Source organism: Butyrivibrio hungatei, assembly GCF_900101605.1.
GTDB lineage: Bacteria > Bacillota > Clostridia > Lachnospirales > Lachnospiraceae > Butyrivibrio > Butyrivibrio hungatei_B.
Genome location: NZ_FMUR01000022.1, coordinates 1 through 56143, shown reverse-complemented (window position 1 = coordinate 56143; position 56143 = coordinate 1). Strand labels below are relative to the sequence as shown.

The following is a 56143-nucleotide window of genomic DNA, read 5'->3' as shown; positions in this document are numbered from 1 at the left end:
TGAAAAATCCTTTGGCAACCTTAAGGAACGGCTTTCCATGCGACGAATGTCCGTCGCATCAGAAGAAAACTTTGAAGGCAAACTGTTTATTCAGTTTATAGCACTTCAGATGGTGTCTTATATCAAAAAGAAGATGGATGAAAACGGTCTGTTTAGCAGGTACACAATCCAGTCATTACTTGATGAACTGGATACCATTGAGTATTATCAGCAGCCCGGAAAGGCACATCATCTATCTGAGATAACAGCAAAGCAATGTGAACTCTATGAGTTCATGGGGTTAAATGTCCCGACATGATCAAACCTTGGTATAAAATGACGGGAGTTTAGGGTGTAATTAGAGAGCTCAGAGAAGAGACAGGGATAGATACTAATAATTTAGTTAGAGTAGGATGTGTATAACATTGTGGATACAAAACATTCTATGAAATATATATGTGTATAACAGATATTCCAAAAATAGAATAATTTTACAGGAAGGAGAGACTTCTTCATACAATTGGGTTAGTGTAGATGAACTTTCGAAAATGCCAATTGAAACATTTGCATCGGTACGTTCTCAACAGTTCATTGAAGAATTTAAAAGATAATAACAATTATGTGGATAAAATTAGAAAGGTAAATTGACAGATTTTTTTGAATATTGTATATTAAATTCAATATTATTATAAAGGATGATTCGTATGAGTTTATTACTGACAAACAGCTTAAGGAGCAGACAGAGGAGACATAAGTTCTTGTAACTATCGCAGATAATTCGCATGGTTGCAAGAACGTATGTCTTGTTGCCGTGCGGTGCTGTTAATAAGTAATATAAAGCAGAACCGTAATTGATTTAGCAGATTGCTGTAAATCTATTGCGGTTCTTTTTTTATCAAAAAATATCAAGAAAGGAATTGAAACATGAAAGAAGAAATTTGTAAAGTCGTTGCAGAAATTTTGGGATTATCAGATTCGGAGATTACTATTCTCATAGAAACGCCGCCGGATAGTAAAATGGGTGACATGGCAATTCCGTGTTTTGGTTTTGCCAAGCTGTTACATAAAAATCCGGCACTGATAGCTACTGAGATTAAAAAAGGATTAGACCAAAAGAAGAATCAACTTGGATTGGATGAAGTACTTTCAGTTAATGGATACTGCAACATATTTGTGAATCGAATGCTCTTTACGGAAAAAGTACTAAAACAAGTAGTAAAGGAGAATCTTGGTGTTGAGAAAATCGGAAATAATAAAACTGTTTGCATGGATTACTCTTCACCAAACATCGCCAAGAACTTTCATGTAGGACATTTGCGAACTACAGTTATTGGAAATGCATTATATAAAATCCATGAAAAACTTGGATATAAAGTTATCCGGATTAATCATCTCGGAGACTGGGGCACGCAGTTTGGAAAACTGATAGTGGCATATAAAAAATGGAGTAGCAAGGAAGAGGTTGAGAAAAAAGGAATACAGGAGCTTCTTGATATCTATGTGAAATTCAACAATGAGAAAGAAGAACATCCGGAGCTTATGGATGAAGCGCGAGATTGGTTTGTAAAGATGGAACATGGTGATGAAGAGGCTTTATCAATATGGGAGTGGTTTAAAGATATCAGTATAGTGGAATTCGAGCGCGTCTATGATATGCTTGGAATTTCTTTTGACTCATATACAGGAGAAAGCTTCTATCGCGAAAAGGTTCCGGCACTTGTAGAACTGTTAAAAGAGAAAAAGCTTCTCATAGAAAGCCAAGGCGCAAACGTAATAGATCTTTCTGATTATAATATGCCACCATGCATGATCACTAAAAAAGATGGAAGCTCAATCTATCATTCTCGCGATATTGCCGCTGTTCTTTACCGCAAGGAAAAGTATAACTTTGATAAATGCCTCTATGTGACAGGACTTGAGCAGTCGCTTCACTTTAAGCAGGTGTTTAAGGCAATAGAACTTATGGGATATGATTTTTATAAGGAACTTGTTCATGTTCCTTATGGTCTGGTGAGTCTTGATGGTGAGAAACTTTCAACTCGTACAGGCAATATCATCTATGCAGAAGATATACTTAAAGAAGCAATCAAACGAGCAGAAGATTTAATAGAAGAAAAGAATCCGTCGCTTGATAACAAGGAAGAAGTTGCAAAGCAGGTAGGAATCGGAGCTGTTATATTCCATGATCTGTTCAATCAGCGAATAAAGAATATCAACTTCTCATGGAAGGAAGTGCTTAGCTTTGACGGCACGACAGGTCCTTATGTTCAATATACTTATGCTCGGGCTAAGAGTATACTTCGTAAGTATGGAAAAGAAATACAATATGAAGTAACAGACTATCAGGCACTTATAGATGATATTTCTTTTGCCATTATAAAAACTATTGGTGGATATGAAAAGGCCGTGAGTAGTGCAGCTGAAAGTTATGAACCCTCAGTAGTAGCAAGATATATGATAAACTTATGCTCTGATTTTAATAAGTTTTACCAGGAATGCCCGATTTTAAAGGAAAAAAATGAAAAGAAAAAAGAAGCAAAATTACAACTGGTAAATATTACTGCAAAGATAATTTCCGAAGGATGTGGACTTCTTGGTATGGAATGTCCGGAAGAAATGTAAAACTGGAAGGTGAAAAAATGCATTTTACAAATACAAAGGGGATCCTGTCAGGAAAATACTTAAACTTTTATGAAGAATTAAGCTGATATCTTGATTAATCATTAGAGCGTTGCTAAGATGTAATTGACAGAAATGTTAGGTGAGCTGACACCTTAAAAATCTGACATTTATGCCGCATATAGAAGGGCGGACAGTTGGCGAGCAACAGAAAAACTCGACATTTAAGCTGGATTTAAAGGCCAGACAGTTGGCAGACAACAGAAAAATCAGCGTACAGACTATGTTGAGGTTGTCCTTATGGACAACCTCTTTTTTGGGAGTTTTAATGAAAATCAACAAAAAGGATGCAATTCGTATTATTACGGAGGCGGCTAAAAAGTATGAAGAATGCCTCAATAATAATACATTTTTGATAGTTTATGAAAAGTTAGGAATTCAGGAATATGTTGAAATCAGCTTTAGAGATATGTTTTTTTTGCATCTGACGGGAATAACAACTAAGCTTTCTGCACAGAGATTTTACAAAGCATGTATTGCAAATAAACTTTCAGATTCAGATATTACAATAGACAATAAGGGGAAAGTTGAACAGAAGCTGGCTGTGATACCTTATCTTCATGAGTTGTTGTTCAATAATTGTATGATTGGCGATTTTATAAACAGTGGCATAAAGATTAGAGCTGATTATTTTGTTGGCGATACAAAATTTGTATTAAGCTTAGGTGTAAAGAAAAATAGGAAAACGGATATTCCTGTATCTCTATATAAAGAAGATGTAAGAAAGCTGATTGCGCCTAAAAATAAAGTTCTGCTCATTATGAAAAAGAAATATAATGAGGAAAAATATTCTGAAAAAACTTTTATTTCTAAGAAATTTGATATTAAACAGCTAAACATATGTAATGATATAGTTTCCATTTCAGGATTAATGGACAAAGAAGTATTATGAAACGAGATTATTCATTCGACAACATGAAAGTACTGCTGATAACCTTGGTAGTATTTGGGCATGCACTTGAGGAGTTTGGGACAACAGGAAAGTTGGGACTTATAAGGGCGGTGATCTATTCATTCCACATGCCGCTCTTTATTTTTATATCCGGATATTTTTCGAAGTCAGATGCAAAGCCGGAGAAATTATTGAAGACAACGATTATTCCGTTCATTATATTTAACACAATCTGGATGTTTATTCAGGGAACTGCGATCAACAAAATAAATTTCTTTAAACCTATATATGTATTTTGGTATTTGCTGAGTCTTTTTTTCTGGAGAGTTACCGTAAAATATTTTGACAGGGTAAAAGGAATGGTAATACTGGCATTCTTTGTAGGAATATATTGCGGATGCATAGGAGAAGCGGAGAGGTTTTTCTCAATATCAAGAACCGTATCGTTTTTTTCGTATTTCATACTTGGTTATAAATTTAAAAAAGAGAGTATAGAAAAAATTAGAAAAATTCCTAAGATATACAGTCTGGTACTTTTGATTGTTGCTTTCGCAGTTACCGTATACTTAAATATCAGAGGCATAATGCCTGTGAAGATGTATGAACTTATCCAGTCGTATAGTGCGACAAAACTTGATAACATGCAGGGAATGGTATTAAGGGGGACAATCTACATCATAGCTACGATAATAATATTTGCATTAGTAAACCTCATGCCAGATAAAGAATTTCCGATTACAATATACGGACAGCGAACGCTTTGCATCTATGTCCTTTCAAGTTTTGTGATCATCCCAACTCACAGGTTCATGACAAAAGCAGGAATAAGCATAGAAGAGATGCCTATTCAGATCATAGTTGCACTTGGCATTACAGCAATGACATTTATAATCACAGGAAACAAATATGTAAACAAGGGCTATAACACGCTCATGGAAAAAATAAGTTCTTATCTTATAAAAGCTAAATAACATAATAACTAAGGCAGGAGAAAAGGCTTAATGAAAAATAATATTGAATGGATCTTTTTTGATGTGGGTTCTACGCTGGTAAATGAAGAAAAGGTTTATTGTCACAGGTTACAGGATATCGCGGACGCTGTCGGTGAGCCGTTTGAAAAAATATATAACATGGCAATAGACTTATACAAAAATAATAAGAAGGGCGATCTGGAATTAACACGGAAATATAAAGTCTCAGGTTCAAAGTGGTATTTAGAAGAAGAGGAATTATTCGAGGATACAGAAGAAACCTTAAAGGCATTGAGCCCAAAATATAAGATAGGTATTATAGCAAATCAATCGTTAGGAACAGCAGAAAGACTTGAAAAATTCGGTATTAAAAAATATATAGATCTTATAATAGCATCAGCAGAAGAAGGTGTGGAAAAACCTGACAAAAGAATCTTTAATATTGCATTGTCTAAAGCTTCTTGCAATCCGGAAAATGCGGTAATGATTGGTGACAGAATTGATAATGATATAGTTCCTGCAAAAGAATTGGGAATGAAAACGATATGGATAAAACAAGGATTTGGTAAATATTGGAATATAACCGGAGAAAATGAAATTCCGGATGAAGAGATAAATAGTCTGTCAGAATTAAAGGAAAGATTTTTATAAAAAAAGCATAAGATTTTGCCCATGTTTCAGCAAAATCTTATGCTTTTTTATGTATGTAGAAATGATTAAGCTACTTTGCTTTCATCGTTTTTTTTCTCAGACTTTTGCTTGAAAAGAGTCTTTGCAGAAATAACTGAAAGTACAACTGAGAGTACTACGAGAAGCACAGCGATAAGTGCCTGAATAAGTGCCCAAACATCTGCAGATCCTGATGTGTAAGCTGTAAGCTTAGCAGTGATTGTCTGAATGAGTGAGCAGATTGTAACAGCAAGCATGAATACCATAGGAATGTAGAACATCTTATTGTTCTTACCTACAGCACCGAGCCATGTGCAAACTGCAAGAAGACCGATAGCTGCAAGAAGCTGGTTAGCTGCACCGAATAATGGCCAAATCTTGGTGTAACCTGTCATACCAAGTGCAACACCGAGTACAACTGTGATTGCTGTAGCAACGTAAGGATTTGCAAGAACCTTCTTGTAACCTGTTGCATCTTTTGCTGTCTGTCCCTGCTCAAGGAAGAATTCCTGGAACATGTATCTTGCAAGACGAGTAGCGGTATCAAGAGATGTGAGACAGAAAACTGAAACCGCAAGGATGAGCATCTGGTACATAATGTCTTTTGCACCGGGAGCGAATGATCCGATCATTGCTGAAAGTCCGCCGGCAAATACCTGAGTAGGGCTTGCGTATGTTCCGTCTGAAGCAGCTGCCCATACAAAGCCAACTGCAAGAAGAGAGATAACCGCAACTACACACTCGATAAGCATTGAACCGTAAGCTACAGGCTTAGCGTCTTTTTCATTATCAAGCTGCTTAGCGGTTGTTCCTGATGAAACAAGTGAGTGGAAACCTGAAATAGCACCGCAAGCGATTGTAACAAAGAGGGCAGGGAAAGCAGTACCTGTTGTGAACACGCCTGTTCCCTTAAGAGCTGCATCGCCCATAGCAGGAATCTGGAATGAACCGTTACCTGTAACAACAGCTCCAAGAACTGCTATGATACCTGCTCCAATCATGAAGTAAAGAAGGAAAGAGCTGAGGTAATCTCTTGGCTGTAACAAGATCCAAACAGGAGTAACGGATGCAATCAAAATATATACACCGATAACCCACATCCATGCATTGTAAGAAAGTGCGATAGGATGGAAGTTAAGACCGATGGCAACAACTGCAACGATTCCAAGACATCCGAAAACAGAAGCAACTCCGATGGGAGCATTCTTTCTGTAAACGAAGAATCCAAATACCATCGCAAGAAGGATGAAAAGGATTGAGATCATAGCGGTTGACTGATTAGCTGCAAGTGTAGGTCCTTCAACTGCTGCGCCGGCTGAGGTTGTAACACCGAATGTACTTGCAACAATTGAGCTGAAAGCTGCAACGACCAAAAGAAGAGTAAGATAACCAAATGTGATAAAGAGTCTCTTAGCTTTTTTGCCCATTGAATCATCGATGATCTCACCGATTGACTGACCTTTGTGACGAAGTGAAGCGAAGAGAGCACCAAAATCATGTACTCCTCCAAAGAAAATTCCGCCGATGATTACCCATAACAATACGGGAATCCATCCAAAAACGGCTGCCTGAATAGGTCCGTTGATAGGGCCTGCTCCGGCGATTGATGAAAAGTGGTGACCCATGAGAACAGGTGCTTTGGCAGGAACATAGTCGATACCATCTTCGAGCTCATGCGCAGGTGTTTTCTGTGAAGGGTCAATTCCCCATTGCTTTGCGAGCCAGCTACCGTAGAATACATATCCGGCAGCAAGAAGCGCAATGCTTACTAAAAGTATTACTGCTGCATTCATAACAATTCCTCCATTTTTTTGTATATATCAAAGAGCAGAGATTTTAGCTCTTTGCCGACATAATTGGTATAGACTTCCTTGGTGTCCATGGTCGCAACGGCGAGTCGTGCTTCGCTGTGACCTCTGAAGCTAAGAAGATATCCTTTATCAAAATGAAATTTCTTTATCATTTTTTTTGTCTCGGAATCGGGAGCAGAATCACACAGCACGACAAAAGTAATATAAGAGATCATGTGATCCTTCTCGGGATACTTCTCATTCTTGCGGACAAATTCAGGTTCTATCTTTTGAATGATCAGCTCTTTTATCTCATCAATTTTTTTCGGTGAAAAAGAAGTTTCTTTTATAAAAAAAACATGTTCAAAAGTTTTGACAGCCCAAAGCTGAGCTTCTTTTTTAAGAACATATTTCTCGCTCATCGAATGAAAAAAGGCATAGGCAGGGAAAAGGATTTCACCAAATTTATAGTTTTCTGTGACATCGAAATTTGCCTGATACCGGCGTAGAAGTTCTTGCAAATATGCGTCGGATGTAACCATTGAAGCCACCTTACAAGTAAATAATTCTTATTGAAAATAAAGATTATATATACTTTATCACTTTGACGCGGTGTTGCAAAGAGGAAAATGCACTTTATTAAAGTAAATAAATATAAAGAAGAAATCGAATACAAAATGCAACAAAGATGGAGCATAAGCCATGCATAATAATAAACAAATATGAAACCGACCCTCAATATAATGTATAATAAATTGGAAAAGAAAGAAGACGAAGGGAGACAAAATATGCCTTTTATAAATTCAAAAATAAGCATAACAATTTCAAAGGAACAGGAGACAAAGTTAAAGACAGAACTTGGAAAAGCAATAGAACTCATCCCGGGGAAGAGTGAAAACTGGCTTATGACAGGATTCGAAGACGGGTATCATCTGTACTTTAGAGGAGACAATTCTTTGCCCACAGCATTCGTTGAAGTAATGATATTTGGAAAAGCAAACCCCGATGCGTTCGAAAAACTCACAGAAAAGATAACAGAAATCTTTGGAGATGTACTTGATATTAAACCGGATCATATCTATATAAAATATACACCTGCAGATCAGTGGGGATGGAACGGCAGTAATTTCTGATATTGTCATATCATTTTTTCTACAAAAAATCTGTATGCAAAAAAGTCTGGAGGTAAGCAATGGAGAACAGACCTGTTGGAAGGAAAAAGAATGTCACCGAAGGAGGTTCCGGAGTACACAAAAGAGGTGAAGGACTCGGGACCGGTCCTGTAGGAAGCAGTAGCGGGTATTCATCGGGGACAGGACCTTCTGAAAATGGCGGAGGTATGAAGAGGTCAGGAAGAGGGGTAAATCCGCTCTTTATGATAATAGTGCTTTTGTTTTTGGCAGGAGGCGGCGGACTATCGGCCATATTCGGAGGCGGACAGAGCGATACTGTGCCGACGACTCAGACACCTGCAAATACCACGCAGAATACCCAGACATCACAGGGCGGAAATTCAGGGACAGCAGGCTCGATTTTAAGCCAGCTTTTTGGAAGCTACGGATCGTACACAGGCTCGGGAGTAAATTCGGCAACATGGAGTGATACTCCAAACATAGGAAATCTTAACACAAATGTGGACAGCAGAGCACGTGAAAAAAGGACTGTTATAAAGGGTAACGGACAGGATAATATCACCGTTATGGTGTATATGTGCGGAGCAGATCTTGAATCAAGAAATGGAATGGCTACAAGAGACATTCAAGAGATGATGAAAGCAGACCTTGGTGATAAGATAAATCTCCTTGTTTATACAGGTGGTTGCAGACAGTGGCAGAACAACGTTGTTTCAAGCTCTACAAATCAGATATATCAGGTAAAAGACGGTAAGCTCAATCCGCTTGTTGATAATGTGGGTAACTTACCGATGACAAAACCGGAGACTTTGTCGAGCTATATCAAGTGGTCTGCAAAGAACTTTCCTGCGGACAGATATGAGCTTATTTTCTGGGATCACGGCGGAGGCTCTACTGGAGGATACGGATACGACGAAAAATTCCAGACTGCAGGCGCCATGTCTCTTGCAGGAATAAACAAGGCACTTAAAGACGGCGGAGTTACGTTTGATTTTGTCGGTTTTGATACGTGCCTTATGGCGACTGTTGAGAATGCACTTGTCGTATCAAATTATGCCGATTATCTTGTGGCATCCGAAGAGACTGAACCGGGAGTCGGTTGGTACTACACAGATTGGCTTTCGGAACTTGGAAAAAATACATCTATGGAGACGATAAATATCGGAAAGAATATTATCGACTCTTTTACAAGTACATGCGCACAGACTTGCCCGGGACAAAAAACGACACTTTCAATAACAGATCTTGCGGAGCTTTCACAGACAGTTCCGACAGAGCTTGCAGACTTCTCAAAAAGCACCTCTGAGATGATAAAAAATGATGATTATAAAACAGTTTCAAATGCCAGAGGAAATACAAGAGAATTTGCGGCTTCTTCAAAGATAGATCAGGTAGATCTTATAGACTTTGCAAACAGGGTTGGAACAGATGATGCAAAAGAGCTTGTAACAGCCCTAAAGAGCGCAATAAAATACAACAAAACAAGCTCAAATATGACCAATTCATATGGACTTTCAATCTACTTTCCTTATAAGAAAACAAGCAAGGTAGATTCGATGGTAAATACATATGAAGATATCGGTATGGACGAAGAGTATGCAAAGTGTATTCAAAACTTTGCTTCTATGGAGGTCGCAGGACAGGTTGCGGCGGGAGGTTCACAGACACCTTTGCCGTCACTTTTTGGAGAGCTTTCCGGAAGCGGTAATTCGGATGCATCTGCAGAGATGATAACACAGCTACTTACGACCTTCCTTTCAAGCGAATTTAGCAGTGTGTCTGGGCTTAACTCTTCCAACACATCATTCCTTGGAAAAAATCTTGATGTGGAAAAGGCAGCAAATTACATTGCTTCAAACAGGTTTGATGAGTCCGTTCTTATATGGACAAAAAACAGCGCCGGAGAAGACGTTATCAGCCTGACTGAAGACCAGTGGAAAATGGTGCATGAACTTGAACTAAATATGTTCTATGATGACGGCGAGGGATACATAGACCTTGGAACAGATAATGTTTTCGACTTTGATGAGAACGGAAATTTAAGGTCGCAGAACGACAAGACATGGCTTGCGATTGACGGTAATGTTGTGGCCTACTATGTGGTAGACATACAGGCAACTGACGAAAGCTATGCAATAACAGGCAGAGTTCCGTGTCTTTTAAACGGACAAAAAGCGAACCTCATTCTCGTGTTTGATTCGGACAATGAAGACGGGTATGTTGCTGGTGTTTGCTACGACTACGTTGAAGGCGAGACAGAGACCATAGCAAAGAACCTCACAGAATTGCAGGCGGGAGATGAGATTGATTTTACCTGTGATTACTATGGGTATGACAAGACCTTTAAGGACGCATATTTACTGGGTGAAAAGTACACAGTAAAAGGCGCAATGTCCGATATGAAAATAAGCAATGTTTCCGTAGGTGAAGGAACAGTTCTTGAGACATATTGTTTCACAGATATTTACGGACAAAAATATTGGACTGAAACAATGAAACACTAATAAAGATTAACAGGCATAGGCAAACTTATTTTTTCCTGAATCATTTGGATAAAAAACTGTGATTAAAACGGAGCTTTTTTTCTTAAAAAAGCGGGGCAAAAAATAAGACAAAAATTGATGTAAAAAAGCGGGATTGTAAAAAGTGTGCAATCCCGCATGAATACTGGAGTTCAGCGTTTTGACACTAGTAAAAAACGAAGTAATTTTCAGACATAAAAAACAAGGTAAATTCAAAGGATAAATACCGTTTGTATTTACGCGGAAAATTACGCATACCATATCGGGAAATAATAACAACAGAAAATCATGATATATATGCATTTTTAAAGGCAGGAGTTTTTAGATGTACGAGATACTTACAACATTGTGCTATATAGAACGTGACGACAAATATCTCATGCTCCACAGAGTCTCCAAAAAGAACGACATCAGCAAAGACAAATGGCTCGGTGTAGGAGGGCACTTTGAAGAGGGTGAAAGTCCCGAAGAATGTATGCACAGAGAGATACTTGAAGAGACAGGTTATGACATACCAAAAGAGGAGCTTAATTTCAGAGGACTTGTGACCTTTGTTTCAGGAAGAGGAGACTATGAGCTTATGTCCCTCTTTACAGCACACGCTCCCGACGCAGAACCAAACGACTGTGATGAGGGGAAACTTGAATGGATAAAAAAGAGTGATGTTTACGGACTCAATCTCTGGGAAGGAGACAAGATATTTTTTAAACTCCTTAAAGAGAGAAAAGACTTCTTTTCACTAAAGCTTGTTTACGACGGAAAAGACAACCTTATCGAGGCTGATCTTGACGGTAAAAAAATGGATTACAAGGAATATCTAAGAATATAAAATGAACGAAGAAAAAACACGGGATTATCTTGCGGGAAGAGCAAAGGACCTTGCCACAAGAGCTTATATGAATAATTTTGTCACTCACACGGACTTCTTGTCAGTATCCGAGCAGGCGCTTTTTTACAACATACTTGCGAGTGAAAAAATACCTGCAAATGTGCACGAATTTCACGGCGCGCATTTCGTTATGTACGGAGGTAATAAAGACGCGGAGAGAGCGATGGTCTGTTTCCTTCCCGATTACATGGATGAAGAGAGCTTTATGATAGCGGAGAGGGAAGAGCCTTCTGTACTTGCCTGTGTGAGGATAAAACCGGTGAATGCAAAATTCGCCGATAATCTAAGTCACAGAGACTACCTCGGCGCGGTCATGAATCTCGGAATAGAAAGAGACCAGATCGGTGATATCTTTACGGGAGAAAATGAAGCATATCTTTATGCCACATGTGACATCGCGGAAATGATATGCAAAGAACTTATTAGAATTAAGCATACTTCCGTGAAGTGCGAAACAGTAAAATCTTCCGAGTGCAACATCGAACCCAAATTCGAAGAAATCGGAGGCACGGTTGCATCGGAGAGAATAGATGCAATTCTTTCTTTTGTTTATCACCTCTCGAGATCGGAAGCGCAGAGGCTTATCGAAGCGGAGTCTGTATACATAGACGGACGCACTGCATATAGCGGCGGATATGACCTCAAAGAAGGGGCCAGAGTTTCGGTAAGAGGACACGGCAAATTTATTTATCTTGGAACAGAGAATACGACCAGAAAAGGCAGACTGTTTATAAAAGTAAAAATTTTTGTATAATAGAGCCTGACAGGAAGGCGATTTTTTATGGGCAATTATATTGTATTTGACCTTGAGTGGAATCAGGGTGAAGCGCCTGTTACAATAGACGGCAAAACTCTTTCATTTGAAATAGTTGAAATAGGCGCTGTGAAATTAAATGAGAAAAGGGTTAAGATAGGCGAGTTTTCAAAACTGATAAAACCTAAGGTTCACAAGCAGATGCACAAGATAACGGGAAAGCTTATTCATCTGTCTATGGAAGACCTTGAAAACGGAGAAGATTTTTGTGATGCGGCAAAAGAGTTTTTGGAATGGTGCGGAGAGGATCCTAAATTCTGCAGTTGGGGGCCGCTTGATCTGACAGAATTTCAGAGGAATTTAGACTTCTTTGGAATGCCGCTTTTATCGGACAGACCGCTTGCATTTTATGATGTACAAAAACTCTATAGTCTTGCGTTTGATGACGGACGTACCAGGAAGGCACTTGCAGCGGCAGTAGAAGAGTTGGGACTTAATACAGATAATCCTTTCCACAGAGCACTGGGTGATGCGGAGTATACTGCAAAGATATTTCAGAAGTTCGGAGAGAGAGTACTCGAACGGATATCTTTTGACACCTATGTAACACCTAAGACCAAGAAGCAGGAAATCAAGATTGTTTTTGACAGCTATGAAAAATATATTTCAAGGGAATTTGATACCAAAGAAGATATCCTTGAAAATATGGAGATAATGAGCACCAAGTGCTACATATGTCATAAGAACATAAGACGTAAGATAAAATGGTTTTCTCCAAACGGCAAACATTACTATGCAGTTGCATGTTGTGACAAGCATGGTTTTATGAAGGCAAAAGTCAGGATAAAAAAAGCCGAGAACGGAAGACTCTATGTTGTCAAAACTTGCAGGTTCATTTCACCTGAAGAAGTTGAGACCATGAAACAAAGACAGAGGAAGGTAAAAAAAAGGCAGACCCCATAATATAATGGGTTCTGCTTTTTTCAGCTTTTTGTTAATGCATCAATATTGTAATTGCTATTAGAATTCCATAGTATCCATTCGTCATAACCGGCGTCATATACGGCTTGGATTTGCGCTCGTATTTCTTTTCCCTCATATTTTATATGTCCTTTTACCCAGGTTGCGGTGAACGCTTGAAGCCATGGCCGAATAACAGCATGATTATTATTTGAAATTGGCTTTAAGATTTCATTAGATTTTTCAAGTGCTTTATTAACCGTATCGTAAGGATGGGCATCGGGAACATCTAATTTAAATTCTCCGTCTGCATAATGAGATGGATAGATCATTGGACAGATGATATCTAAATTGGAGACAAGATTTACATAATCCTGGCCGACGTGTTTTGAGTCTTTGTTACTATTGATTATTGTTCCAAAAACATCAGCTGATACAGGAATGTTATGTTTATGCCCCTCTTCAGTTACTTTGGCTAAGAACTCAGTGATATAATTTCTACGGGCATCATCATCATCTGAAACGAGATCATATAAGGCATCATCAGCTTTTTGTCCAACCGGAAATCTAACATAATCAAGTTGCACTTCATCAAAACCGAGCGCACAACAACTGTCCACAAGGCTAATAATATAATCCCATACTTCTTCTTTACATGGGTTCACCCAAGCATTCCCATTGGCATCAGTTATAGGTGTATTGTCAGAAGATGTAAGAGCAAGCTCAGGATGAGCTTTTGCCAATATAGGATCTTTGAAACAAGCTATTCTTGCAATTACATATATATCATTTTCTTTTAGCTTTTTTAAAAGTGCACTAATGTCTTTTATGTAGGCAATGCCGGAGTTCATTTCTATGACATTTTCATTATCCATTTTAAAGGTAATGTTTCCATTGTCATCTTTAACATCAAGAACAATTGTATTTAGTTCTGTTTCGTTTATAAGACTAATGATATCGTCAAGCTTATCTGTTCCGGCTGTTGGACCTGTGACATATATGCCTTTTACCTTTAAATGATTTTCTTTCCACACATCCATGTTATCAGCTGATTCTTCTATAACAGGTGTTTCCGGTTTAATCTCATCCGTATTTTTTGTATGAGTATTTTTTTGTGATTTGGAATTAAAAAAGATAAACAAACCGAAGCAGATAATTGCGATAACTATAACAGCTACAATAATATATATTTTTTTATACCGGATATGTCCTTTATTAAATTCTCGCTTTCTTCTGTTGTATCGAATACGATCGCTTCTGCTATGGAATGTTCTGTTAGCTGCAATCCTTGTTGCAACAGACGCGACTAAGGTCATTAGAACAACAAAGACTCCGGCACACATAATAAGTATCTTTACATTGATAAAAATCGAATGATACGCATTGGCTAATTGTGAGGGTGTTCCGTTCTGTTCAAAGTAGCATACATGGGCGTTTCCGATCGTGGTTCCGTTATACTTATAAATAACCTTTGCAAGTGCATTACTTGTTTTGCTCTTTTCCTCAGGAGTAATATCATAAGAGATTTCATATTCTGTATCATCAATCGATGCGTTGACGGGAAGCACAATATAATCATTGGGATTAAGATTTAAGATCGTTCCCGACTTTCCAAACACATCATTATCGGACTCAAAGAAAAGAGAATCATCCGGCATATATCTTTGGTCACTCTCTGCAACTTTTTCCGCACGGAAATTATTGAAGCCGTAATTAAAAAGTGTAACGGTATCATTGAACTGCTCGGGAGAGTCATCTTTTAATACGACACAGATAAGTTTCATGCCGTCTCTTTCCGCACATGTAACAAGAGTCTCATTTGCTTGTGCGGTATAACCTGTCTTACCGCCTACAATACCATCATATTTTATTTCTCCGTTTATCAGCTTGTGCTTGTTGTGCAGATAAAAATCATCAGGCTGAGATGCTGTCGGAGTAAAATGATATGTTGGTGTGTTTCCGACTTTACATAAGAGATCGTTGCTAAAATATTCTGTAGCTATAAGAGCAAGATCATGTGCGCTTGTATAATGCTCCGGATCATGGAGACCGTTGGTATTAACGAAATGAGTATTCTGACATCCGAGTTCTTTTGCCCTTTCGTTCATACGGTCAACATATTTGGATACACTTCCGCTTATATGTTCCGCAAGAGCATTGGCAACTTCGTTTGCACTTCCGACCATTATTCCAAAAAGAGCCTGCTCAAGAGAAATAGATTCGCCTTCATCCATTCCTATACTCGATCCGTCATTTGGAACACTAAAGACCGCATCGTGAGAGAAAACAATCTGCTCATCCAACTTGGCATTTTCAACAGCAAGAAGACACGTCATTATTTTGGTCGTACTTGCGGGATAGAGTTTCTCATCCATATTTTTGGAATAGAGAATAGTCTTCGTATTCGCATCCATAACAATGGCAGCTTCCGCCGATATAGAAGGTCCTTCGGGCCAATCTTGTACCTGGCGGGCTTCAATAGGAAGCTCTGATAAAAAAGATGCTGCTAATAATAAGGAAATTGAAGCAGCCAGATGTCTTATTCTATTTTTGTGATTAATGTCTGCAGAAAAGTTCATAGTATGTAAATAATACAATACTTCCCATTCAAGGGCAAATGTTGTAAAATTCTTTATAAAGGATAGGTGGAATTTAAAAAATGCGATTACGTAATATTGCGGGTTCAAGAGAAGTTATTGCCGAGAGTAAGTACACTGTTAAGGACCCTGAGCAGAAAAAAGGACTTTGGAAAAAAGAGATATTTGGAAACGATAATGAGATCCATATAGAGATAGGTATGGGTAAGGGACGTTTCATAATGGATATGGCAGCGCTCCATCCCGATATTAATTATGTAGGAATAGAAAAATATTCGAGCGTACTTCTTCGTGCGATACAGAAGCAGGAAGAGTTGCAACTTCCAAATGTTATCTTTATAAGAATGGATGCGGAAGATATTACGGAAGTATTTGATGAATCCGAAGTAGGAAAAATATATTTGAATTTTTCAGATCCGTGGCCGAAGGACAGACACGCCAAGAGACGACTTCCTTCGCGCGAGTTTCTGAAGCGATATGATAAAATATTAAAAAAAGACGGCGTTGTGGAATTTAAGACGGACAACGAAGGACTTTTCACATTTGCCCGTGATGAGGTCGAACCTGCAGGATGGAATATTGATGCCATTACATATGACCTTCATAATGATGAAGTCATGAATGAAGGAAATGTAATGACTGAATATGAAGAGAAGTTTTCGTCACTCGGAAATCCAATATTTAAGTACGTTATCAGCAGAAAGGGGGACTAACCTATGGACTACACGTTGAACAGTCAGAATTTTGAAGAAGAAGTTCTGAAAAGTAAGTTGCCGGTACTTGTTGATTTTGCAGCAGACTGGTGCGGACCATGTAAGATGATGTCACCTGTTATTGACGAACTTGCAGAGGAATACGAAGGTGAGCTTAAGGTCGGAAAGATAAATGTTGACCAGGCACCCGACATAGCTCAGAAGTATAATGTAATGTCCATTCCGATGTTCGCTGTGTTTAAGAATGGAGAGTTGACTGAGACAGCAATAGGAGCTCAGAACAAGACAAAATTACAGTCTATAATCGATAAAGTGCTGGCTTAACAGTCAGCACCTTTTTAAAGAGGAGATTAAGGTTTTGCCAAATAAGATTACAAACTTTGAAAATTATAGGAAGAGAGATGACTACGATACATATGATCCGGATGAGAGATATGATACGGGTAATATGTATGAAGACATGCATGATTATGATGGCAGAGATTATGACGATCAGGACTATGCCGATGATGAGTATGATCACCGCGATTATACCGATCAGGAAGATGATCACCATGACTATGATGATCAGAGAGATTATGCAGATTATTCTGATCCTGACAGTCATCAGGATAATGACGATCGTAACAGTAGTCAGGTACAAAGTCAGTCGCAGCCACAGTCGCAACCACAGGACCAGAGCCGTAACGTGACTCAGGACAGGCCTGTAAGCGACAAAGCTTCGAATAGCGAACAAGAGGAGCTGGGCGATATAGAAATAGCCGATCCCTATAATTTTTTCAATGAAGATGAGCGTGAAGCATATTTCCGCCAGAGAGAGCAACAGAATGGGCAAACTGTAAATCCTGATATGCAGAGAAGAGAGCGCGTAGATAATCGCAGCGACGGTCGAAACCCGAGAAGAGACGACGAACGCCCTATGCGCCGTGACGATGGATATCCACCGAGAAGAGACGATGAGCGACCTATGCGCCGTGGTGAAGGATATCCGCCAAGAAGAGATGACGAGCGTCCTATGCGTCGTGATGATGGATACCCGCCGAGAAGAGACGATGAGCGTCCTATGCGTCGTGATGATGGATACCCGCCGAGAAGAGATGAGGAACGTTCTATGCGCCGAGATGATGGATACCCACCAAGAAGGGATGGCGAGAGACCTATGCGTCGAGATGACGCGTACCCGCCTAGAAGAGACGAAGGTCGTCCAAGATATCGTGACGACGATTATGCACCAAGAAGAGATGAACGTCCCAGACGTCGTGACGATGAGTACATGCCAAGAAGAGACGATCGTCCCAGACGCCGTGATGATAGAGATGATTATCGTGACGATGATCGTTATCGTCGTCGTGGAAGAGATTACTACGAAGAAGATTACGATGAGGATTATGATAATTACGATGATGACAACGGAATTGATGAGCAGACCAAGCTCCTTATGATCAGAATCGCATCTGTTGTCACAGGATTATTGATCCTTATGTTTCTTGTGTTCATTGTAAAGGCGAAGTTCATTGATAAGGTAGCTTCACCTGATTCTGAAAAGACATCAACAGAGTCCCAAAAGGATGGCGATGATGATAAAGATGACGAAGAAGGAAATGGTGATATTGATATACCTGAAGGATATGACGAGACTAATGATAAAGTAGTCGTAAACTATGAATTCTTGAATCTCAGATCTTCACCGAGTACGAGCAGTGATATCGTTACTAAGGCAAAAGAAGGAGATGAACTTAAGAGAATTGCAGTAAGTAATGACGGATCGTGGGCACTTATCAATTACAAAGGTAAGGCAGTGTACGCATCCATGGATTATTTAAGCGTTAATCCTTGAGTGAAGCCAGGAATAGAATTTATCCATTGCTTCCGAAAGAGAACTTTCCGAGCGTGAAAAAGAATCAGCTTGTGAGAGAACTTCATCGGAAGATATATCCCCGACATATTCTGCGATTTTTTGGGCAGAACAAGTCTCAAGCCGGCGATAATCCATATTTACCAGAAGATTGTTATAAAGAGCACTGACGCAGGTATATAACGATGGATATTTCTTCTGAATAAGAGAAAATTCATCGAGTATCTGCTCTCTGCTCTGTAAACAAAAGAGAATATAAACAGACTCAACTACTTCATGAGGCTCAATTTCCTCCTGATAGGAGTTGTCTTCATAGTCATCTCTTGTTGCGTAATACTCGCAAATCTCCTGAACTAAGGCACCGACTTTTGAATTGTCGTACAATTTCTGAAGTTCGTCAATTTTTTTATCATTCATAAGTAAAGTATAGCATATATAGAGGAAATCAAAAATGAAGATCGGTATTTTTGATTCCGGAATAGGTGGGCTTTCCGTACTTCACGAAGCTTATCATTATCTTCCGGAGCAAAATTACATATTTTATGCAGACATAGAACACGTACCGTATGGATTAAAAACCCCGGAGCAGATCCTTGAGTATTCGATCGGCATCACGGAGTTTTTGCTTGATAAGGGAGTTGATGCAATAGTTGTTGCCTGTAATACCGCGACCAGTGTTGCCATAAAAGAATTGAGAAAAAGATACAACATCCCGATTCTCGGAATGGAACCTGCAGTAAAACCCGCTGTCGAGGGAACTGATAAGAAGCGCATTATGGTCATCGCAACACCTGTGACCATCAGAGAAGACAAGCTAAAAGATCTACTTCACAGAGTTGACGAACATCACAGAGTAGACCTTCTTCCAATGCCGAGACTCGTAGAGTTTGCCGAGAGAGCAGAATTTGATTCGGACGAAGTTCTTAATTATATAAAGAAGCAGTTCGAACCTTATAATATGGAAGAATATTGTGCACTTGTGCTTGGATGTACACACTTTAACTATTTCAAACCTGCGTACAGACAGATTTTTGGAGAAGAGACACTTCTTATCGACGGAAATCACGGCACAGTGAAACACTTAGCGGAGGTTCTCGGACTAAAGTTGTCCGAAGCTCCCGATGATGTGGTTGAATTTAATGATATACACAAGATGTTGGAGAAATCGAAAACAGATTATTTTTACTCCGGAAAACCGATAACAGGTGAGACAGAGCTTGAACGTCTGAGAATACTACATAATCGGTTAGAATTTGTAAGAAAAAAATAATAATTATCCTTCTTGTATTTTACTATATAAAGTATTATCATAGTTATGCGACCACAATATATTGTTATTCGGCTAAAAAATATCGTGATTGCGAAAAAACATTTTTTTGTAAAATAAAAGAAGGGGGTTCTTATGAAGATCATTAAGAGAAGCGGTAAAGAAGTTGCGTTTGATGGCAATAAGATCATTGCGGCTATAGAGAAGGCAAACAACGAAGTTACAGACGAAAAGAAATTGACCGCAGGCCAGATCAGCGACATCGAAAGAAGTGTGGAGAACCAGTGCGCATCTCTTACTCGTGCAGCAAGCGTTGAGGAAATCCAGGATATGGTTGAGGATGGACTCATGAAATCAGGCAAGTACGAGGTTGCCAGAAAATACATTACATACCGCTATAAACATGCTCTTGTAAGAAAGTCCAATACGACGGATGAACAGATCATGTCTCTTATTGAGTGCAACAATGAGGAAGTTAAGCAGGAAAACTCAAATAAGAATCCTACAGTAAACAGCGTACAGAGAGATTACATGGCAGGTGAGGTCAGCAAAGATATCACAAAGAGATTTCTTTTGCCCGAAGACGTAGTAAGAGCACACGAGGCAGGACTTATCCACTTCCATGATTCTGACTATTTCGCACAGCATATGCATAACTGTTGCCTCGTAAATCTGGAGGATATGCTTCAGAACGGAACAGTTATTTCAGAAACAATGATAGAGCGTCCAAAGAGCTTTTCAACAGCATGTAACATTGCTACACAGGCAATTGCGCAGATTGCAAGTTCACAGTACGGCGGACAGAGTATCACACTTTCACATCTTGTACCTTTTGTTGATGTCAGCAGACAGAAATTCCGTAAAGAAGTTGCTCTCGAATTCGAGACAGCAGGAATGAAGATCAACAAGAAACAGGTAAATGATATCGCAGAGATGCGTGTTAAAAAAGAAGTAGAGAGAGGATGTCAGGTAATCCAGTATCAGGTCATCACACTTATGACCACAAACGGACAGGCTCCTTTCATAACAGTATATATGTACCTTGACGAAGTTCCCGAAGGACAGACAAGAGAAGACCTTGCCATGGTCATCGAGGAAATGCTCAAGCAGCGTATCACAGGAGTTAAGAACGAAAAGGGACAGCTTATAACACCTGCTTTCCCTAAGCTTATATACGTACTTGACGAAGACAACATTCATGAAGATTCCAAATACTGGTATCTGACTGAACTTGCCGCTAAGTGTACAGCAAAGAGACTTGTTCCCGATTACATCTCAGCAAAGAAGATGAAAGAGCTCAAGGGCGGAGACGTTTATCCTTGCATGGGATGCAGAAGTTTCCTTACACCTGACAATGAGAACGTTCCCGAGGGATTCTGCAACAAGGGCAACAAAGCTCATGCGAAGAATTACAAAGAGGGAGACCACAAATACTACGGAAGATTTAATCAGGGCGTTGTTACGATCAATCTCGTAGACGTGGCATGTACTTCCAATAAGGACGAAGATAAGTTCTGGGAGATAATGGAAGAGAGAACCGAGCTCTGTAAGAGAGCGCTTATGTGCAGACATGAGAGACTTCTTGGTACACCTTCAGACGTAGCTCCCATTCTCTGGCAGAACGGCGCACTTGCAAGATTACAGAAAGGCGAGACAATCGATAATCTCCTTTTTGGTAACTACTCAACAATATCACTCGGTTATGCCGGACTTTGCGAATGTACAAGATATATGAAGGGCGTTTCCCACACAGATGCAAAGGGAAAAGACTTCGCTATAAAAGTAATGCAGTTCCTCAATGATAAGTGTGCAAAGTGGAGAGCTGAGACAAATATTGCATTCAGCCTTTACGGAACACCGCTTGAGTCAACAACATATAAATTTGCAAAATGTCTGCAGAAGCGTTTCGGAATCATTCCTGACGTAACAGACAAAAACTATATTACAAACAGCTATCATGTTCATGTTACTGAGCAGATCGATGCATTTACAAAGCTTAAATTTGAATCCGAATTCCAGGCACTTTCACCGGGCGGAGCTATAAGTTATGTAGAAGTACCTGATATGAATAGCAATATTGAAGCGGTTATTTCAGTAATGAAATATATATATGAAAACATCATGTACGCTGAGCTCAACACCAAATCAGATTACTGCCAATGCTGCGGTTATGATGGGGAGATCAAGATTGTTACAGATACAGATGGTAAGCTTATTTGGGAATGCCCTAATTGTGGCAACAGAGATCAGAACAAGATGAATGTAGCAAGACGTACCTGTGGTTATATCGGAACACAGTTCTGGAACCAGGGACGCACACAGGAGATCAAAGAAAGAGTGCTCCATATGGCGACACCCAAGCTTTGATCGGTTACTGAATAAACCTACTAAGTAAAAGCCGGGATATACCTCCCGGCTTTTATTTCACCATAAAAACTATAAGTTTTTGGAAAGGCGAAAAATGAATTACGGACAGATATATTATGCCGATGTGGCAAACGGGATAGGATGCAGGACAGCTCTTTTTGTAAGCGGATGCACGCATCATTGCAAGGGTTGCTTTAATGAGATGACCTGGGATTTCAATTACGGACAAAAATACACCAAAGAAGTTGAGGATGAGATAATAGAATCCCTTAAACCAAGCTATATTGACGGTCTTACAATTCTCGGCGGAGAACCGATGGAAATAGTAAATCAGAAGGAGATAAGGCCGCTTCTTGAGCGTATAAAAAAAGAAGTTCCCAGAGCATCAATCTGGATTTATTCCGGATATACGTTGGAAGAGCTTACAGACGCATCAAACAAGAGATGCCACGGTGAAGATACCGATGCGATACTTTCAATGACAGATATACTTGTAGATGGAGAGTTTGAACTTGATAAAAAAGATCTCATGCTCAGATTCAGAGGCTCTTCAAATCAGAGAGTTATTGATATGAAAGAGACGCTAAAGTCAGGAAAAACGGTACTTTCCAAGTATAATGACAGAGACAGATCAAGAATGTAATAGTTCATATATGTACAAAAAATCGAAAAAAGCAGTGCAACTTTTGCAATGTTCGCCACAATGTAAGCACTTACAATATAAAACTTTTTGATATAATATAATTAACGTGAGCAGTACTTATTGAACGCAAAAGCTAATAAAGCTATGAGGAGGCAGCTATGGGAGACGAAAGATTTGATCTTTTAACTTTTGGAGAAATAATGCTTCGTCTTTCTCCGCCAAATTATGAGCGAATGACACGTGGAGATGTCTTTGATAAAAGAGCCGGCGGCTCGGAACTCAATGTTGCATCGGGCGTGGCGCTTTTGGGACTCCGCACAGGAGTTATTTCAAGACTTCCACAGAATGCTCTCGGAACTTTTATTAAGAACCGAATTCGTTTTGAGGGCGTATCTGATGACTATCTTATCTATGATGAGTCACCGGAAGCAAGGCTTGGAATTTATTACTACGAAAATGGTGCTGCACCACGAAAACCATCCATAGTCTACGACAGAATGAATTCTTCAATTACAAGGATTTCTTTGTCAGAGATTCCTGAGAGTGTGTATACATCTACGAGGATGTTCCATACAAGCGGAATTTCACTTGCACTTAACAAGAACACTTGTGAAGTTGCAACAGAGATGATAAAGAGATTCAAAGAGGGTGGCGCCAAGGTATCATTTGATTGCAATTACCGTGCCAACCTTTGGAGTGAAGAAGACGCCAGAACTGCAATAAAGAAGATCCTCCCTTATGTAAATATTCTTTTTGTGTCGGAGGAAACATCCCGACGCATGATGCAGAAAGATGGCGAGCTCTTCGATATAATGAAGAGCTATACTGAGGAATACCCTGTCGAAGTTGTTTGCACAACGCAACGACAGGTTATCAGCCCCAGAAAGCACAACTTTACGTCTACCATATATGACGCCAAGAACGACCGGTTTTATACCGAGGCGCCATATGCGGATATAGATGTAATAGACAGGATTGGTTCCGGCGATGCTTATGTATCCGGTGTATTATACGGAATGCTTAAGTACGATGATGTTCAGAAGGCGCTTGAATACGGTAATGCAACCTCAAGTGTCAAGAATACTATTCCGGGAGACCTTCCCGCAAGCGATCTAAAAGAGATTGACGGCATCATCAGAAATCATAATGCCGGAGGTCCTACAAGCGAGCTTAATCGCTGAGGACAAATGAATTTGCCGATTTACGTTCGCCATAACGTATTTCCTTTATAAAACCTCTACAGCAGGAGCAATCCTGCGGAAAAGACCGGACCCACCGGTCTTTTTGTTTTAGGGAACTTTTATAGGGAAAACACTATGAAAAGTTCCCTAAAACATACGTACCCTTGACAATCCCGCGAAATGTTAATAAAATCAACTTTAAATAATACGACGTTGAAGAGGAATAGTAACTGTGTAAGCGTTTCAGAGAGAGAGCCGTTGGTGTGAGGTTTTTACGTATAAACAGCGAACCTACCTTGGAGTTCTGTATGAAAACTCTTAGATAACTGATTGAGTATAAATACAGCGTTTCCCGCGTTAAGGGTTAAATTGAGTGAGACCATTGCAGAATCAGCATGGTTTAAATAGGGTGGTACCGCCGAGAATCTTCGGTCCCTGTTAGGGGATTTGAGGGTTCTTTTTTATATCATAGAAAAATCCTTTCTGATAAAAAAGCGTCTCTCAAAGTTCCCGGAAACACTTAATTGCAAAAAAGGAGAAAAGAAATGGCTGACAACAAGAAACTCGTATCAGAGATCACATCTATGGATGAAGATTTCACACAATGGTATACCGATGTGTGTATCAAAGCCGATCTCGTAAGTTATTCCAATATTAAGGGATGTATGGTAATCAAACCTGCGGGATATGCAATCTGGGAGCTTATCCAGAAGCACCTTGATGCAAGATTCAAGGCAACGGGAGTACAGAACGCATACCTTCCCATGTTTATCCCTGAGTCACTTCTTCAGAAGGAGAAAGATCACGTTGAGGGATTCGCACCTGAAGTTGCTTGGGTAACACATGGCGGACTTGAGCCTCTTACAGAGAGATATTGCGTACGTCCTACATCAGAGACACTTTTCTGCGATTACTACAAGGGAGAGATCCACTCATACAAAGACCTCCCTCAGGTACTTAACCAGTGGTGCAGCGTTGTTCGTTGGGAAAAAGAGACAAGACCTTTCCTTAGAAGCAGAGAATTCCTCTGGCAGGAAGGCCACACAGCACATGCTACATTTGAAGAAGCAGAAGAGCGTACACAGCAGATGCTTAACGTATACGCTGACTTCCTTGAGAACGACATGGCTATCCCTGTAATCAAGGGACAGAAGACAGATAAAGAAAAGTTTGCAGGAGCTGAGGCTACATACACAGTTGAGGCACTTATGCATGACGGAAGAGCTCTTCAGAGCGCAACCAGCCACAACTTTGGTGATGGATTTGCCAAGGCATTCGAGATCCAGTATGCGGGCAAAGATAACAAACTCCACTATGTAAATCAGACTTCATGGGGACTTACAACACGTACTATCGGAGCTATGATCATGGTACACGGTGACAACTCAGGACTCGTTGTTCCTCCTAAGATCGCTCCTATCCAGGTTGTTGTAATTCCTATCCAGCAGAAGAAAGAAGGCGTTCTTGATGCAGCTTACGATATCGCTAAGAGCCTTTCAGATTACAGAGTAAAGACAGACGATACAGACAGAACACCCGGATTCAAGTTCGCAGAGCAGGAGATGAGAGGAATTCCTGTACGTGTCGAGATCGGACCTAAGGATCTTGAGGCAGGAAAGTGCGTACTTGTAAGAAGAGATACAAGAGAAAAGATTGAGTGCGCTATCTCAGAAGTATCGGCTAAAGTCGGTGAGCTCCTCGATCAGATCCAGAAAGACATGTTCGCAAGAGCAAAGAAGCACCTTGAAGAGCACACATTTGTTGCTCACAATAAAGAAGAGTTCGCGGAGAACTTCAAGGAGACAAAGGGCTTCGTAAAGGCTATGTGGTGCGGAGACCGTGAGTGCGAAGATAAGATAAAGGAAGAATTTAACGTAACAAGCCGTTGTATGCCTTTCGAGCAAGAGAACATCTCAGATGTTTGCCCTATCTGCGGCAAGCCTGCTAAGAAGATGGTTTACTGGGGAAGAGCATATTGATAAATTCTATAATCAAGTAAAAATCAAAACAGGCGCGAGAAATGCAATAAATTTCTCGCACCCGTTTTTTAATTGTAATCATATCAAAATCAGAATCGTCTATTTAACTCACCTATTCATAATAGTCGGGCTAATATAATTGATAGAAAATACTTTGTTATCACGAACATCGAAACTGAGAATATAATTATCATAAGTATAATCATAGATTGCTTCGGAATTACCCGGTTTACCATAGGCAGAAATAATTTCTTCTACTGTACTTCCAATGCCAATTCCTTTGGATGTTTTGGCATTCGGTCCCATAAGAGAAATCTGTCCAACAGATAATTTTCCGTTATCTATAAATGTGTTGATAAAAAAGTCGGAATCATGTTCAGTTTCATCATAACTGTATACTTTCGAACCATCATCACGCTCAATGGGAGAATCGGCACAAGGTTTTCCTAGGGGGTCTATTTTGTCCAGCGTTGTCTGGAGATCATCAAGAAACGAAAATGTTTCACCCTTATATGTAAAAGTGGCATTATATGAAGCAGTGGAAGTGTCTGATGTGTCCGAAGAATCTGCAGAAGCGCTGTCTGAGCCTGTGTCAGACGTTGCCTCTGATGAGTTTGATTCGGAGTTTGCAGTAACTTCTTCAATTGATGTAGCGTCCGTTGAAGAATCTACGTCTGTCGAAGCAGCACCGCACCCCATAAGTGTGAGCATCATTGTAGTTGCTAATATAATTGCTGTCGTTGTTTTCTTTTTCATAGGTCTCTCCTTTTTATATAGCAGATGAAAATGTTAGAATGCTATCTGTATCAAATGAATTAATACACTTATAACACGGAGAAGTAATCATGTCAACTCTTTTTTCTGTAGTCAATAAAAAGGATATATCAAGAATGTAGAAAAGAAGGGGCTTCATGGAGAAGACCCTTCTTTTGAGAAACAATACTGTGCAAATTTATAGAGATTTGAAAGTTTGAATACTTATCTAGTTTTTCCGATTTCTGCGTAATGTTTGCGCTTAGCATCGTACATCTTCTTGTCGGCAAGCATGAATACCGAATGGACGTCTTGTTCCTCTGTTTCGGAGCGGAAGGCATATCCGTAGGATACGCTGTGGTTGACGTCGGGATCTTCTTTATCAAGTTCAAGAAGAAGATTGTCCAGTTTCTTTAGCAGAGCCTCAAGTTCGTCGCGCCGAATACTGTCGAATACGGCAAGGAATTCGTCACCACCTGTTCTGAAGCAGTCACCTTTTCGACAAAATACCTTGGAAAGTGCATCCGCAAAGCTCTTGATAAGTTTGTCTCCGGCGGGGTGACCGTCGTTATCATTAACTTGCTTTAGACCGTTAAGGTCGAGACTGACGATACAGAAGTCCAGATCGGAGCGTTCAAGGTCATTGAGTTTCATATCACAGCTTGCTCTGTTGGGAAGTCGTGTAAGTGCATCCTCGTAGGCAAGTTGAGTAAGCGATGCATATTCTTTTCGCTGAGCATAGAACTTTGTCATGAATACAAAGTGGTTAAGGAGCTGTGTTACAACGAAAAACAGCGAAGCCGAAGGAATCAGAAACTTCATGATAAAGCTGTCTCTGCAGTCGACATTTTTATTCATCATGTCTGAAAGTACCACCAGCATAAAGCTCAGACTGACGAAAGTGATTCCCAACATGATGATCTGTGTGGAAGGGTTTCGCGTCTTGCTCCTGATATCCTTGATGTTATACATGATCAGCGCAAGAAACGATAGCGTTGACAATATGTAGTAAGGCATCAGGAAATGATGAATGTGCACTTTGTTCATTAAGTGAAGCACAATAAAAAGGATGCTGAATGCCAGCGTCGAAAAGCCAAGTATTCCGACGACCGAATAAACATCCGATTTGTGCAGGTTGTATATAAGCAGATATACACAAGGTACAAGCAGGAATAGTGACACATAACGTAGGAATGTGTTTATTTCCTTGGTGATAAGGAAAGTTGTGCAATCAAAAGTTGTTAACAGCCAAAGTCCAAGCAGGATCACTATAAGCGAGCATATAATCTGAGTAAATACACCTGAAGATCTCATGTACAGAACAAGTGAGATCAGGAGGAATATGTGTCCGAAAACAATCAGGAACATTCCTGTCAGCAACGGATATGCCGCAGTATACAAAAGCAATCTGTATATATCGTCATAATTACCCAAAAGAGGCGTGATGACACTAAGCTTAGTGTCGTTTTCAACTACGTAGAGATCGATTGACAGTTTTTTTCCTTCGAAATCTTTTTTCAAAGGAATGATGTTGTATCCCGTTCCGATGAAGGAGCCGTCTGTTCGGGCATCCAGGTTTTCTTTTGCAATGGTATAACCGTCAAGAAAAACTTCATAAGCGCAGTGCTGTGTCTTGAAAACAAGATAAGGGAACGGCGCATTGTTCTTCTGAAGGGGATGAGGCCTTGTCAGGGTTATCTTGTCCCCTCGTGAAAAAGTAATACCAAGCTGATCGCTGAGATTCGATATATTGGTGTTCAAATATTGCTGGTTCTTATAAGTTACAACCCATCCCTTATCAAGCGTGAATTTAGGATACAAAGGATTAACTTTAAGAAATGTTGTAAATATAAACGATATAAGCGCTATAAAGAAAATTGAGGAAAGAGCGAAGGTGATATGTTTACGCATTAGCATTCACCTCCTCCATTTCGTGTTCCATTTCTTTACGTCCGTGATGTTCTTTTTTCATTTCATACATTCTTGAATCTGCAAGCATATATACTTCGTTTGAGGATGCATTCGGTACCTCGTAGCTGTAAGCATAACCATAAGAAGCACTGTACTGGAAAACCTGTTCCTTGCGGTTCCAATCAGACATAAGAGAGTGAAATTCATGGATTCTCTTAGTGCAACTGGAGGCATGTTCGCCGAGCATGATAACGACAAATTCGTCACCACCCATACGACCGATAAGGTTCGCATCCCAGAAACAATCAGTCAAAATTGTAGCAAAGCCGGTAAGCAAGCGGTCTCCTTCGTGATGTCCGTAAGTATCGTTGACCATCTTGAGCTTGTTCAGATCGATACTTATGATTACATAAATACTACGCTCCTGAGAGATAACATTCATTACCTGCTCGCAACGGGCTCTGTTGGAAAGTCCCGTCAAAGGATCGGTATAGGCAAAATCCGACAATCTCTCCTGCAGCGAAGAAATCCTGCTACTGTAGATACTGTAGAACATGTAACTGATAAGCAGGCAGGAGACGAAGATAACGGCACCAAAAGTAAATCCGTTACCAAAGTTAGGTGTATATCCGCGGTTGCTTGAATACTTGCGGATGTTGTACATAGCTATATCTACGGACGAGAATATGATGAATGTCACAACACCTATAAGGAAGAACATGTCTGAGTTTAGGTTTCTGTTCTGAGAGGTTCGGAAATGCTTTCTGTTTTTTACCAGAATAATCAGAACCATTATAGTTTCGCTGACGATATAGCCCTGAATGAAGGATGTCATCGCTGAAAAACGCTTGATCGTTGACAAGTGCAGTATAGTCATTCCTGCGAAAAGAAGGAAATCAAATATAACCAGGAGTTTCAAGAATCTCTTGAGTTTGCCCCTGAATATTGAAATGATATAGCCCAGAATGGAGATGGGCATACAAATAAACGATGAATACTCGCAGAAAGAGTTAACCATCGGGTTGTTTATGAGCATGTCTATGAAATCAAATCTGGCAACAATGTATGTTCCGAACAAAAGAGAAGTAAGTCCGCTGAAAAAAAGTCGGGACTCCTTATTGTGATACAGGAACATGTAAGGAGAAATGACTATAAGAATGAGCCCGAGCACTACAAGGAATACTCCGGCAAACAAATTTATTGTATTACTTAAAAGATGATAGGATAATATATCAACTCTCGATCCTATAACAAAAGGAGACAGCGAAGAAAATGATGCTTCCCTCGTGCCTATGAAAGTGATAATGATTTCCTCTTCGGAATAGCCTTTTACGATTAAAACGTGATTGTACTTGTTTGGAACTTCGGTAGTCTGACTGTATAAGTCTCTGCCGTATGTATATATCTGCCAGTTCTCGTGCTTATCCGCTCTCTTCGAGCGTTCGGTATAGTGACGAACATTTACATCAACGATGCTGTGCATCGAATAAAAGTAGAGACATAACGAATCCTCACGTATCGTAGGAAGTGTCCTTGACAGTGAAAACGTATCGCCTTCATTGACAATAGGTACAACTACGTCGTTCAGGTTCTTGTTTGTAGCTATTTCTTTGCCATTATAAGTAACGGTCCAACCATCATCAAGCGGTATTAACTCTGAGGTATACTGGTAGGAAGAATCAATAATTTTCACAAATGAAAATATGCCCACCACGATAAGCAGCAAAAAACCTACTGCTATCAAGTTGTTGTTAATTCTAAATTTCATTCTGATTCCCTCATAATTTCATATATTAAGTATATATCGAGATTGAGAAAATTCCTAGAGTATTATTCACATTTGATATTCTTTGGGCTATTATGAAGGTATGATTATTAAATTACCGGAAAATGCAAAAAAGATATTGGATACCATGCATAAAGCTGGTTTTGAAGCATATGTGGTCGGAGGGTGCGTAAGAGATGCACTTCTTTCAAGAGAACCGGGAGACTGGGACATAACGACAAATGCTTTGCCCGAGGATATAAAAAAGCTTTTTAAACGAACGGTCGATACGGGAATTGAGCACGGAACGGTCACCGTTTTGATGGATAAAGAAGGATATGAAGTTACAACGTACAGAATTGACGGAAAGTACGAAGATAGCAGACATCCCAGTGAAGTGACATTTACAAAAAGTCTTACTGAGGATATGAGACGCCGCGATTTTACCATAAATGCGATGGCCTACAACGAGGAAGAAGGGCTTATAGACAGGTTCGGAGGAATCGAGGATCTTGAGAATAAGCTTATAAGGTGCGTTGGAGAGCCTACAGAGAGATTTTCGGAAGATGCACTTCGCATCATGAGAGCAGTAAGATTTTCAGCTCAGCTTGATTATGAGATAGAAGAAAAGACAAAAGAAGCGATCCGCGAACTTGCGTCTACGCTTTCCAAGATAAGTGCCGAGAGGATTCAGACGGAGCTTGTAAAGCTTCTTGTTTCCGACCATCCGGAAAAAGCGAAAGAAATGTATGAGCTTGGGATCACTAAGGTGATACTTCCCGAATTTGATGCATGTATGGAAACAGAGCAGTCCAATCCACATCATATGTACAGCGTCGGAGAACATATCATCAAGTCGCTCGGATATGTTAGAAACGATAAGGTTTTGAGGCTTACAATGTTATTGCATGATATAGCCAAGCCTTTGACGATAACGACGGATGATGAAGGTATCAATCATTTCCAAGGCCATGCTCAGCTTGGGGCGAAGATGGCACATGATATTTTCAGACGTCTTAAGTTTGACAGAAATACCATGGACAGAGTATGTAACCTGATCAAGTACCATGATGACAGGTTTCCCGCCACTTCTAAGAACGTGCGCAGAGTAATGAAAAGGGTAGGAGAAGATGAGTTTTCTTTTCTTCTTGACGTGAAATATGCGGATACAATGGCTCAGAGCGATTATTTCCGCGAAGAGAAGCTAAGGAACATAGAGGAATCGAGAGCTCTTTATGAGAATGTAAAAAAAGAAGGCGAGTGCGTGAGCCTTAAGAAGCTCGCGGTCAACGGCAAAGACCTTATCGAACTGGGAGTATCTCCCGGAAAGCAGATAGGAGAGGTGCTCGGAGCTATGCTTGATGATGTCATTGACGAGCCTTCACACAATACCAAAGAATATTTGCTCGATCCTGAGCAGTTAAAAAGTTTTTTTCCAAAAGATCATGTATGAGGGGATGAACATGGGAAAATTTGCGAAATCTGCAAGAGCGCTTGCGGCAGTATTTCTTGCGGCGGTTTTTGCCTGCGTATACAGTGTAAACATAAGCGCTGCCGCAAAAAGTGAAAAGAAAAGCATATCACTTATCGGTAAATACGATTCATCAGATACCGCGTCGGTTCGTTCGATAGATTCGGAAAATAAGACAATCAGATTCAGAAATCATTCCACAGGAAAGACGTATACTCTTAGTTATGACAATACAAGCATGATGTACGACTTAAGAGGAACGCCGATGTCGGCAAGACTCCTTGAAGAAGGTCAGATTGTTGACGTCAATTTCCTTAAGAGCAGCAAGCATATTACTTCGCTCAAGGTATCGGATGAAGCGTGGACTATTGACAATACGCGCAGTCACGAGCTTGTAAGGGGCGACGGAACGGCAAAGATACAGGGCGAGACATACAAACTTGACTCAAGAACACTGATACTTGCGGACGGGGAGCCTGCTATAGCGGAAAATGTACTCACGACCGACAATATTAAAGCCTATGGAATAGGAAAAGAGGTATACAGCGTTGTTGTTACAAGCGGACACGGCTATGTCAGCCTGTCCTCCGATACTGTCGACAATCACAGCCTTGTCGGAGCCTGGCTAGAGCTTGATAATGACGTTATATACAAGATTTCTCCCAATATGCTCTTAAGTGCACCCGAGGGTGACTATACCCTGCAGATTATAGGAAACGGAGCTGAGTATAAAACAAATGTCAGCATAAACAGAAATGAAGAAACTGTTATCGATACGAGAAATGTCAGGGTAACTAAGCCAAAAGAGGGACTTGTATCATTTGAGGTTACTCCTGCAGACGCCGAGATCTATATTGACGGAGAGCAGGTTTTTGCCGACACATCAAAGTCTGTAAGCTACGGTTATCACAATCTTAAAGTAATGGCCGAAGGCTATATCACACAGAACAAGTATCTCAAGGTAGGTACGCCTAAGTCTGTGGTGAAGATAGAACTTGAGCCCGAATCCGATGATGCAGACTCATCCTCAAGCTCGTTGTCAGACAGTTCTTCGTTCGCTTCATCGCATGAAAAGACAAATAAATCATCGAGCGCTGTTTCCGTTGCAACACTTCCCGGAAAGAGTTCTGCCGCAACGTCGGCTTCAAGCATAACCGACAAGGATAAGGTGAAAAAACAGAAGAATAAGGTTATCGAAGGTTACAAGATCTATGTGGATGAACCTGTGGGAGCCGAGATGTTTTTTGATGGAAATTATATAGGGGTGGTTCCGACAAGCCTTAAAAAGATTTCGGGAAATCATGAGATAACACTTAGGAAAAACGGCTATATTACCAAGAGTCTTCGAGTGAGCATTGATACTGATGAGTCGGATGTATCATATAATCTGGGCGAAATGACGGAAGTTAAGAAGGAAACGGAGACTAAGCACAAGGAAGAGGAGAGTCCCGTAGCTGCTTCGACTGAAAAAACGGTTGAGAAGCCGGCTGATTCCGCATCCGGTTTAACAACACATGATGCAGTTTCAAAGGACGGTTCTTCTTCATCGGGAAAGTCGGATACTTCCGCGGCAACAGAGAGAACGACGGCAACCGCTCACTATGCAAGCACAGCTTCTTCCGAGGAAGATGACAGTTCGTCTAAAAAATCAACGGCGGAAGCGGCAGCCAAGAGTTCGACAAAAGAAGACGTGACAACGACTTCCGATAAGGAAAACTCAGTAAATAAAAACAATAAAGACAAAAAAGAGGACGGCGACGACAAAGAAGAAGCCGAGAAAAACAAAGACAAAAGCGATGCGGCAAACACTGCATCAGGAGAGGAATAAATGAGATTAGATAAGTATTTGAAAGTAACAAGACTGATAAAAAGACGTACGGTTGCCAATGAAGCCTGCGATGCAGGAAGGGTTCAGATAAACGGAAGACCTGCAAAGGCATCAACAGACGTAAAGGTCGGAGATAAAATAACCATCGGATTTGGTAATAAAGATGTAAATGTAGAAGTGCTTGATGTGCGTGAAACAATACATAAAGAAGACGTGACAGAGCTCTATCGCTACATTTGACATGCTTTTATGGCATGTATTAAAATAATAATATATAAAAGCATTTGAAGAGGTACGTTATGGCGACAAAAGCACGCTACAAGAGGCGTAGTTTTCAAAATAAAGCGGGCATTGCGCTCGCATCGTGTGTGGTTATAATCCTTGCGACTGTTGTATCCATAAAGAGCATCAGTCTTTTTGAGAAGGTTAATGAGTATGAGGAGAAGGAAGCTTACCTCAATGCCCAGATTGATGCCGAAGTTGCGAGAGGCAAGGAAATAGCCGAATTTGAAAGATATACGCAGACACGAAAATATATAGAAGAAACCGCTAAGGATAAACTTGGACTGGTTTATCCCGGTGAGATTGTATTTAAAATTGAGGATAGATAATTTGCCATTATTTTGCGGAGCACAGCGCAGACAATGATACGGGGACGTATAGGTCTGCGCTTTAATTTTTTAATATGAACAGATTTGAAAACACCGTGCTTAATTATATAAGAGCCAATAAAATGGCAGTTTCCGGAGACAAGATCCTTGTGGGATTTTCTGGTGGAGCGGATTCTGTTGCGCTTTTGCTGGTCTTGTATAAGTTAAAAGAGCTTCTTGGCACAGAGCTTGTCGCGGTTCATGTAAATCACGGCATCAGGGAAGAAGCGGGAGAAGATGCTGATTTTACCCGTAGATTCTGTGAGGAAAGAAATATTAGATATTATCTGGTGGAAGAGGATGTCCCGGGAATCGCAAGAGAAAATAAACTCACCGAAGAGGAAGCGGGAAGAAATGTAAGGTACAAGGCATTTCGCACGATCGCGGAAAAAGAGGGTGCTGCAAAGATCGCGGTCGCACATCACAGAAACGATGTTGCGGAGACACTTCTTTTAAATCTCCTTAGAGGAACCGGGCTTCACGGCGCAGGCGCCATACGTCCCGTAAGAGATAATGTTATAAGACCTCTTTTGTGTGTCACGAGACAGGAAATTGAGGAGTATCTTGGGGATGAGGGAATATCTTTTTGCCATGATGCCACCAATGATGAGAATATTCATACGAGGAACAAGGTCAGAAACGAGCTTATTCCTTATATGACCGAGAATATAAATGCAGAGGCTGTAAAGCATCTGTGCAGGGCGGCGGCCGATTTTGCTCTCGCTGACGACTTTATAAGTAAGGTCACGGGAGAATTTTTTGACAAGGCGTGTACCTATGACGGAAAAAGTGTCAAAATAGAATTAAAGAAACTTAAGAGCGGAGATCTTTTTATACAAAAAAATGTGATCTTAAAGTGCTTTGAGCTGCTGACGCCAAACAGGAAGGACATTACGGCAAGTCACGTGGACGCCGTAGCGGATATCATGGGATCGGAGAGCGGAACGGCGAGTGTGGATCTTCCGTACGGACTTATCGCAAAGCGTGAATATGACGAGCTTACGCTTTCGAAAAAAGAGGCAGAGATTCTTGATAAAACGCTAGTGATAGATTTTTTTGACCGTGTAAAAAAAGATGGTAAAGTCAGCGATGACATTCCGGGAATCGGAAGGATGGAAGCCAGCGTCAGAGAGTATGTAAAAGGTGCAAGTATTCCGCGCGGTACGTATACTAAATGGTTTGATTGTGATAGAATACAAACAGCTGTCTTTAGATGCAGAAGACCCGATGATTATATATTTATAGAGATGGAAAGCGGCATTCATAAGAAGAAATTGTCGAAGTTTATGACAGATGCCAAAATTCCGATAGACAGAAGAGACAGTATCTATGTAATGGCTGACGGAGACAAGGTTTTGTGGGTCCCCGGATACAGAATAAGTGCCGATATCAAGGTGAGTGAAGATACAAAAAGTATTTTGGCTATAAATTTTTTGGATGGAGGAAAGAACGGTGGCTGAATCAGTTCGCGTTTTATTGACAGAAGATGAAGTTGACAAGAGGATAAAGGAGCTAGGAGAAGCAATAAGCAGGGATTATGAAGGTGAGACAGTGCACCTTGTATGTGTTTTAAAGGGCGGCGTGTTCTTTATGTGTGAGCTTGCAAAGCGTATCACAGTTCCTGTTACGATGGATTTTATGTCAGCATCAAGTTATGGAAGTTCAACCAAGTCAAGCGGTGTGGTTAAGATCGTAAAGGATCTCGATGAGCCTCTTAAGGACAGACATGTTATTATAGTAGAGGATATTGTTGATTCGGGAAGAACACTGTCATATCTTATCAAGATGCTCGGAGACAGAGAGCCTGCAAGCATTAAGCTCTGCACACTCCTTGATAAGCCTGAGCGCAGAGTTACAGATGTAAAGGTTGATTATACGGGATTTGAGATTCCCGATGAGTTTGTTGTAGGATACGGACTTGACTACGATCAGAGATATCGTAACCTTCCATATATCGGAGTAGTGGAATTTAATTGATTAAGCCGATAAAAATAGCTTCCGAAAGGGGAACATAAGCAATTGAACCGAAATAAAAGTTTTAACTCAATTTTTCTATTTGTAGTAGTATTACTTGTTTGTGTGATATTTATTGAATATGGCAAGAGTTTCATCTCAAGCCAGTCGGGCACATATTCCATGAATGAATTTGAGCGTGATCTTGATGAAGGCAAGGTCGCATGTGTATTGATCATGCCAAATGCGGAGACACCTACGGGATCTGTAAGAGTCAGCTTCAATAATGGAAGCGACGATGTACCGTTCTATACAACCGATGTGACCAAAGTGGAGAGCATTTGTACAGAAAATGGTGTTAAGACAGAGGTAAAAGACATTCCGTCGGAGAACGTTCTGATCAATGGGATAATCCCTGTTATCGTCGGACTTATCGTGATGGTATTTGTTTTCTCAATGTTCAGCAATATGCAGGCAAGCAGTTCCGGAAACAGCCGAATGATGAACTTTGGAAAGAGCAGAGCCAAGTTATCCACAGGTGATGACAATAAGGTGAAGCTTGATGACGTAGCCGGACTTAAGGAAGAAAAAGAGCAGCTTGCCGAGATAATCGAATTCCTGAAAGACCCCGGCAAATTCACAGCTGTCGGAGCAAGAATTCCCAAGGGTGTTCTTCTTGAAGGTGCACCGGGAACAGGTAAGACGCTCCTTGCAAGAGCTGTTGCAGGTGAAGCGGGCGTTCCTTTCTTTAGTATTTCAGGTTCCGACTTCGTAGAAATGTTCGTAGGTGTCGGTGCTTCCAGAGTAAGAGATCTTTTTATGGAGGCAAAAAAGAATGCACCTTGCATAATCTTTATCGATGAGATTGATGCGGTTGCAAGACGCCGTGGTACCGGTATGGGCGGCGGACACGATGAGAGAGAGCAGACACTTAACCAGATGCTTGTCGAGATGGACGGCTTTGGAGTGAATGAAGGAATAATCGTAATGGCTGCCACAAACAGGGTTGATATCCTCGATCCCGCTATCTTAAGACCCGGAAGATTTGACAGAAAGATTACAGTAACAAGACCTGATATCGGCGAAAGAGAGGCTATTCTTAAGGTACATGCAAATAATAAGCCACTCGGAAGTGATGTCGATCTTAAGCAGCTTGCACAGACAACTGCTGGATTTACGGGAGCTGATCTTGAGAACCTTCTTAATGAAGCGGCTATCGACGCAGCTATAGACAACAGAAAATTCATCACTCAGGATGATATAAACAGAGCATTTACGCAGGTTGGAATCGGAACCGAGAAGCACAGTAAGATTATTTCCGAGAAGGAAAAGAAGATTACGGCTTATCACGAGACAGGACATGCGATCTTGTTCCATCTTCTTCCCGATGTAGGCCCTGTACATACAATTTCTATTATTCCCACAGGACTTGGCGCAGCAGGTTATACAATGCCACTTCCCGAGAATGATGATATGTTCCTTACAAAGAATAAGATGCTTCAGGAAATCATGGTATCTCTCGGAGGAAGGATCGCTGAAGAGATCATCTTTGGTGACATCACGACAGGTGCTTCAAGTGACATCAGAAAAGCCACACAGGAAGCCAGAAGCATGGTTACAAAGTACGGAATGTCAGAGAGCATCGGTGTTGTAAACTACGATGACAATGAAGAAGATGTATTTATCGGTTATGATATATCTCATTCCAAGAAGCACAGTGAGCTTATGTCAGGCGAGATTGATAAAGAAGTAAAGACAATAATAGATAAGTGTTACGCAAAAGCAAAAGAGATTATTCTTAAGTATGAGGATATTCTGCACAGCAGTTCTGCACTCCTCATAGAAAAGGAGAAGATCGGAAGAGAAGAATTTGAAGCATTATTCGAAGGACACAACGTGGATGTCGATTATGCGGTAGAAATCTGATTCGTTGTGAAAATTGCACAAAAACTCATAGCTGTTTTTGACAAATTTGTGGAGTATTAGTCTTTACGCGGGTTTGGGTGGGTGTTAGTATAATATGCGTAACCCCCCAATACATTATATAGTTTTTTGCTATACCCCATAAGAAAGAAATACCTTCTCTTAGAAAAGACAGCTATGCTGTCTTTTTTGCTTTATGCAGATATTTATTGTTTAGTTTACGCGAATATGACCGATGGGAATGACTTTATGAATGAGAGAGCGTTTTTCCACGATATGACCTTAGACTACCTAAGGCCTGCGGAACCGGACAAAAACAGAAAGGTAGATATAAGATTCAGGTGCAGGAGGGCTGAGGCATCTGAAATTATTCTCGTGTGGAAAGGCGAAAGGCATCCCATGACATGTTCGGAGACATCGGGAGAGTTTGACTATTACGATGCATCCGTAAATGCAGGAGAAGAGCCTGCGAGTTATTATTTTGAAATTGAAGGATTGGACGGCAGCTTTTTTTACTATGATAAGAGAGGTGCCGTTACCAATATAATGGAGAGTATGAATTTCAAGATATATCCCGGTCTGTCAACGCCCAAGTGGGCCAAGGGCGCGGTGATATATCAGATATTCGTGGAAAGATTCTGTAACGGAGACAAGGATAATGACGTTGTCTCCGGTGAATATTCTTATTACGGAAGACACGTACAGAAGGTAGAGGATTGGGGAAAGTATCCCGATCCGCAGTACGATTTCGGAGAATTCTATGGCGGCGATCTTAAGGGCGTAATGGATAAGCTTGATTATCTAAAGGACCTTGGGATAGATGCAATCTATTTTAACCCCTTGTTTGTATCGCCTTCCTGTCACAAGTATGATACCCAGGACTATGATCATATCGATCCTCATTTTGGCAAGATTGTCGATGATGGCGGAAGCGTGCTTGGAAATAATGAGCACGATAACAAGAAAGCAACCAAATATATCAAGCGCGTCACCGATCTTAGAAACCTTGAAGCAAGCGATAAGTTATTTGCGGAGCTTGTAAGCGAAGCGCATAAGCGAGGAATCAAGGTTATATTGGACGGTGTATTCAATCACTGCGGATCTTTTAATAAGTGGATGGACAGAGAGCGCATCTACGAAAACAGTAAAGGCTATGAACCCGGAGCCTATGTTTCCAAGGACAGTCCGTATCACGATTTCTTTGCGTTTACGGGCGATGCGTGGCCTTATAATCCGCATTATGATGGCTGGTGGGGATATGATACGCTTCCCAAGCTAAATTACGAGGGTTCCAAGAAGCTTGAAGAATACATATTAAGTATCGGAAGAAAGTGGGTATCACCTCCGTATAATGCAGACGGTTGGAGACTTGACGTTGCGGCTGATCTTGGACATTCGCAGGAATATAACCATTATTTCTGGAAAAGATTCAGGGAAGAGGTAAAAAAGGCCAATCCCAAGGCGATAATCCTTGCTGAACAGTACGGCCCCGCAGCAAGCTGGCTGAGGGGCGATGAATGGGATACGGTCATGAACTATGATGCTTTCATGGAGCCTGTAACGTGGTTTCTTACAGGAATGGATAAGCACAGCGACGAGTTTAAGCCGACCCGTATAGGGAACGCCAGAGAGTTTTTTGACACAATGTTATATATAGGCGGTGAGAATTTCACCATGCCTTCCCTGTATACGGCAATGAATGAGCTGTCTAATCACGATCATTCGAGATTTCTTACAAGGACCAGTCAGAAGGTCGGAAGGAGCAGTACGCTTATGGCGTCGTCCGCAAATACCGGAATAAGTAAGCCCGTGATGAGGGAAGCGGTTATGATCCAGATGACATGGCCCGGCGCACCGACGATCTATTATGGCGACGAGGTAGGGCTTTGCGGATTTACGGATCCGGACAACAGGAGAACTTATCCGTGGGGCAACGAAGACCTTGAGATGCTTGAATATCATAAGAAGATGATAAAAATTCACAAGAAACACAAGGAATTCTCAGAAGGCTCGATAAGGGAACTGTATGCAGACTTTAATTTCCTTGCATATGGGCGTTTTAACAGAACAGCGGCATCTGTTGTGGTGATCAACAACAATGACTATGAAGTTACAAAAGAAATAGATGTTATGCCAATAGGAATTCCGAAGGATGCGCTTCTTACGCAGATCATGCTTACCGACGGAATGGGATTTATAGATAATGCGGTAGATGTAAGGGTGAAAGACGGCATACTTACGGTCACGGTATCGAGAAAATCAGGCATTATCCTGCGCTATGACAGTACTTCACCCAGATCGGCGGAAGGATTCTGGGCTGACAACTTCATTAGCTTTGAATGATTGTGAAATGATTAACTTTATTTTTTAGGAAGGGAAGTATATAATAGATTTAGTCGTTCAATAAGGCGTGGGGATAGTGAAGCGCCTACAAAAATATAATGTAAGGGAGATAAACTATGTTAGTATCCGCAAAAGACATGCTTGTAAAAGCAAAAGAAGGTCACTACGCAGTAGGACAGTTTAACATCAATAACCTTGAGTGGACAAAGTCAATTCTGTTAACAGCTCAGGAGCTTAATTCACCTGTTATTCTCGGTGTATCTGAGGGTGCTGGTAAGTACATGACAGGATTTGAGACTGTATCAGCAATGGTTAAGGCAATGGATAAGGGCCTTGGAATTACAGTTCCCGTTGCTCTTCACTTAGATCATGGTACATACGACGGATGTTATAAGTGCGTTGAGGCCGGATTCACATCAATCATGTTTGATGGCTCACACTATGATATCGAGGAGAACGTTGCTAAGACAACAGAGCTTGTAAACGTTGCTCATCATCTCGGACTTTCTATCGAGGCTGAAGTTGGTTCAATCGGCGGAGAAGAAGACGGAGTAGTAGGAATGGGTGAGTGTGCAGATCCCAACGAGTGTAAGAGAATCGCTGATCTTGGTGTAGATATGCTTGCAGCAGGTATCGGTAACATTCACGGTAAATATCCTGAGGGATGGCCGGGACTTAGATTTGACGTTCTTGATGCTATCCAGCAGAAGACAGGAGCTATGCCTCTCGTTCTTCACGGTGGTACAGGAATTCCTGCTGATATGATCAAGAAGGCTATCTCACTTGGTGTTTCAAAGATCAACGTTAACACAGAGTGCCAGCTTTCATTCGCAGAAGCAACACGTAAATATGTAGAAGCAGGTAAGGATCTCGAAGGTAAGGGATTTGACCCTCGTAAGCTTCTTGCTCCCGGTGCTGATGCTATCAAGGCAACAGTTAAGGAGAAGATGGAGCTTTTCGGATCGGTTGGAAAGGCTTGAGTGTTTATTTCCGTGGGCAACTTATAAAATTTCGAGGCGAAGCCGCTTGGCTTCGCCTTTTTATCAAGTACAGGAGTGAAAAATGCATAACGAACTTACCAAAAAAGATATAGAAGATATGGAAGCGGAGATCGAACACCGCAAGATCGTTGTAAGAAAAGAATTGCTTGAGCATGTAAAAGAAGCGCGTGCACAGGGAGATCTTTCCGAGAACTTCGAATACTATGCCGCAAAGAAAGCAAAAAACCAGAATGAGAGCAGGATCAGATTCCTTGAGAGAATGATCAAGACAGCTAAAGTTATTGATGATGACAGCAAGGAAGATCAGGTAGGAATGAATAAGTCTGTGACTGTTGTTCTGGATGAAGATAAAAGCGAAGAAACGTATAAAATTGTTACAACAATGAGACAAAATTCTTTGAAAGGCCTCATCAGTATTGAGTCTCCGCTTGGAAAACAATTGCTTGGACATAAGGTAGGAGACCATGTTACTATTAAAGTAAGCGATGAATATAGTTACGGTGTAACGATAACAAAAATAGAAAATACAGGATTAACTGACAACGACAAAATAAGAGATTTCTAATCGGTATTTCCGAGATGGAGGTATTATGCACGCATTTCAACCGGTAAACCCTGAAGATATCGAAGAGGGTGCGTACAGTTTTGTTGGACATAAGATAATAATTACCTGTAAGAATGGCGAAAAAACCAATGCAGTCTCCGCTCCGTGGGGCGGAGTGGGATACGTATGGAATAAAAGAGTTACTTTCATATTTGTAAGGGCAAGTAGATATACAAGGGAGTGTATTGATAACTCAGGTGAATATTCAATAAGCTTTGTAGATCAGGAGACTTATCGCGGAGCTCTCAAGTACCTTGGAATGGTATCGGGAAGAGACGAGGATAAGATTGCCGGATCGAGACTTACCGTCAATAGCTATGAAGGTATACCTTTTATTGACGAAGCCTACGAGGTAATACCTTGTAAGGTTTTATATGCGCAGCTCTTTGATGAGAGTTGTTTTATTGATAAGAATATAATCCGGGACCTGCATCTTGATGGTGAGCAGTACATTATGTATGTAGGTGAGGTACAGACGATATTGTTGAAATAACAGATCAGGCTATCTTATGAGGAATATATGAAGAACATCAAGTTGCAAAGGTTCTTTTCAAGCATTTTAATTTTTGCCGCGGTTACAATGTCTCTTTTATGTGGTTGTGCATCGGTCTCCAACAATGCACAACAGGCTGTTCTTGCGCCAAAAGAGGAGGAAGCCCGTAAAGAAATACGTATCGCTACGTGGTACGAAGATTCTTATATCATGAATTTCAAAGCCTATCTGGCTGAAAGATTTCCCGAATATGACTTTAAATATACATATGTTCAGCGAACCAACTATGAGTCTGTGATCGATTCGCAGATTTCTTATGAGGGTGCCGCTGACATTATTTTTGTAACAGAAAATATGGCAAAAAGATATGCCAGAGGCGGATATCTTGTGCCGCTTACAAAGATGGTGAACGGATTTACTCAGGAAGCACTCGATAAATTTGAGTATATGGGGGATTATTATGCGATTCCGAGTGTCAGTTCGTATGAATGCTTTTATATAAACAAAGATTATTTTGAGAAGTTTGGATTCAAACCACCTTCAGAATACACAGATTTCTATGATATGTGCGCGACAATAAGAAAGCACGGTATGAAACCGTTGTCATCGGGATTAAAAGACAAAGAGGGCCTTGCGAGCAGCGCAATGGCAATAATGCAGGCATCATATTTCAGAACACCTGAAGGTGAAAGTTTCGGAAACAGACTCGGGCAAGGAAAAGCTTCTTTTTATGAAGAGGTGTATCCGAACATGGAGCTATGGTACAAGATGATCGAGGAAGATATTTTTACCAAAGATATGTGCCTAATGGATAAAAAAGCTGCAATAAAAGAGTTTACCGAAGGTAAGACAGTTATTTTATCGGGAGGACCTGAGGACTATAACCAGATATACAAAGAAAATCCTTCAATAAATCTTGATACGATAGCGTTCGGCGGGAAGGATGACGGAACGGAACTTTTAACCGGCGGATGTGAATACGGTTTTGCAGTGGTAAACGGAAACGAAAATATAAGTGACGTACTTAAGGTGGCAAGGTCGCTTACAACGCTTATGGGACAGAGAGCCATCTGGAAGGATTCTCCCGGAAGTAAGACCTATCTTAAGAATGTCGAATTTGATATGCCAAAGGAGTTTGATAATTTAAAAAACGCACTTGAAAATAACCTCTATCTGCCCTATACGGGATGGGGATATTACAGCAGAGAGATTTCTGTTGAACTTGAAAATGAACTCCAGCAGGTTCTGCTTGGCAGAGAAGATCTTGAAGATGCTTTTAAGAGGATTGACGGAAAGGTTAAAGCAATCGTTGAAGGCAACTGATGTCTGGAGGAAATGGCATGAACGGCATACTTAAACTGTTGAAACTAAGAAGCATAAAGCACAAGCTGAAAGCTATTTTTGCCATGCTTGTGGTACTGCCTATTATTATCATCGGTATCTACGCATATGTGGTATCAAGGAGCAATGTTACGGAGCTTACACGAGCATCTATGCAGGGAAGTGCAGAGGTGATATTTAACGGTGTAGAAATGGGGATAAAAAGACAGGCAGATGTAATTAAGTTTTTTTCCTATGAGGAAGCCTTCAGAGGAGCCCTCGATCACGCGGATGCAGATCCATACACTCTTTCGGCCGTGATGACAGAAACAATCGAGCCGCTTATATGGTATTACATCGGAAGTGACAGTGATATTGATGAAATACATATCTATTCGGAAAGAATAGCGGAAGGCAGAATCGGTGATTTTCTGAGCTATCCGGAGGATGATGAAATAAAAGAGTGGTACGAGATGTGCCGTGGGGAAAACAGAAGCATATGGGTTATGAACGAAAAGGGAGAAGTCTATATCATAAAATCTCTCCTTGATGCGGCAACCACTTCAAAGATGATCGGAATGATAACTCTGAAGGTGGATAAAGAGAGTTTTTTTTCATCCACAACAAGTAACAGATATTTGGACAACGGACTTGCGATAATTGATTCATCAAATAAGATAGTCACCAGAAAAGAGCTTAGAAGCAGTGAACTTGATAGAAAAGTAATAGAAGATATTCTTGAAGGTAAGTATGCAGATAACGACGGGTTTATGTCGACGGATGACTACCTGATAATCAAGGCCGGAGAGATGGAGAACGGCTGGAAGCTATATTACTACATTGACAGCAGGGAAATGCTTGCGGATGAGATAACGATTCTTTTGGGGGATCTTATCATAGCAATAACAATACTCGCACTTGGCTTCGTGATAGCATCGCAGATGGCAAATCGTCTGTGCTCCAGAATCGAGGGATTAAATATCATTGCTGAAGACATAAAACGAGGCGATTTTGAAGTATGTATTGTCGATGAAGAAAAAGACGAGATCGGACAGCTGTATGATGCAATGATAAGTATGGCGTCACAGCTTAAGGCAATGGTTGATGAGATTCAGAGAAGAAATGAAAGGGAGTTGTTTCTTAAAGAAAGTGATATTCATTACAGAGACTGGTTGTTTGATTTCGTAGTTGAAAAAAATAATGATATTCTTGCAATCGTAGATGCAAAGAGTTTTGGAGTTGAATTCCTTACAGCCAATGCGGCGGATATTCTGGGTATTCCTTCAAAAGAACTTTTTAAGGATATAAGAAATATAAATATCGTGCAAAAACCGGGTACGGAAGACCGGCTCAGCATAATCTTTGAAAGGTGTGCTCAGACAGGTAAAGTTGAGATAGTAGATGAGATAAAACTTCACAACTTTATGAATAACACGGATCTTTATTACAGAGGCGCCGTAGCATGCACAATAGATGACAGCGGAAGAAGACTAGCGATCGCACTGTATGACAGGACACAGGAAATAAAGAAAAATCATCAGCTTCAGGAGGCATTTAATGCAGCCGAAGCGGCAAATAAAGCAAAGACAAATTTCCTTGCCAATATGTCGCATGATTTCAGGACTCCCATGAATGCAATAACGGGCTTTACACTGCTTATCGAAAAGCACTCGGATGAGCCCGAAAAAGTAAGAGAATATTCTCGTAAGATAAGTCTTGCTTCCAGAAACTTATTGGCGCTTCTTAATGAGGTGCTGGATATGAGTAAGATCGAGAGCGGAAAAACCACTCTTGATATCAAGGAAATGGCGCTTGGAATACTACTTGAAGAGATCAATTCTGTAATAGGGTATCAGGCCAAGACAAAAAGACAGAAATATATCGTTAATACAGAGAGGCTTGAACACGATGTATTTTTGGGTGACAAGCAGAGAATAAATGAGATCTTAATGAATATACTAAGTAATGCCATTAAATATACAGGTGAAGGCGGCAGGGTTGAGTTTACAATAATCGAGACAGAATCGGCAACAGAAGGCTTCAGGGATCTGACCTTTATAGTAAAGGATAACGGTATAGGAATGAAGCCTGAGTACAAGGAGAGAATATTTGAGGCTTTTTCAAGAGAAGACAGTCATGTAAATAAAGACATTCAGGGAACAGGTCTTGGAATGGCGATCACAAGAAGTCTTGTAGAGCTTATGGGCGGTACTATAAGAGTAGAAAGTGAGGAGGGAAAAGGAAGTACATTTACGGTTACATTAAGGCTTCAGGCAGTAGATGAAGCAGATGTCGGTTTCTGGAAGAGTCATGGCATAAGAAGGATTCTTTTTATCGACAGCAATCACAGCGAGTGTGAACAGCTTGCGGAGAAGCTTAATAATGACGGTGTTGATGTAATGGAGGCACCTACAGGATTTGGGGCTCTTCACCTTATAGATGTCTGCCAGGCTGAAGATACCCCTGTAGACCTTGTTCTTGTGGACCAAAAAGTACAGAATATGACGGCACCTGAGATCGTAAAAAATATAAGGGCAAAAGATAAGTCAAAATCGGCAACAACTTTGATAATAGTTATGGCGGATGATTTTGAGTCTATAGAAGACGAGGCAAAAGAGGCAGGAGCAAACGATCTTTTGCAGAAGCCGCTGTTTATATCGAGTCTTAAGCAGTCACTGAATGATATTGCAAAGAGGATAATGAAGGCAGATCATGAAGAGAAGGAAAATCCGCTTAAAGGAATGAAATTCCTTGCTGTTGAAGACAATGATATCAATGCGGATATTTTGGCAGAGCTTTTTGCCATGGAAGGAGCGTCGGTTATAAGATGCGTAAACGGACAGGATGCGGTAGAGAAAGTTAAGAGTTCGAAGGAGGGCGATTTTGATATGATCCTGATGGATATTCAGATGCCGGTTTTGAACGGATATGAAGCAACTATCCTGATACGCGGACTTAAGGATGAATGGGCCAGAAAAATACCTATCATCGCCATGACTGCAAATGCCTATGCCGATGATATCCAAAAGAGCTATGATTCAGGTATGAACGCACACATATCAAAACCTATTGATATAAGAGTTGTCGAAAAGACAATAATGGAGTTTAAAAAAGCGTGAAATTATGAGAAAATAGGGAGTGCAGAGACTTAGATGCACTCTCTGTTTTTATTTCTTTTTATATCATGACAATTTATCTTTTTTTGAGAGGAGAGACTTATATGAATGGCATAAAAAAAGTAATTGATGATATTTTCTGGATTGGCGGAAGTGACAGGAGATTGGCACGATTTGAAAACATCTTTCCGATTCCCGAAGGCGTTTCATATAACAGCTATTTTATTGATGATGAAAAGACAGCGGTTTTTGACACTGCCGATATAACAATTTCGGACCAGTATCTGGAGAATTTAAGGACAGTAATTTCGGGTAAAAAATTGGACTATCTTGTGGTACTTCACATGGAGCCCGATCACTGTTCTCTTATAAACACTGTAGTTACGATGTTTCCTGAGGTTACAGTGGTTGGATCAAGCAAAACTTTTGAGTTTATGAAGCAGTTTTTTCCCGAGTCAGAAAACTACCAAAAGCTTGAGGTAAAAGAGGGGGATGAACTTACAACAGGAAAGCATACATTTAAGTTTGTAGCTGCTCCTATGGTGCACTGGCCTGAGGTTCTTATGGCATATGATGTGACATCGAAAGCTCTTTTTTCGGCAGATGCATTTGGAACTTTCGGAGCGCTTGATGGCGGACTGTTTGCGGATGAGTATGATTTTGAGAAAGATTTCCTTGATTCTGCAAGAAGATATTATGCAAATATTGTAGGAAAGTATGGCATGCCTGTTCAGACGGTTCTTAAGAAGGCTGCCGGACTTGATATTAAGATGATACTTCCTCTCCACGGACCTGTATGGAGAGATAATTTGGGTCAGATTCTCGATAAATATCAGAAGTGGAGCACATACACGGCAGAGACAGACGATATCGCAGTAGTTTACGGAAGTCTTTACGGACATACAGCGAGTGCTGCCGAAGCGGTTGCAGCTTCTGTAAGAGAGAAGACGGGAAAGAACGTCAAGGTATATGACGTTTCCGGAACAGATGTATCTTACCTTATCGGAGAAGTATGGAGATGCAGCAGGATCGTTCTTATCTGTCCTACATATAACGGCGGAATCTATCCTCCGATGGAAGCGTTTATAAACGACATGATCGCGCTTGGTGTTCAGAACAGAATCTTTGCACTTGGACAGAACGGTACATGGGCACCTGTGACAGTTAAGCTTATGACGGATAAATTACAGACACTTAAGAATGTAAAAATACTTGAAGATAATCTCACAATAAAGAGTGCACTTTCAAAAGCCGATGAAGACGCGGTTGCAGCCTTTGCCGGCGCTGTTGCAAATTCAAGTCTTTAAGTATAAACTCAAAAAAGAAATAAAATATAAGAAATAACGTACCATGAGGCGGAGGGAAGTTGTGAAAAGAAGTAATACTATTAAGATGGTCTTCGGGATCATATTGACAGCGGGAGTAATTTTTGGAGCTGCCGGAACGTATGATGCATTAAATGCAGGAAAGGGCAGTGTTGCGGAAGCTGCCGGAAGAGTTGTAAGCATCGATTCATGTACTATTTCCGGAGACAGCGTAGTTGTTGATGTTTCTGCAGAGAATTTACCGGGATCCGATGACGGTAAATATTACCTTTATGCAGATGAAGTATATCAGGACGGCGTGACGGGCGAAGTTGTTGCGACAACAGATAAGGGCAAAAAAGCTACATTCAAATTTGACCTTGCACTTGGAAAAAAGGAATCAAATCTTTCAAAGAAATTTCTTGTTGCTGTAAAGAGTGGCGGTTCAATGGTTCAGGTAAGTGATGAACATTACATCACAAATCCCGAAGCTATAGCAAGTAAAACGGTCGGAAGAAATGACCACGGTATAAAGGGTATTCTTCCAAACGATGCGGATGCCGCAACATTTAAAGATCTTGGCATTGCTCAGATGGTATATAACCTCTACATGGGTGATATAGTCGGACCTTCAACAAACGGAGCTTATCCTACGACAGAGTTTTCGTATGACGGAAAGACATATCAGTTTAATACGGCTGCACTTCAGCAGTATGACGGCTTTGTAAGATGGTGTTCCATCAATAATTTTCAGCTTACGCTTACTATTTTGAATAATAAGACAGAAGCAGGGGCAGATCTTATACATCCTCTTTCTAGAGATGCTCACGTATGTCCGGGATATGCCATGAACACCAAAGAGGATGCAGGTACACAGCATCTTAAGGCCATCGCTGCATTCCTTGCACAGAGATATTCGGGCGGACAGTTCGGAACTGTGGATAACTGGGTAATCGGAAACGAAATAAATGCAAGAACAGAATGGTATTACATGGACTCAACAAATCTTGAGCTCAATGTAAGTGAATATGTGAAAGCATTTAGAATATTCTACAACGGTATCAAGAGTGTAAATGCAAATGCAAGAGTATATAACTCTATAGATCAGGAGTGGAACAGAAAGTCCAATCCGGGATGTTTCCTTGCAAAAGAATATCTTGATAGATTTAACTATTACATCAGACGTGAAGGAAACGTAGACTGGTCACTTTCGGTGCACCCTTACAATGCACCTTTGTTTGACCCTTACGCTTGGAAGCAGCAGTCACAGTATGTAAATACTTCTCTTTCCACACCTTATATTACCATTGAGAATATCTATCTTCTCACAGATTATATGAATCGTGCGGAAATGCTTAATCCTGCGGGCAATGTAAGACAGATCTCACTTTCTGAGATTGGTTATACATCAAGCTTTGGAGAGGACGCACAGCTTGCATCAATCGTGTATGCATATACAATGGCTAAGAGCAATCCATATATCACAAGCTTTATCCTGTTTAGAGAGACGGATGATGCACATGAAATGGAGAGCCATATAGCACAGGGACTTAAAAATCTTGACGGAAGCAAGAAACAGTCTTATGATGCTTACAAGTATATGGATACAAAAGAGGCAGGAACTTACAAGGCAAAAGCATCCAAGATAATCGGACAGGATGTTGATGCATTGGTAGCAAACAGAACATTTATGAGCAGAAACGGTTGGTTCTTGAACGACTGAAATAAGTGCAGAGTTTTATGACTTACCTGACTGCATTAGACTCGACACATCCGTAAGGGTGTGTCGTTTACTATAAGGATAAATAATATGAGCAGATCAAGAGATAAGGAACTTGAGACACTAAACAAAATAACGGGGATGCAGAAGGATCTTCTTGGAAGTCTTTACGGAGATTTCTTTTCGGCACCTGTTTCCAAACCTTCTGAAAAGGCCGAGAATATCGAAAGAAAAGATGATACAAAAAAATCTGCCGGCGAAGCACCGTCGGAAGATAGGGTTGATGCGGTAAAAAATGCGCAGAATGCACTGGATGAAGCGAAGGCTCTTTTTGCGGCAGACGGTAATCTTAATTCTCCCGAAGAGAAAAAGGATGAAGAACCTGAAGAAGATCCGATGGAGGCGCTTGATAAGCTTATCGGACTCGGAAGTATAAAAGATGATGTCAAAGAACTTACGGCTTTTGTCAAAGTTCAGAAGGCAAGACAGGAGCAGGGACTTAAATCCGTACCTGTATCTTTGCATCTTGTATTTACAGGTAATCCCGGAACGGGAAAGACAAGCGTTGCAAGGATAATCGCAAAGATCTACAAGCAGATAGGCGTACTGTCTAAAGGACAGCTTGTTGAAGTGGACAGATCGGGACTTGTTGCCGGATATGTCGGACAGACCGCGATCAAAACTTCGGAACAGATCAAAAAGGCAATGGGCGGAGTCCTCTTTATTGACGAAGCGTACGCGCTTTCCCAGAAGGATGATGCTTTTGGTCAGGAAGCCATAGATACTATCCTTAAAGCTATGGAAGATAACAGAAAAGATTTTGTTGTGATCGTTGCCGGATATACGGAACCTATGAAGAAATTTATAGAGAGTAATCCGGGACTAAAGTCAAGATTCAACAAATATATAGAGTTCCCCGATTATTCGGTGGATGAACTTGAAGAAATATTCTACATGAACTGTGATAAATACGATTACAAAGTAGAAGAAGATGTAAAGCATCAGATACGTGCGCTTATCACATCAAGGAAACTGGGAAGCATCGATAATTTTGCAAATGCAAGGGAAATACGAAATCTTTTTGAAGAGATAATAACAAATCAGGCCAAGCGTGTTTCGTCCCTCGAATCGCCGTCAAACGACGATATGATGACGATAAGTATCGATGATCTCAAAGATCTTGCTTAAGTGGAATAAAATGAGCCATAGATTAACAGGGTATTGAAAAATAGTAATATGGCTGATATAATCAAATTTGCTGTCAGATTATTATCGGCAGCACAACGGAATGTGGCTCAGTTTGGTAGAGCGCTGCGTTCGGGACGCAGAGGCCGCAGGTTCGAATCCTGTCATTCCGACTCAGTATTTTCAAGGGTTTGCAGATTTGCAAACCCTTATTTTTTTATCTCAGTTCTAACTTTTTTCTAACTTTTTCTATTTATTCCAAGGTTATCATTTTTGCATTTTATTTGAATGATATTTGTTATTGACCAGTATATTCCTTTAGAGGGATTATGCCATTCATCGTATTAGAGATTTCTTTCTTTGCTTCTTTGTCCTTAACTTTTGCATAAATCTTTAGCGTTGTATTAATGTCTGCATGTCCGACCCACTTCTGAATACTTTTTACATCCATTCCCTGATGTACCAGAATTGATACACACGAACTCCTAAGGCCATGAAAGGTAATATTCTGAGGGAGTTCAGGAATTTTTGTTATTAGTTTTCTAAAAGTCTTACTTGGATGATCAGGATAAAAAAGCGACCCATCAACATGTTTGAAGATGTAGTCGCTTTCAATATAATCGTTTCCATAGAGGATTCGATAGTTATTCTCTTTATCCTTTAATTTCTGGAACATCTCTATCTGCTCATCGGTGATTGGATATACTCTTGAACTAGATACTGTTTTAGTGGTATTAGCTCTTGTAATGGTGGTGCCTTTCGTTACAGTATGATTGATCTTCATGTACTTGTTCTTAAAGTCTATTGTCTGCCAGCGAAGTCCAAGAACCTCTTCTCGCCTAAGTCCAAAAAACAAAGTCACATAAAACAGTTCATATAATTCATGGTCTTTGATTCTACTCAGGAATAACTGAGCTTCTTCATAAGAGAAGAATTCATCATCTGTGTTCTTGTCTTTAACATGTTTTGCTGCGAGGTTTTTGTTGATTACAACTTCTTTTACAGGGTTATAAGTAATAATGCCTTCTTTATGAGCCTGCTCCATAACACTGCCAAGAAATACTTTCGTATCTTTTACTGTACGAGGCTGAACATTGTATACTTCAAATAAGTTATCCAGGAAATTCTCAACCATGATTTCGTTGATGTTTTTTACCTTTGTGTCTCCGAAGTATTCCTTAATCTTTTTTCCCCTATAATAATACGAAGAATATGTTGTATCGGACACTTCACGTTTCTTTTTGGAAAGAACTTGATCTGTAAAATCTGAAAGAGATATATTCCTATCTATCGTAGCAGATGTCTTCCTACTAATTAGTTTCATCCTTGTTTCAGAAGCTTTTTTGATATTCTCAGGTGTATCTGTAAGCTTAGTGGCTATCCATTTTTTCTCAGACTTCTTAACACCATCTTTAAGAATATTCTGAGAGATTACTATATACAGAAAGCCTCTTTTTCCCTGAATTCCCGGAGCTCTTTTTCCGTCTTTCCTAGGTCTTGCCATCCTCAGCCCGCCTCCTTAACAAATTTCACATCAGGATACATGAATTCCAAAAGATATAACTTTGGAACTCTGTACTTTCCAGCAATCATCATAGATTTAATTGTGCCGGTCTTAAGATAACCGTATACCGTATTTTTTCCAATCTTTAAGATCTTCATGATGTCATTAATGCTTAACACATCACTATACTCGGTTAACATATTTGCATATTCCATATTAGCTTGCCCTCCATTCTTTATTTTCTCTGTTCTCTTTAATCATTTCCTTCACGGCTTCGTAGGGTGTGGGATCATAAACTCCACATGCATCTCTTCGATCCAGCATTGCCAGTTTCAGTTTGCGATTAGCTCGCTGCTTTGTTCGTGTTTTCATTTTTATCATCCCCCTTTTCAAACACACTTATAGAGCTTTGATAGTAACGGCGACATCTGTTTTTCAGGAAACTCCGGGTTCTTATGAACCAAATTATTATTGTTTTCTATAGTTTATTATAAATTATATTACTTTAAGCTATAATTATAATATCAATATTATTTTAATGTGTCAATATTAGTATATGCTATATTTATATAATTAATATATTTCTTTTATATAATGTGATAAAATATAGCTTATATTAAGAAGGGAGCAGTGCTATGACTGATAAAGATAATCTATTTGGTGAACGTCTCAAGTCGTTACGTTCTATGCGTGGAAATAAGTCACAGAAGGAGTTTGCTGAAGAATTAGGCATTCCTCAACCTACATTGTCTTCCTATGAGAGCGGGAAAATAAAGCCTACTGTTGATGCGATAATAAATATTGCTGATAAATGTGGGATTTCAATGGATTGGCTTTGTGGACGAGATGAAACTTTCCGTCTTGGCAGTCTTGGGGATGTACTATCATTCTTTCTAGAGATATTTGAGACAGAGGAGTTTTCAATAAAGACAACAGTCCATAATCGCGTTGATATAGAGAGAAAAGATGCTACTGATGATAATGATCGAAATTGGGTTGATTTGAAAGTTTATTACAATGAGACCTTCAATAATCCAAAAGCAATTTTGAATCAAGATTTATGCGATGTTATAGAAAAAGCGTATATGCTTACGAACGAACTGCGCGGATTTGAGCGTTCTCAGGAAAGCTATGAACGCGAGAAGCAGTACTATATTGATTCCTGGCGCGATATTCCAATTACTAAAGTTGATCATTCAGGTATTCCGATTGAAGAGCAAAGAAAGCGAATGCTAGAACTGATGAAGGCTGAATGGGAAGCTCTGGAAAAGACAGATAAATAAACCAATAGATAGCAATAGTGAATAATAAGAACCTGATTTATTGAAGAATCAGGTTCTTATTATATTTAACTGCTTTACTTATAATTTTTTTTTTTAATTTCTTCGATATATATATGGGAGTATTTAGGTAACTTTTGAAAGAGCAAACTAAGAAGCTTTTCAACTATTCTTTTAAACACATAAGTGTGGTACGTTGTGTTATTTAGCCATAATGACCATACCTCCGATTGTAAGAATATTTCAATTGTTGTTAAAGAATTGATTTTCGTGATATTATAAACGTAGTAACGAATATTTTTGAAATGGAGGGACTGTGTATGAGATATGCTATGAAAAATCTTTTTAAAGTTCTATGTGTCTTTACTATTATAGTTACATTAACTCTGTTTTTAAATCCATTAGATATTAAAGCTGCTCCGGCAGATCCTGTTTCAAGTGTGTCAATTGAACGATTAGAGTTTTCGGGTGGACATGCAGTATTTACGGTAAGAGTTGTTGGATATGGTAGTACATATGCAATAATAGATGGTAAAAGTGTACAGGTACGGACAACAAGACTTATAGGAAATCCAGTAACTACGTTTATTTATACGGTTGATTGCGGTGTTGTTGGAACAGGAACCCATAGATTTATATTTAGAGCAAAATCATTGAATAGACCGTGGAATACGGTAACGCAAAACTGGATATTTGATAGGTGATGATATGATTGGTATAAATAATATAAATAATAGGAATGTAATTAATGCTTCAAATTGTTATAAGAATACGACGGAAACATTTGTTATGCCTAAGTGTCCGCCTGAAAACGGTGCAATATCACAGATTTATGAAACTAAACGAAATATTTTTATAAATATTACTCCTGAAAATGATGGAAAAATGACTGTAGATATTATTTCACCTAAAAATCATGAAATAATGGAGCACTATGTTGTTAATCCATCAGAGATTCAACCGGATAATGCAAGTTATGTTGAAATGCTTGCATTGGAGAAATATTTGGTTATGAAAGGCGAATGTGAGTCGGTTTTATCAGGTTTTTTGACAATACTTTATGAAAAAGAAGATTTGAACGAGAAGGCTAATCATTTAGACGAGATAAAGAAATCTTCTGACAATTCATTGAAGTACTTGTCATTTGATGAATACTTAAAAGATCGAAAAGCAACATATGCAATACTTAATTGGAAAGCAAAAAAGAAAATGATATAAAACACTAATGATAAAAAGTGGTTGTCAGATCAGATAGCCACTTTTATTTTATTGTTTTTTTTATATTTAACTGTTTAATTTATATTTTTTTTTTAAATTTATTCGATATATATGGGAGGTATAAAAAATGAATACATCATTTAATCCAGTATGTTCTTTATCACAGTCATATTTATATTCATCTGTAAAAAGCAACACTGTAACAAATAATGATTTAACAAAATCATCTGATGTAAAACCAGTACCTGACCAGACGAGTACAGCCCAGGGCAATTTAATTCAATTAGATTATGCTATATGCGGCGAAGGCGGAAATCCTGATAAGCCATATTGCAAGTTTTATAAACCTACAGATTATTCTGAAGATAATCCTATTTATATTGCAAAATTATATTCGTGGGATAATTCAGAGCCTATTACTAAAGAAATTCATATAAACGAAATTGATTTTTCTCAAATTGACAAATATGAAGCTTTTTCATATGGAATCTATTTGCAAGAACATGGTAAATGTAATTACCTTGATGACATGGTAATTGCATTTGAACATGCTAATGATAATGCATCAAATAAAGAATCTAATTTTAATAAAGTAAATATCATAGATTCTATAAAAGAATTTATGAATTGATGATTCTTGTAACATCCGGACAGGATTCTTGAATTATCCGGACACGTAATCTTTTATTATCCGGACAAGCATTCTTGAAACATGCGGACAGCCATTCCTGAATCATCCGGACAAATGACATCTCACATTGATCTTCTTAGAATGTAATTAATTACATTCTAAGGAGGGTATGAAATGAGGTGTCTTGATACTATGAAAGTTACTGAAATCCTTCGCCTGAGGGAAATGGAGCTCAATCTACGAGATATAGCATCAGCTGTAGATTGCTCCAAAACTACCGTTGGCGAAATTCTTAACAGATGCAAGGACTGTGGACTAACCTATGAAGAA

47 protein-coding genes, 1 tRNA gene, 1 pseudogene and 1 other annotated feature are annotated in these 56143 nt (G+C 40.0%); of the genes and pseudogenes, 39 read left to right on the top strand and 10 right to left on the bottom strand.

Translation table 11 applies throughout. The features are described 5' to 3' along the window. From BLP87_RS16170 to BLP87_RS14670, 5 genes and pseudogenes are all read left to right on the top strand, one after another. Positions 1 to 298, top strand: a pseudogene (locus tag BLP87_RS16170) (IS1634 family transposase); the annotation flags it as partial. A 605-nt stretch (positions 299 to 903) separates the two neighbouring features. Next, positions 904 to 2601 carry an arginine--tRNA ligase gene (gene argS, locus BLP87_RS14685; RefSeq protein ID WP_074463346.1) on the top strand — a complete coding sequence of 566 codons (1698 nt, stop codon included), beginning with the start codon at positions 904 to 906 and terminating at the stop codon, positions 2599 to 2601. A gap of 325 nt (positions 2602 to 2926) precedes the next feature. Then, positions 2927 to 3550: a PBECR4 domain-containing protein gene (locus tag BLP87_RS14680; RefSeq protein ID WP_051563137.1), complete on the top strand. Its 624-nt coding sequence runs from the start codon at positions 2927 to 2929 to the stop codon at positions 3548 to 3550. Then, positions 3547 to 4521 carry an acyltransferase family protein gene (locus BLP87_RS14675; RefSeq protein ID WP_074463345.1) on the top strand — a complete coding sequence of 325 codons (975 nt, stop codon included), beginning with the start codon at positions 3547 to 3549 and terminating at the stop codon, positions 4519 to 4521. Before BLP87_RS14680 ends, BLP87_RS14675 begins: the two co-directional genes overlap by 4 nt. Positions 4522 to 4551: 30 nt before the next feature. Continuing rightward, positions 4552 to 5172: an HAD family hydrolase gene (locus BLP87_RS14670; protein ID WP_074463344.1), complete on the top strand. Its 621-nt coding sequence runs from the start codon at positions 4552 to 4554 to the stop codon at positions 5170 to 5172. 65 nt (positions 5173 to 5237) lie between these two features. Here the strand turns inward: BLP87_RS14670 and BLP87_RS14665 are convergent, their stop codons facing one another. Together BLP87_RS14665 and BLP87_RS14660 are read right to left on the bottom strand one after the other, a co-directional pair. Further along, on the bottom strand, positions 5238 to 6983 hold the full coding sequence (locus BLP87_RS14665) for a carbon starvation CstA family protein (protein ID WP_074463343.1): 1746 nt from the start codon (positions 6981 to 6983) through the stop codon (positions 5238 to 5240). Then, entirely contained in the window at positions 6980 to 7522 is a 543-nt protein-coding gene (locus BLP87_RS14660; RefSeq protein WP_074463342.1) for a hypothetical protein, read from the bottom strand. Before BLP87_RS14660 ends, BLP87_RS14665 begins: the two co-directional genes overlap by 4 nt. 246 nt (positions 7523 to 7768) lie before the next feature. Here BLP87_RS14660 and BLP87_RS14655 point away from each other — a divergent pair, with 246 nt between their 5' ends. From BLP87_RS14655 to BLP87_RS14635, 5 genes are all read left to right on the top strand, one after another. Further along, positions 7769 to 8113 (top strand): phenylpyruvate tautomerase MIF-related protein, encoded by a 345-nt coding sequence (locus BLP87_RS14655; protein WP_026513415.1) that lies wholly within the window; start codon positions 7769 to 7771, stop codon positions 8111 to 8113. A 59-nt stretch (positions 8114 to 8172) separates the two neighbouring features. Further along, positions 8173 to 10617, top strand: a complete 2445-nt coding sequence (locus BLP87_RS14650; protein WP_074463341.1) for a clostripain-related cysteine peptidase — start codon at positions 8173 to 8175, stop codon at positions 10615 to 10617. Between the two features lie 343 nt (positions 10618 to 10960). After that, entirely contained in the window at positions 10961 to 11464 is a 504-nt protein-coding gene (locus BLP87_RS14645) for an NUDIX hydrolase (RefSeq protein ID WP_074463340.1), read from the top strand. 1 nt (position 11465) lies between these two features. Then, positions 11466 to 12278, top strand: coding sequence for a YlmH/Sll1252 family protein (locus tag BLP87_RS14640; protein WP_074463339.1), 813 nt, complete (start codon positions 11466 to 11468; stop codon positions 12276 to 12278). Between the two features lie 27 nt (positions 12279 to 12305). Beyond that, entirely contained in the window at positions 12306 to 13241 is a 936-nt protein-coding gene (locus tag BLP87_RS14635; RefSeq protein WP_074463338.1) for a 3'-5' exonuclease, read from the top strand. A gap of 20 nt (positions 13242 to 13261) precedes the next feature. Here BLP87_RS14635 and BLP87_RS14630 read toward each other — a convergent pair whose 3' ends face one another. Then, entirely contained in the window at positions 13262 to 15817 is a 2556-nt protein-coding gene (locus BLP87_RS14630; protein ID WP_074463337.1) for a putative glycoside hydrolase, read from the bottom strand. An 80-nt stretch (positions 15818 to 15897) separates the two neighbouring features. Here BLP87_RS14630 and trmB point away from each other — a divergent pair, with 80 nt between their 5' ends. Genes trmB through BLP87_RS14615 form a run of 3 tightly spaced genes read left to right on the top strand, consistent with a single transcriptional unit; the run spans position 15898 to position 18385 of the window. After that, entirely contained in the window at positions 15898 to 16548 is a 651-nt protein-coding gene (gene trmB, locus BLP87_RS14625) for a tRNA (guanosine(46)-N7)-methyltransferase TrmB (RefSeq protein WP_074463336.1), read from the top strand. 3 nt (positions 16549 to 16551) lie between these two features. Further along, positions 16552 to 16872, top strand: coding sequence for a thioredoxin (gene trxA / locus BLP87_RS14620; RefSeq protein WP_074463335.1), 321 nt, complete (start codon positions 16552 to 16554; stop codon positions 16870 to 16872). A gap of 34 nt (positions 16873 to 16906) precedes the next feature. Continuing rightward, positions 16907 to 18385 carry an SH3 domain-containing protein gene (locus BLP87_RS14615; RefSeq protein WP_074463334.1) on the top strand — a complete coding sequence of 493 codons (1479 nt, stop codon included), beginning with the start codon at positions 16907 to 16909 and terminating at the stop codon, positions 18383 to 18385. Here the strand turns inward: BLP87_RS14615 and BLP87_RS14610 are convergent. Further along, positions 18368 to 18820 carry a hypothetical protein gene (locus BLP87_RS14610; RefSeq protein ID WP_074463333.1) on the bottom strand — a complete coding sequence of 151 codons (453 nt, stop codon included), beginning with the start codon at positions 18818 to 18820 and terminating at the stop codon, positions 18368 to 18370. The two genes, BLP87_RS14615 and BLP87_RS14610, sit on opposite strands and share 18 nt — an antisense overlap. 34 nt (positions 18821 to 18854) lie before the next feature. Between BLP87_RS14610 and murI the strand changes: the two genes are divergently transcribed. The 5 genes from murI (at position 18855) to proS (ending at position 25840) form a co-directional block, all read left to right on the top strand. Continuing rightward, a complete protein-coding gene (gene murI / locus BLP87_RS14605) occupies positions 18855 to 19673 on the top strand; it encodes a glutamate racemase (protein ID WP_074463332.1) in 819 nt (272 codons plus the stop codon). A gap of 132 nt (positions 19674 to 19805) precedes the next feature. Then, complete coding sequence (gene nrdD, locus BLP87_RS14600) at positions 19806 to 22037, top strand: anaerobic ribonucleoside-triphosphate reductase (RefSeq protein ID WP_074463331.1); 2232 nt, start codon at positions 19806 to 19808, stop codon at positions 22035 to 22037. Between the two features lie 94 nt (positions 22038 to 22131). Beyond that, positions 22132 to 22680 (top strand): anaerobic ribonucleoside-triphosphate reductase activating protein, encoded by a 549-nt coding sequence (gene nrdG / locus BLP87_RS14595; RefSeq protein WP_074463330.1) that lies wholly within the window; start codon positions 22132 to 22134, stop codon positions 22678 to 22680. Between the two features lie 158 nt (positions 22681 to 22838). Then, positions 22839 to 23861 (top strand): sugar kinase, encoded by a 1023-nt coding sequence (locus BLP87_RS14590; protein ID WP_074463329.1) that lies wholly within the window; start codon positions 22839 to 22841, stop codon positions 23859 to 23861. A 204-nt stretch (positions 23862 to 24065) separates the two neighbouring features. After that, positions 24066 to 24301: a binding site (T-box leader), on the top strand. A 105-nt stretch (positions 24302 to 24406) separates the two neighbouring features. After that, on the top strand, positions 24407 to 25840 hold the full coding sequence (gene proS, locus BLP87_RS14585; RefSeq protein ID WP_074463328.1) for a proline--tRNA ligase: 1434 nt from the start codon (positions 24407 to 24409) through the stop codon (positions 25838 to 25840). A 108-nt stretch (positions 25841 to 25948) separates the two neighbouring features. Here the strand turns inward: proS and BLP87_RS14580 are convergent, their stop codons facing one another. The 3 genes from BLP87_RS14580 to BLP87_RS14570 all read right to left on the bottom strand — a co-directional run bounded on the left by BLP87_RS14580 (position 25949) and on the right by BLP87_RS14570 (position 30272). After that, positions 25949 to 26596: a hypothetical protein gene (locus tag BLP87_RS14580; protein WP_074463327.1), complete on the bottom strand. Its 648-nt coding sequence runs from the start codon at positions 26594 to 26596 to the stop codon at positions 25949 to 25951. 222 nt (positions 26597 to 26818) lie between these two features. Then, a complete protein-coding gene (locus BLP87_RS14575; RefSeq protein WP_074463326.1) occupies positions 26819 to 28504 on the bottom strand; it encodes a GGDEF domain-containing protein in 1686 nt (561 codons plus the stop codon). Beyond that, entirely contained in the window at positions 28497 to 30272 is a 1776-nt protein-coding gene (locus BLP87_RS14570) for a GGDEF domain-containing protein (RefSeq protein WP_074463325.1), read from the bottom strand. The genes BLP87_RS14575 and BLP87_RS14570 overlap by 8 nt, the downstream gene beginning before the upstream one ends. A gap of 100 nt (positions 30273 to 30372) precedes the next feature. Between BLP87_RS14570 and BLP87_RS14565 the strand changes: the two genes are divergently transcribed. From BLP87_RS14565 to BLP87_RS14485, 17 genes are all read left to right on the top strand, one after another. Further along, positions 30373 to 31722, top strand: a complete 1350-nt coding sequence (locus BLP87_RS14565) for a CCA tRNA nucleotidyltransferase (RefSeq protein WP_074463324.1) — start codon at positions 30373 to 30375, stop codon at positions 31720 to 31722. Positions 31723 to 31732: 10 nt separating this feature from the next. Beyond that, on the top strand, positions 31733 to 33568 hold the full coding sequence (locus BLP87_RS14560; RefSeq protein WP_074463323.1) for a PEGA domain-containing protein: 1836 nt from the start codon (positions 31733 to 31735) through the stop codon (positions 33566 to 33568). Beyond that, positions 33569 to 33808 carry an RNA-binding S4 domain-containing protein gene (locus BLP87_RS14555; protein WP_074463322.1) on the top strand — a complete coding sequence of 80 codons (240 nt, stop codon included), beginning with the start codon at positions 33569 to 33571 and terminating at the stop codon, positions 33806 to 33808. It begins immediately after the preceding gene. Between the two features lie 59 nt (positions 33809 to 33867). Continuing rightward, positions 33868 to 34179 (top strand): FtsB family cell division protein, encoded by a 312-nt coding sequence (locus BLP87_RS14550; RefSeq protein ID WP_026656347.1) that lies wholly within the window; start codon positions 33868 to 33870, stop codon positions 34177 to 34179. A gap of 122 nt (positions 34180 to 34301) precedes the next feature. Beyond that, positions 34302 to 35678, top strand: a complete 1377-nt coding sequence (gene tilS / locus BLP87_RS14545; RefSeq protein WP_176756666.1) for a tRNA lysidine(34) synthetase TilS — start codon at positions 34302 to 34304, stop codon at positions 35676 to 35678. Beyond that, on the top strand, positions 35671 to 36195 hold the full coding sequence (hpt, locus tag BLP87_RS14540) for a hypoxanthine phosphoribosyltransferase (RefSeq protein ID WP_074463320.1): 525 nt from the start codon (positions 35671 to 35673) through the stop codon (positions 36193 to 36195). The genes tilS and hpt overlap by 8 nt, the downstream gene beginning before the upstream one ends. Positions 36196 to 36237: 42 nt before the next feature. Next, on the top strand, positions 36238 to 38097 hold the full coding sequence (ftsH, locus tag BLP87_RS14535) for an ATP-dependent zinc metalloprotease FtsH (RefSeq protein WP_074463319.1): 1860 nt from the start codon (positions 36238 to 36240) through the stop codon (positions 38095 to 38097). A 246-nt stretch (positions 38098 to 38343) separates the two neighbouring features. Further along, positions 38344 to 40437: a glycoside hydrolase family 13 protein gene (locus tag BLP87_RS14530; protein ID WP_074463347.1), complete on the top strand. Its 2094-nt coding sequence runs from the start codon at positions 38344 to 38346 to the stop codon at positions 40435 to 40437. A gap of 116 nt (positions 40438 to 40553) precedes the next feature. Then, positions 40554 to 41417 (top strand): class II fructose-1,6-bisphosphate aldolase, encoded by an 864-nt coding sequence (gene fba, locus BLP87_RS14525; RefSeq protein WP_074463318.1) that lies wholly within the window; start codon positions 40554 to 40556, stop codon positions 41415 to 41417. 82 nt (positions 41418 to 41499) lie between these two features. Further along, a complete protein-coding gene (locus BLP87_RS14520; RefSeq protein WP_074463317.1) occupies positions 41500 to 42003 on the top strand; it encodes a GreA/GreB family elongation factor in 504 nt (167 codons plus the stop codon). A 25-nt stretch (positions 42004 to 42028) separates the two neighbouring features. Continuing rightward, the gene (locus tag BLP87_RS14515; protein WP_074463316.1) at positions 42029 to 42535 is read left to right on the top strand and encodes a flavin reductase; all 507 of its coding nucleotides are present in this window, start codon (positions 42029 to 42031) and stop codon (positions 42533 to 42535) included. 27 nt (positions 42536 to 42562) lie between these two features. Next, positions 42563 to 43858: an ABC transporter substrate-binding protein gene (locus BLP87_RS14510; RefSeq protein WP_074463315.1), complete on the top strand. Its 1296-nt coding sequence runs from the start codon at positions 42563 to 42565 to the stop codon at positions 43856 to 43858. 17 nt (positions 43859 to 43875) lie between these two features. Continuing rightward, complete coding sequence (locus tag BLP87_RS14505; protein WP_074463314.1) at positions 43876 to 46974, top strand: hybrid sensor histidine kinase/response regulator; 3099 nt, start codon at positions 43876 to 43878, stop codon at positions 46972 to 46974. Positions 46975 to 47075: 101 nt separating this feature from the next. Further along, complete coding sequence (locus BLP87_RS14500; RefSeq protein ID WP_074463313.1) at positions 47076 to 48278, top strand: FprA family A-type flavoprotein; 1203 nt, start codon at positions 47076 to 47078, stop codon at positions 48276 to 48278. Between the two features lie 61 nt (positions 48279 to 48339). After that, positions 48340 to 49998, top strand: coding sequence for a DUF5722 domain-containing protein (locus BLP87_RS14495; RefSeq protein ID WP_074463312.1), 1659 nt, complete (start codon positions 48340 to 48342; stop codon positions 49996 to 49998). Between the two features lie 87 nt (positions 49999 to 50085). After that, a complete protein-coding gene (locus BLP87_RS14490; protein WP_074463311.1) occupies positions 50086 to 51183 on the top strand; it encodes an AAA family ATPase in 1098 nt (365 codons plus the stop codon). A 96-nt stretch (positions 51184 to 51279) separates the two neighbouring features. Continuing rightward, a tRNA-Pro gene (locus BLP87_RS14485) sits at positions 51280 to 51353 on the top strand. 125 nt (positions 51354 to 51478) lie between these two features. On the opposite strand, the gene BLP87_RS14480 is transcribed toward BLP87_RS14485, so the two are convergent. From BLP87_RS14480 to BLP87_RS16165, 3 genes are read right to left on the bottom strand one after another with little or no spacing between them, the layout of a single operon-like run. Beyond that, positions 51479 to 52684, bottom strand: a complete 1206-nt coding sequence (locus BLP87_RS14480; RefSeq protein WP_074463310.1) for a tyrosine-type recombinase/integrase — start codon at positions 52682 to 52684, stop codon at positions 51479 to 51481. A gap of 2 nt (positions 52685 to 52686) precedes the next feature. Beyond that, positions 52687 to 52899 carry a helix-turn-helix domain-containing protein gene (locus BLP87_RS14475; RefSeq protein ID WP_074463309.1) on the bottom strand — a complete coding sequence of 71 codons (213 nt, stop codon included), beginning with the start codon at positions 52897 to 52899 and terminating at the stop codon, positions 52687 to 52689. Between the two features lies 1 nt (position 52900). Beyond that, the gene (locus tag BLP87_RS16165; RefSeq protein ID WP_155838999.1) at positions 52901 to 53056 is read right to left on the bottom strand and encodes a hypothetical protein; all 156 of its coding nucleotides are present in this window, start codon (positions 53054 to 53056) and stop codon (positions 52901 to 52903) included. A 263-nt stretch (positions 53057 to 53319) separates the two neighbouring features. Here BLP87_RS16165 and BLP87_RS14470 point away from each other — a divergent pair, with 263 nt between their 5' ends. From BLP87_RS14470 to BLP87_RS14455, 4 genes are all read left to right on the top strand, one after another. Then, positions 53320 to 53967: a helix-turn-helix domain-containing protein gene (locus BLP87_RS14470; RefSeq protein WP_074463308.1), complete on the top strand. Its 648-nt coding sequence runs from the start codon at positions 53320 to 53322 to the stop codon at positions 53965 to 53967. A 317-nt stretch (positions 53968 to 54284) separates the two neighbouring features. Continuing rightward, a complete protein-coding gene (locus tag BLP87_RS14465; RefSeq protein WP_074463307.1) occupies positions 54285 to 54668 on the top strand; it encodes a hypothetical protein in 384 nt (127 codons plus the stop codon). Between the two features lie 4 nt (positions 54669 to 54672). Next, positions 54673 to 55182 (top strand): hypothetical protein, encoded by a 510-nt coding sequence (locus tag BLP87_RS14460; protein WP_074463306.1) that lies wholly within the window; start codon positions 54673 to 54675, stop codon positions 55180 to 55182. A gap of 127 nt (positions 55183 to 55309) precedes the next feature. Next, positions 55310 to 55813 (top strand): hypothetical protein, encoded by a 504-nt coding sequence (locus BLP87_RS14455; protein ID WP_074463305.1) that lies wholly within the window; start codon positions 55310 to 55312, stop codon positions 55811 to 55813. Positions 55814 to 56143: the final 330 nt, after the last annotated feature.

Coding starts and splice junctions, on each gene's coding strand:
- nrdG (WP_074463330.1), top strand. CDS start 22,132: ATGAATTACGGACAGATATATTATGCCGATGTGGCAAACGGGATAGGA.
- BLP87_RS14480 (WP_074463310.1), bottom strand. CDS start 52,684: ATGGCAAGACCTAGGAAAGACGGAAAAAGAGCTCCGGGAATTCAGGGA.
- BLP87_RS14460 (WP_074463306.1), top strand. CDS start 54,673: ATGATTGGTATAAATAATATAAATAATAGGAATGTAATTAATGCTTCA.
- trxA (WP_074463335.1), top strand. CDS start 16,552: ATGGACTACACGTTGAACAGTCAGAATTTTGAAGAAGAAGTTCTGAAA.
- BLP87_RS16165 (WP_155838999.1), bottom strand. CDS start 53,056: ATGAAAACACGAACAAAGCAGCGAGCTAATCGCAAACTGAAACTGGCA.
- BLP87_RS14630 (WP_074463337.1), bottom strand. CDS start 15,817: ATGAACTTTTCTGCAGACATTAATCACAAAAATAGAATAAGACATCTG.
- fba (WP_074463318.1), top strand. CDS start 40,554: ATGTTAGTATCCGCAAAAGACATGCTTGTAAAAGCAAAAGAAGGTCAC.
- BLP87_RS14650 (WP_074463341.1), top strand. CDS start 8,173: ATGGAGAACAGACCTGTTGGAAGGAAAAAGAATGTCACCGAAGGAGGT.
- BLP87_RS14515 (WP_074463316.1), top strand. CDS start 42,029: ATGCACGCATTTCAACCGGTAAACCCTGAAGATATCGAAGAGGGTGCG.
- BLP87_RS14505 (WP_074463314.1), top strand. CDS start 43,876: ATGAACGGCATACTTAAACTGTTGAAACTAAGAAGCATAAAGCACAAG.
- BLP87_RS14635 (WP_074463338.1), top strand. CDS start 12,306: ATGGGCAATTATATTGTATTTGACCTTGAGTGGAATCAGGGTGAAGCG.
- BLP87_RS14670 (WP_074463344.1), top strand. CDS start 4,552: ATGAAAAATAATATTGAATGGATCTTTTTTGATGTGGGTTCTACGCTG.
- trmB (WP_074463336.1), top strand. CDS start 15,898: ATGCGATTACGTAATATTGCGGGTTCAAGAGAAGTTATTGCCGAGAGT.
- murI (WP_074463332.1), top strand. CDS start 18,855: ATGAAGATCGGTATTTTTGATTCCGGAATAGGTGGGCTTTCCGTACTT.
- BLP87_RS14555 (WP_074463322.1), top strand. CDS start 33,569: ATGAGATTAGATAAGTATTTGAAAGTAACAAGACTGATAAAAAGACGT.
- BLP87_RS14655 (WP_026513415.1), top strand. CDS start 7,769: ATGCCTTTTATAAATTCAAAAATAAGCATAACAATTTCAAAGGAACAG.
- BLP87_RS14640 (WP_074463339.1), top strand. CDS start 11,466: ATGAACGAAGAAAAAACACGGGATTATCTTGCGGGAAGAGCAAAGGAC.
- BLP87_RS14680 (WP_051563137.1), top strand. CDS start 2,927: ATGAAAATCAACAAAAAGGATGCAATTCGTATTATTACGGAGGCGGCT.
- BLP87_RS14610 (WP_074463333.1), bottom strand. CDS start 18,820: ATGAATGATAAAAAAATTGACGAACTTCAGAAATTGTACGACAATTCA.
- BLP87_RS14550 (WP_026656347.1), top strand. CDS start 33,868: ATGGCGACAAAAGCACGCTACAAGAGGCGTAGTTTTCAAAATAAAGCG.
- BLP87_RS14490 (WP_074463311.1), top strand. CDS start 50,086: ATGAGCAGATCAAGAGATAAGGAACTTGAGACACTAAACAAAATAACG.
- BLP87_RS14665 (WP_074463343.1), bottom strand. CDS start 6,983: ATGAATGCAGCAGTAATACTTTTAGTAAGCATTGCGCTTCTTGCTGCC.
- BLP87_RS14580 (WP_074463327.1), bottom strand. CDS start 26,596: ATGAAAAAGAAAACAACGACAGCAATTATATTAGCAACTACAATGATG.
- BLP87_RS14675 (WP_074463345.1), top strand. CDS start 3,547: ATGAAACGAGATTATTCATTCGACAACATGAAAGTACTGCTGATAACC.
- BLP87_RS14560 (WP_074463323.1), top strand. CDS start 31,733: ATGGGAAAATTTGCGAAATCTGCAAGAGCGCTTGCGGCAGTATTTCTT.
- BLP87_RS14565 (WP_074463324.1), top strand. CDS start 30,373: ATGATTATTAAATTACCGGAAAATGCAAAAAAGATATTGGATACCATG.
- BLP87_RS14475 (WP_074463309.1), bottom strand. CDS start 52,899: ATGGAATATGCAAATATGTTAACCGAGTATAGTGATGTGTTAAGCATT.
- BLP87_RS14500 (WP_074463313.1), top strand. CDS start 47,076: ATGAATGGCATAAAAAAAGTAATTGATGATATTTTCTGGATTGGCGGA.
- tilS (WP_176756666.1), top strand. CDS start 34,302: ATGGCAGTTTCCGGAGACAAGATCCTTGTGGGATTTTCTGGTGGAGCG.
- BLP87_RS14520 (WP_074463317.1), top strand. CDS start 41,500: ATGCATAACGAACTTACCAAAAAAGATATAGAAGATATGGAAGCGGAG.
- BLP87_RS14470 (WP_074463308.1), top strand. CDS start 53,320: ATGACTGATAAAGATAATCTATTTGGTGAACGTCTCAAGTCGTTACGT.
- BLP87_RS14570 (WP_074463325.1), bottom strand. CDS start 30,272: ATGAAATTTAGAATTAACAACAACTTGATAGCAGTAGGTTTTTTGCTG.
- BLP87_RS14465 (WP_074463307.1), top strand. CDS start 54,285: ATGAGATATGCTATGAAAAATCTTTTTAAAGTTCTATGTGTCTTTACT.
- BLP87_RS14455 (WP_074463305.1), top strand. CDS start 55,310: ATGAATACATCATTTAATCCAGTATGTTCTTTATCACAGTCATATTTA.
- nrdD (WP_074463331.1), top strand. CDS start 19,806: ATGAAGATCATTAAGAGAAGCGGTAAAGAAGTTGCGTTTGATGGCAAT.
- BLP87_RS14660 (WP_074463342.1), bottom strand. CDS start 7,522: ATGGTTACATCCGACGCATATTTGCAAGAACTTCTACGCCGGTATCAG.
- argS (WP_074463346.1), top strand. CDS start 904: ATGAAAGAAGAAATTTGTAAAGTCGTTGCAGAAATTTTGGGATTATCA.
- BLP87_RS14575 (WP_074463326.1), bottom strand. CDS start 28,504: ATGCGTAAACATATCACCTTCGCTCTTTCCTCAATTTTCTTTATAGCG.
- proS (WP_074463328.1), top strand. CDS start 24,407: ATGGCTGACAACAAGAAACTCGTATCAGAGATCACATCTATGGATGAA.
- BLP87_RS14510 (WP_074463315.1), top strand. CDS start 42,563: ATGAAGAACATCAAGTTGCAAAGGTTCTTTTCAAGCATTTTAATTTTT.
- BLP87_RS14645 (WP_074463340.1), top strand. CDS start 10,961: ATGTACGAGATACTTACAACATTGTGCTATATAGAACGTGACGACAAA.
- BLP87_RS14590 (WP_074463329.1), top strand. CDS start 22,839: ATGGGAGACGAAAGATTTGATCTTTTAACTTTTGGAGAAATAATGCTT.
- BLP87_RS14530 (WP_074463347.1), top strand. CDS start 38,344: ATGAATGAGAGAGCGTTTTTCCACGATATGACCTTAGACTACCTAAGG.